At 52.7% G+C, this 57671-nt stretch carries 49 protein-coding genes and 1 tRNA gene (1 of these 50 running past the window's edge); 25 read left to right on the top strand and 25 right to left on the bottom strand.

The window, feature by feature from the left end:
• A protein-coding gene (ptsP, locus tag WCI03_07675) for a phosphoenolpyruvate--protein phosphotransferase (GenBank protein MEI8139730.1) crosses the window boundary here: on the top strand, nucleotides 1–1137 show its 3' portion. 1206 nt of this gene lie to the left of the window's left edge; the window shows 1137 of its 2343 coding nt (coding positions 1207–2343); its start codon lies off the left edge, out of view; its stop codon occupies nucleotides 1135–1137.
• A gap of 78 nt (nucleotides 1138–1215) precedes the next feature.
• Nucleotides 1216–2145 (top strand): CsgG/HfaB family protein, encoded by a 930-nt coding sequence (locus tag WCI03_07670; GenBank protein MEI8139729.1) that lies wholly within the window; start codon nucleotides 1216–1218, stop codon nucleotides 2143–2145.
• 94 nt (nucleotides 2146–2239) lie between these two features.
• Here WCI03_07670 and WCI03_07665 read toward each other — a convergent pair whose 3' ends face one another.
• From WCI03_07665 to WCI03_07630, 8 genes are all read right to left on the bottom strand, one after another.
• Entirely contained in the window at nucleotides 2240–2983 is a 744-nt protein-coding gene (locus tag WCI03_07665) for an ABC transporter ATP-binding protein (GenBank protein MEI8139728.1), read from the bottom strand.
• Nucleotides 2980–3786: a cobalt ECF transporter T component CbiQ gene (gene cbiQ / locus WCI03_07660; GenBank protein ID MEI8139727.1), complete on the bottom strand. Its 807-nt coding sequence runs from the start codon at nucleotides 3784–3786 to the stop codon at nucleotides 2980–2982. The genes WCI03_07665 and cbiQ overlap by 4 nt, the downstream gene beginning before the upstream one ends.
• Before the next feature lie 310 nt (nucleotides 3787–4096).
• A complete protein-coding gene (locus tag WCI03_07655) occupies nucleotides 4097–5365 on the bottom strand; it encodes an ATP-dependent 6-phosphofructokinase (GenBank protein MEI8139726.1) in 1269 nt (422 codons plus the stop codon).
• Nucleotides 5349–6428: an AI-2E family transporter gene (locus tag WCI03_07650; protein ID MEI8139725.1), complete on the bottom strand. Its 1080-nt coding sequence runs from the start codon at nucleotides 6426–6428 to the stop codon at nucleotides 5349–5351. Before WCI03_07650 ends, WCI03_07655 begins: the two co-directional genes overlap by 17 nt.
• 7 nt (nucleotides 6429–6435) lie before the next feature.
• Nucleotides 6436–9054, bottom strand: a complete 2619-nt coding sequence (locus WCI03_07645; protein ID MEI8139724.1) for a hypothetical protein — start codon at nucleotides 9052–9054, stop codon at nucleotides 6436–6438.
• On the bottom strand, nucleotides 9051–10589 hold the full coding sequence (locus WCI03_07640) for a flippase (protein MEI8139723.1): 1539 nt from the start codon (nucleotides 10587–10589) through the stop codon (nucleotides 9051–9053). Before WCI03_07640 ends, WCI03_07645 begins: the two co-directional genes overlap by 4 nt.
• Nucleotides 10582–11835, bottom strand: a complete 1254-nt coding sequence (locus WCI03_07635) for a glycosyltransferase family 4 protein (protein MEI8139722.1) — start codon at nucleotides 11833–11835, stop codon at nucleotides 10582–10584. The genes WCI03_07640 and WCI03_07635 overlap by 8 nt, the downstream gene beginning before the upstream one ends.
• Before the next feature lie 504 nt (nucleotides 11836–12339).
• Complete coding sequence (locus WCI03_07630; GenBank protein ID MEI8139721.1) at nucleotides 12340–13452, bottom strand: polysaccharide deacetylase family protein; 1113 nt, start codon at nucleotides 13450–13452, stop codon at nucleotides 12340–12342.
• Between the two features lie 110 nt (nucleotides 13453–13562).
• On the opposite strand from WCI03_07630, the gene WCI03_07625 reads away from it, so the two are divergent.
• A complete protein-coding gene (locus WCI03_07625) occupies nucleotides 13563–14342 on the top strand; it encodes an HAD-IIA family hydrolase (GenBank protein ID MEI8139720.1) in 780 nt (259 codons plus the stop codon).
• Here WCI03_07625 and pyrC read toward each other — a convergent pair.
• A complete protein-coding gene (pyrC, locus tag WCI03_07620; protein MEI8139719.1) occupies nucleotides 14337–16184 on the bottom strand; it encodes a dihydroorotase in 1848 nt (615 codons plus the stop codon). The genes WCI03_07625 and pyrC overlap by 6 nt on opposite strands.
• Before the next feature lie 82 nt (nucleotides 16185–16266).
• Between pyrC and rpmH the strand changes: the two genes are divergently transcribed.
• The 7 genes from rpmH to WCI03_07585 all read left to right on the top strand — a co-directional run bounded on the left by rpmH (nucleotide 16267) and on the right by WCI03_07585 (nucleotide 21684).
• Nucleotides 16267–16401 (top strand): 50S ribosomal protein L34, encoded by a 135-nt coding sequence (gene rpmH / locus WCI03_07615; GenBank protein ID MEI8139718.1) that lies wholly within the window; start codon nucleotides 16267–16269, stop codon nucleotides 16399–16401.
• Between the two features lie 172 nt (nucleotides 16402–16573).
• Nucleotides 16574–16969, top strand: a complete 396-nt coding sequence (gene rnpA / locus WCI03_07610) for a ribonuclease P protein component (GenBank protein MEI8139717.1) — start codon at nucleotides 16574–16576, stop codon at nucleotides 16967–16969.
• Nucleotides 16969–17205 carry a membrane protein insertion efficiency factor YidD gene (yidD, locus tag WCI03_07605; GenBank protein ID MEI8139716.1) on the top strand — a complete coding sequence of 79 codons (237 nt, stop codon included), beginning with the start codon at nucleotides 16969–16971 and terminating at the stop codon, nucleotides 17203–17205. The genes rnpA and yidD overlap by 1 nt, the downstream gene beginning before the upstream one ends.
• Entirely contained in the window at nucleotides 17202–19043 is a 1842-nt protein-coding gene (gene yidC / locus WCI03_07600) for a membrane protein insertase YidC (protein MEI8139715.1), read from the top strand. The genes yidD and yidC overlap by 4 nt, the downstream gene beginning before the upstream one ends.
• 45 nt (nucleotides 19044–19088) lie before the next feature.
• The gene (gene plsY / locus WCI03_07595; GenBank protein MEI8139714.1) at nucleotides 19089–19742 is read left to right on the top strand and encodes a glycerol-3-phosphate 1-O-acyltransferase PlsY; all 654 of its coding nucleotides are present in this window, start codon (nucleotides 19089–19091) and stop codon (nucleotides 19740–19742) included.
• Complete coding sequence (locus WCI03_07590; protein ID MEI8139713.1) at nucleotides 19739–20734, top strand: NAD(P)H-dependent glycerol-3-phosphate dehydrogenase; 996 nt, start codon at nucleotides 19739–19741, stop codon at nucleotides 20732–20734. The genes plsY and WCI03_07590 overlap by 4 nt, the downstream gene beginning before the upstream one ends.
• Nucleotides 20735–20796: 62 nt before the next feature.
• Complete coding sequence (locus WCI03_07585) at nucleotides 20797–21684, top strand: hypothetical protein (protein MEI8139712.1); 888 nt, start codon at nucleotides 20797–20799, stop codon at nucleotides 21682–21684.
• A gap of 88 nt (nucleotides 21685–21772) precedes the next feature.
• Here the strand turns inward: WCI03_07585 and ispH are convergent, their stop codons facing one another.
• Entirely contained in the window at nucleotides 21773–22732 is a 960-nt protein-coding gene (gene ispH / locus WCI03_07580; protein ID MEI8139711.1) for a 4-hydroxy-3-methylbut-2-enyl diphosphate reductase, read from the bottom strand.
• Between the two features lie 63 nt (nucleotides 22733–22795).
• On the opposite strand from ispH, the gene WCI03_07575 reads away from it, so the two are divergent.
• Nucleotides 22796–23257, top strand: a complete 462-nt coding sequence (locus WCI03_07575; protein MEI8139710.1) for a DUF116 domain-containing protein — start codon at nucleotides 22796–22798, stop codon at nucleotides 23255–23257.
• The gene (locus WCI03_07570) at nucleotides 23254–24180 is read left to right on the top strand and encodes a hypothetical protein (GenBank protein ID MEI8139709.1); all 927 of its coding nucleotides are present in this window, start codon (nucleotides 23254–23256) and stop codon (nucleotides 24178–24180) included. Before WCI03_07575 ends, WCI03_07570 begins: the two co-directional genes overlap by 4 nt.
• Nucleotides 24181–24235: 55 nt before the next feature.
• Here WCI03_07570 and WCI03_07565 read toward each other — a convergent pair whose 3' ends face one another.
• The 6 genes from WCI03_07565 to WCI03_07540 form a co-directional block, all read right to left on the bottom strand.
• Nucleotides 24236–24433 (bottom strand): DUF2892 domain-containing protein, encoded by a 198-nt coding sequence (locus WCI03_07565; protein MEI8139708.1) that lies wholly within the window; start codon nucleotides 24431–24433, stop codon nucleotides 24236–24238.
• Complete coding sequence (locus tag WCI03_07560) at nucleotides 24430–27705, bottom strand: efflux RND transporter permease subunit (protein ID MEI8139707.1); 3276 nt, start codon at nucleotides 27703–27705, stop codon at nucleotides 24430–24432. Before WCI03_07560 ends, WCI03_07565 begins: the two co-directional genes overlap by 4 nt.
• Nucleotides 27706–27708: 3 nt before the next feature.
• A complete protein-coding gene (locus tag WCI03_07555) occupies nucleotides 27709–28770 on the bottom strand; it encodes an efflux RND transporter periplasmic adaptor subunit (GenBank protein ID MEI8139706.1) in 1062 nt (353 codons plus the stop codon).
• A gap of 42 nt (nucleotides 28771–28812) precedes the next feature.
• Nucleotides 28813–30129, bottom strand: coding sequence for a TolC family protein (locus tag WCI03_07550; protein ID MEI8139705.1), 1317 nt, complete (start codon nucleotides 30127–30129; stop codon nucleotides 28813–28815).
• 216 nt (nucleotides 30130–30345) lie between these two features.
• Nucleotides 30346–31089, bottom strand: a complete 744-nt coding sequence (locus WCI03_07545; protein ID MEI8139704.1) for a YIP1 family protein — start codon at nucleotides 31087–31089, stop codon at nucleotides 30346–30348.
• 158 nt (nucleotides 31090–31247) lie between these two features.
• Entirely contained in the window at nucleotides 31248–31931 is a 684-nt protein-coding gene (locus WCI03_07540; GenBank protein ID MEI8139703.1) for a response regulator transcription factor, read from the bottom strand.
• 212 nt (nucleotides 31932–32143) lie between these two features.
• On the opposite strand from WCI03_07540, the gene WCI03_07535 reads away from it, so the two are divergent.
• Together WCI03_07535 and WCI03_07530 are read left to right on the top strand one after the other, a co-directional pair.
• Nucleotides 32144–32920 carry a sensor histidine kinase gene (locus WCI03_07535; GenBank protein ID MEI8139702.1) on the top strand — a complete coding sequence of 259 codons (777 nt, stop codon included), beginning with the start codon at nucleotides 32144–32146 and terminating at the stop codon, nucleotides 32918–32920.
• Between the two features lie 10 nt (nucleotides 32921–32930).
• Nucleotides 32931–33605, top strand: a complete 675-nt coding sequence (locus WCI03_07530) for a response regulator transcription factor (protein ID MEI8139701.1) — start codon at nucleotides 32931–32933, stop codon at nucleotides 33603–33605.
• Nucleotides 33606–33616: 11 nt separating this feature from the next.
• Here the strand turns inward: WCI03_07530 and WCI03_07525 are convergent, their stop codons facing one another.
• The 5 genes from WCI03_07525 to WCI03_07505 form a co-directional block, all read right to left on the bottom strand.
• Entirely contained in the window at nucleotides 33617–34282 is a 666-nt protein-coding gene (locus tag WCI03_07525) for a hypothetical protein (protein MEI8139700.1), read from the bottom strand.
• A gap of 76 nt (nucleotides 34283–34358) precedes the next feature.
• The gene (locus WCI03_07520) at nucleotides 34359–38591 is read right to left on the bottom strand and encodes a hypothetical protein (GenBank protein MEI8139699.1); all 4233 of its coding nucleotides are present in this window, start codon (nucleotides 38589–38591) and stop codon (nucleotides 34359–34361) included.
• 195 nt (nucleotides 38592–38786) lie between these two features.
• On the bottom strand, nucleotides 38787–40991 hold the full coding sequence (locus tag WCI03_07515; protein MEI8139698.1) for a C25 family cysteine peptidase: 2205 nt from the start codon (nucleotides 40989–40991) through the stop codon (nucleotides 38787–38789).
• A gap of 3 nt (nucleotides 40992–40994) precedes the next feature.
• The gene (locus tag WCI03_07510; GenBank protein MEI8139697.1) at nucleotides 40995–42080 is read right to left on the bottom strand and encodes a ParB/RepB/Spo0J family partition protein; all 1086 of its coding nucleotides are present in this window, start codon (nucleotides 42078–42080) and stop codon (nucleotides 40995–40997) included.
• The gene (locus WCI03_07505) at nucleotides 42067–43002 is read right to left on the bottom strand and encodes a ParA family protein (GenBank protein MEI8139696.1); all 936 of its coding nucleotides are present in this window, start codon (nucleotides 43000–43002) and stop codon (nucleotides 42067–42069) included. The genes WCI03_07510 and WCI03_07505 overlap by 14 nt, the downstream gene beginning before the upstream one ends.
• Before the next feature lie 174 nt (nucleotides 43003–43176).
• Between WCI03_07505 and WCI03_07500 the strand changes: the two genes are divergently transcribed.
• Nucleotides 43177–43314, top strand: a complete 138-nt coding sequence (locus WCI03_07500; GenBank protein ID MEI8139695.1) for a hypothetical protein — start codon at nucleotides 43177–43179, stop codon at nucleotides 43312–43314.
• Nucleotides 43315–43381: 67 nt separating this feature from the next.
• A tRNA-Cys gene (locus WCI03_07495) sits at nucleotides 43382–43455 on the top strand.
• A 73-nt stretch (nucleotides 43456–43528) separates the two neighbouring features.
• Here the strand turns inward: WCI03_07495 and WCI03_07490 are convergent.
• Nucleotides 43529–44128: a hypothetical protein gene (locus WCI03_07490; protein MEI8139694.1), complete on the bottom strand. Its 600-nt coding sequence runs from the start codon at nucleotides 44126–44128 to the stop codon at nucleotides 43529–43531.
• Nucleotides 44129–44377: 249 nt separating this feature from the next.
• On the opposite strand from WCI03_07490, the gene argJ reads away from it, so the two are divergent.
• The 6 genes from argJ (at nucleotide 44378) to WCI03_07460 (ending at nucleotide 51447) form a co-directional block, all read left to right on the top strand.
• Nucleotides 44378–45598: a bifunctional glutamate N-acetyltransferase/amino-acid acetyltransferase ArgJ gene (gene argJ, locus WCI03_07485; protein MEI8139693.1), complete on the top strand. Its 1221-nt coding sequence runs from the start codon at nucleotides 44378–44380 to the stop codon at nucleotides 45596–45598.
• Nucleotides 45598–46470 carry an acetylglutamate kinase gene (gene argB, locus WCI03_07480; GenBank protein ID MEI8139692.1) on the top strand — a complete coding sequence of 291 codons (873 nt, stop codon included), beginning with the start codon at nucleotides 45598–45600 and terminating at the stop codon, nucleotides 46468–46470. Before argJ ends, argB begins: the two co-directional genes overlap by 1 nt.
• Nucleotides 46467–47684, top strand: coding sequence for an aspartate aminotransferase family protein (locus tag WCI03_07475; protein MEI8139691.1), 1218 nt, complete (start codon nucleotides 46467–46469; stop codon nucleotides 47682–47684). The genes argB and WCI03_07475 overlap by 4 nt, the downstream gene beginning before the upstream one ends.
• Before the next feature lie 10 nt (nucleotides 47685–47694).
• A complete protein-coding gene (gene argG / locus WCI03_07470; protein ID MEI8139690.1) occupies nucleotides 47695–48927 on the top strand; it encodes an argininosuccinate synthase in 1233 nt (410 codons plus the stop codon).
• Nucleotides 48924–49721, top strand: coding sequence for a bifunctional hydroxymethylpyrimidine kinase/phosphomethylpyrimidine kinase (thiD, locus tag WCI03_07465; GenBank protein ID MEI8139689.1), 798 nt, complete (start codon nucleotides 48924–48926; stop codon nucleotides 49719–49721). Before argG ends, thiD begins: the two co-directional genes overlap by 4 nt.
• Nucleotides 49722–49788: 67 nt before the next feature.
• The gene (locus tag WCI03_07460) at nucleotides 49789–51447 is read left to right on the top strand and encodes a ComEC/Rec2 family competence protein (protein MEI8139688.1); all 1659 of its coding nucleotides are present in this window, start codon (nucleotides 49789–49791) and stop codon (nucleotides 51445–51447) included.
• A 606-nt stretch (nucleotides 51448–52053) separates the two neighbouring features.
• Here the strand turns inward: WCI03_07460 and WCI03_07455 are convergent.
• Nucleotides 52054–52701, bottom strand: a complete 648-nt coding sequence (locus WCI03_07455) for a PEP-CTERM sorting domain-containing protein (GenBank protein ID MEI8139687.1) — start codon at nucleotides 52699–52701, stop codon at nucleotides 52054–52056.
• Between the two features lie 3 nt (nucleotides 52702–52704).
• Nucleotides 52705–55077, bottom strand: a complete 2373-nt coding sequence (locus WCI03_07450) for a S8 family serine peptidase (GenBank protein MEI8139686.1) — start codon at nucleotides 55075–55077, stop codon at nucleotides 52705–52707.
• Between the two features lie 504 nt (nucleotides 55078–55581).
• Between WCI03_07450 and WCI03_07445 the strand changes: the two genes are divergently transcribed.
• The 3 genes from WCI03_07445 to WCI03_07435 all read left to right on the top strand — a co-directional run bounded on the left by WCI03_07445 (nucleotide 55582) and on the right by WCI03_07435 (nucleotide 57132).
• The gene (locus tag WCI03_07445) at nucleotides 55582–56376 is read left to right on the top strand and encodes a ComEC/Rec2 family competence protein (GenBank protein MEI8139685.1); all 795 of its coding nucleotides are present in this window, start codon (nucleotides 55582–55584) and stop codon (nucleotides 56374–56376) included.
• 151 nt (nucleotides 56377–56527) lie between these two features.
• The gene (locus tag WCI03_07440) at nucleotides 56528–56824 is read left to right on the top strand and encodes a type II toxin-antitoxin system RelE/ParE family toxin (protein ID MEI8139684.1); all 297 of its coding nucleotides are present in this window, start codon (nucleotides 56528–56530) and stop codon (nucleotides 56822–56824) included.
• A gap of 8 nt (nucleotides 56825–56832) precedes the next feature.
• The gene (locus WCI03_07435; protein MEI8139683.1) at nucleotides 56833–57132 is read left to right on the top strand and encodes an addiction module antidote protein; all 300 of its coding nucleotides are present in this window, start codon (nucleotides 56833–56835) and stop codon (nucleotides 57130–57132) included.
• 62 nt (nucleotides 57133–57194) lie between these two features.
• Here the strand turns inward: WCI03_07435 and WCI03_07430 are convergent, their stop codons facing one another.
• Nucleotides 57195–57581 carry a HEPN domain-containing protein gene (locus WCI03_07430; protein ID MEI8139682.1) on the bottom strand — a complete coding sequence of 129 codons (387 nt, stop codon included), beginning with the start codon at nucleotides 57579–57581 and terminating at the stop codon, nucleotides 57195–57197.
• Nucleotides 57582–57671 lie beyond the last annotated feature (90 nt).

Genomic DNA, 57671 nt, shown 5'->3' with positions numbered 1-57671 from the left:
CGCGGAGCCGACACCACGATTATCCTAGACGCGGATCAGGGTAATATCATGATCAACCCTTCGATGGATATCCTCGCCCATTATCATGCCTTATTGGAAAGCCGCAAGGATACCTCGCTGGAATTACCCACGCATGCCACAACTTCGACGAAAGACGGTCGCCGCATCCGCCTGATGGCCAACATCAATTTACTGAGTGAACTTCCCACAGCCCAGCGTATGAAGGCGGAAGGTATTGGCCTCTACCGGAGCGAATTCCCGTTTATTATCCGGAATGACGTTCCCACGGAAGAAGAACAATACAGGGTCTATCAGCGAATCATTGAATCCATGCCAGAGCAGGAGGTCATCCTCCGTACCCTCGATGTCGGGGGCGACAAATTACTGACCTACTATTCCGGAAACGTAGAAGCCAACCCGGCGCTGGGTCTGCGCGCCATCCGTTTTTCCCTAAGAAACAAGGACATGTTCATGCAACAGTTGCGCGCCATGCTTCACGCCGGCGCCGACCGGTCTTTAAATATCATGTTTCCGCTGATTGCCTCGCTTGACGATTTCCGGAATGCCCGCGACATTACGGAAGAATGTATGCAGCTTTTAAAAGCTGAACACATTCCCTGTAACGATAACCCGCGACTTGGGGTTATGATTGAACTCCCTGCGGCAGTTGAGCTTGCCAGCGATCTTGCCAGGGAAGCTGACTTCCTCTGCATTGGCAGCAATGATCTGATCCAATACACCCTCGCCGTGGATCGCACGAACGAGCGCATTGCGGATCTTTATGTCTCTCATCACCCTGCCGTGCTTCGATCCATCATGCGTGTCATCAATGGGGCCCTTGCCCACGGCAAACCGGTCTCACTATGCGGAGATATGGCTACTGATCAAAATGTCCTGCCCATCTTAATCGGGCTAGGTCTCAGAACCTTCAGCATGGATCCACGGCGGATTCCGAAAGTGCAAGCCTTCATCAACAACCTCTGCTTTACAGAAACTTGCCAACTGGCTGATGAAGTCATGGAAATGGGAAGTATCAAAGCCGTTACGGAACGGCTCGGTCTCAATAAAAACGTCTCCACTTCCCCGATAGTAGAAGATCTTCAGGTGGCCTTACATCCCAAGCCTATAGCCTCTTGACACAGCACATATTCCCCTATTATGTTTTACAAAGCTACATGACCTATCAATGTTCTATACAACCAAGGAGATAATATAATGAAGCGATCAATCTTTGCGTGGACATCCATTCTGGCCGTTGCAATATCAAGTTGCGCTTTCGCCGGCGATGACGCCAAGGGGGGCTTGCGTTACTCCATTACCGTGAGTAAATTTGACAATAAAGCAGGCTGGTCCGGCCAGTGGGATATCGGGGATGCCTGGGGTGCGGTCATGACGGATGCCCTTCAGGGTTCAGGCAGATTTATTGTGCTGGGCGAGAAGGATATGCGTGGCGAAGCCTTACAGGAACAGGATCTGGCGGCATCCGGGCGCATGGCTGGTGGGAAAAAAGCCCCGAAAACCGGCCAAATGACCCCGGCCCAATTACTTGTCAAAGGGGACATCACCCATGTCCAGAGCTCCACTTCCGGCGGGGACGGTGGTCTAAGTTTTAAAGGGATCCGGTTGGGTGGTTCCGCGGATACCGCTGAAATCAACGTCACAATTTACGTCGTGGATTCGCAGACTGGCCAAGTGAAAGCCTCTACCAAAGTGGTTGGTAAAGCGGGCCGCAAGGGACTGGGAATCGGGTATTCCGGATCTGCATTAGGCGGTTTAGGAGGGGGATTTGATGGCTTCAAAAAGGATAATGTAGGCAAAGCTTGCGAGGATGCCGTTGGCCAGGCTGTTACATTTCTTATTAAACAACTTGAAACAATCCCCTGGGAAGGCTCAGTGGTTTCTGCCAATAATGGTAAGATCATCATTAACCGTGGTTCCCGCGAGGGAGTATCGGCTGACCAAAAATTCATCGTTGGTAAACTTGAAGTAACCACCGATCCCGATAGCGGCGAAGTTCTGGACAGTTCCGTCACCAAAGTGGGCATGATCAAGGCTAAAACCGTAAAAGAAAAGATCTCGATCTGTGAAGCGACCGAAGGGGGCGACAAGATTGAGGCGAAAATGTCCGTACAGCCCGAGGAGTAAACCGGTTATCGGTTAGTCGTTATTGGTTATGGGTTGCAGGATCATTTATACCTTTACCCATAACCTTTAACTGATTAATAAATAACTTTTCTTCTCAATGCGGGTGACGATGCTTCAGGCTATGGGGCTTTTCAAGCCCATGCCTGAGCATCAGGGACTCATCCCCCAGGATTTCGATTGTAGGCCCCGCCACAACCACCTTGCCCTCACTCAGCACGATCACACGTGGACAAATCGCCACAACCATCTCCAAATCGTGGGTTGCAATCAGCCTTGTATGCTCAAAAGTGCTCAGTAATTCCATCAGGCGTCGCCTCCCTCGGGAGTCGAGATTCGAAGACGGCTCGTCCATAACCAACACATCTGGCAAACAGGCCAGCGCCGTGGCAATCGCCACGCCCCGCTTCTCACCCGCCGACAATTTGTAAGGGGGCCGTTCCCGCAGATGCCCCATCCCGACCCGCTCCAACGCATCCATGGCGCGATTTCCGGATTCCTCTGGAGATAGACCCATGTTGAGTGGGCCAAACGCAACATCCTCAAATACTGTCGGCATGAATAACTGATCATCGGGATCCTGAAATACCATTCCAACAGATCGACGAATGATCTTTGCCGTCTCCCGAGTCAGAGTCACATCGCCCACCCGAACCTCTCCGGATGTGGGTCTCAGATAGCCATTCAGATGCTGTAAAAGGGTGGATTTCCCCGCACCATTGCCCCCAATGACGGCCACACATTCGCCTTGTGCAATAGTGAAGGAAACCCCTTTGAGCGCCGCTGTTCCGTCGGGATAGGTGAACACCACATCCTTGATTTCCACCGAATTGCGACTCATCCTGCTCCTCCCGTGATCCAATATCCCAACAACACCGGTAAATTCCAGGCTCTTGCACTCAGAAAGAATGCCAGCCATCCCAGGACAAAACCCGTTTCCTGCCAACCCCATCGCGCCTGCTGCAAGACGCAAATTTCACCTTCAAAACCTCGGGCAGCCATGGCCCGATAGATCCGCTGGGCCCGATCCATTGCCCGTAATAATAGCTGCCCCACTAAAATCCCATACATCCTCAACCCCAGTGACCGTGAATCAGCAGAACGCATCTCCACGCCTCTCGCCATCCGACCTCCCTCATCACCAATAACAAAGAAATATCTATACAGGAACAATACTTGTACCCCAAACACCTGCGGCATCCCCATCCGCGCGCCCGCTGCACACAGGCGATGTACTCCGGTACACGCGAGCAAAATAATGGCGGCACTCACCGTCAGGGTAAACCGGAGCATTATGGAAGCAAAGGATAACCAGCCCCCCGTCAAAGGGTATGTGCCAACCATCCCTTCAATATGGTGATCCAGCCAGGGATTGAATATTCCCACAAACAGCGCAAACGGAGCGGCGACAGCCATCTTTCTGAGTATCGACTTGCCAGAAAGGTTACTCATCACCACCAGAATAACAGGATAGAGCAACAGCGGTATCAGGGCAGCAACCTCGTACCGGGAATAGGACATCACCACCAGAATAAACAGCAAGGTAGTTAAAAGCTGGGCGCGGGCATCAAGCCGATGTACAGGTGAATCCATTCGCCCTAATTCGTCCATCCGGGCGATTTCCGTATAACGCTTTAATTCCACTGGTAACTTCCTATGATGATGGATGACATAAAACACCAACTTTAGGCGGTTTGCCGATAGAAAGAAATCAGGGAATTAGAAGGAGTAGCCTGGATACAAAAAAAGTCAACGAGGAAGTGGCGGGATGCTCAGGCTATTGCTTGCGGAGGAACAGCTGCGAGACATCTGCCAGAGGGGGGTCCGGCATCATTGAAGATACTCACCACTTCTCCCGTTGACTGAGAAGATAGTTACATAACTTCAATATCCCCGCAATTGGCAAAACCCTGATTCGGCATCAGGGTTTTGCTGATACCCCCGAAACTCGATTTTATACAAAACGGGCGGGCTGCCCCGTGGCCGCAAGCACTGCATGCCACCACCCGCTAGCAGGATCCAAACATTTTTTCTCCGCAACACTCGCCTCAACCGGCACATGTATGAACGTATCATGCAGATAACCAATCACGAGGCCGGTCTTTCCGGACATCGCTGCATGAACCGCGTTACGCGCATAGAGATCACAAAGAATCGAATCCTCTGGATTCGCTGGCTGGCTCCGGATCACGTAGCTGGGATCGAAATACCGGAATACCAGTGGCACGCCTTCTTTTTTGAAATAGGTTTCAATCTGATCCTTGAGGAAGACTCCAATATCACCCAACTTCACATTACCGGAGGCATCTTTGCCGCTCCCATTTCGGGAGAGCAGATCCTGTCCAGCCCCTTCGGCTACCACAATCACCGCATGTGAACGCCTAAGAATACGCGTTTTAACCGCATCCAGAAATCCTCCCGGCCCCGCTAAGGCAAAGGGAACTTCCGGGATCAAAGTAAAATTCACATCCTGGCTGGCAATCGTAGCACCCGCAGCAATGAATCCGGCATTCCGCCCCATCACCTTGACCAGACTGATGCCATTAAACACACTGCGCGCCTCCTGATGAGCACAGTCAAGAATCTCGCGAACCTCCTCAACGGCCGTCAAATACCCGAAGGTCCGGGCCACATAGCCGACATCATTATCAATAGTCTTCGGAATACCCACCACCGCCAGTGGATAGCCGCGCCGCTCCGCCTCATGATGCAACGCGTTTGCCCCCCGTTGCGTGCCATCCCCACCGACACAAAACAACATATTGATTCCACGCTTCATCAGATTCTCAATGGCAATGGCAGGATCAACGGGTCCACGGGAAGTCCCCAGCACGGTACCACCCCGGCGATGAATCGGATCCACAAACTCCGCTGTCAGCCGCATCGGCTCGCCTCCGCGTACCGGATCCAATCCCTGATATCCATAGAGGAACCCGTAAATTTCCTGCACTCCATAGGCATGACTCAATTCGTAATATATAGAACGAATCACATTGTTGAGGCCGGGACATAATCCCCCGCAGGTGACAATACCGGCCTTGACCTCGCTTTTATGAAAAAACAGTCGCTCCCGGGGACCAGCTATTTCAAAGGTGATTTCCTCCGGTACAGGCGCCCCGGGCTGTTGCAAAATGCGATATGGAATCCGGATCTTCTCGTTTACCGTCCTCTGCAAAGGCGACGGAATTCGCGCCTCACCCAATGAATCAATTGTCATTTCCATCGATCAACTCCTCCTCACGTTCGGACTCACTGCCACGTTCCAATTTCAACATTCCCATCAAACTCACCGCCGCCGCCATAACGACCGGCCCCAAGATCAATCCAATAAATCCAAAGGCTACAATCCCGCCCAAAATACTCAAAAACAACAGCAGCCCATTCATGGCCACTTTCCCATGCAATAATATCGGCCTGAGAATATTATCCATCATTCCGATCACACCAATCCCGCAAACGAGAAGGATCACGCTCTGCACCCACTCCCCTTCAATCATAAGCAGGATCACCGCCGGCCCCCAAATCAGGGAGGTTCCAACCACAGGAATCATGGCGCAAAAGGCCATACACACTCCCCAAAATATCGCAGCTTTAAGCCCAAGGATCGCAAATATGAGCGCGCCCAAACAACCTTGCGCAAAGGCAATCAACAAAGTGGCCGTAAGCCCGGAATAGATCAAGTCCCGCGTCTGCTTTATCAAACGTGACTGTTGCTCAGTGCTGAAAGGGAGAAAGTTGCGAATAAAGGCTGAAGCCAGATCACCGTCCCGCAAAAAGAAAAATAGTGCCAAAAATGTGATGCCGGTCTTAAACAGCATCGTGGCCACATTCTGAACTATTCCAGCCGCCTGGCCCGCAAGCACAGACGTCAAGGCACCAGCCCCATCTGTAATTCGAGTCCGCAATTCCTCCATCGGAGGAAGGGGTGCCTGAGCACTCACCCGCGCCCAAAGCAACCTGATCTTTTCCACATTTTCCACCCGCATCAGGGCCGCATGCGTATCCATCACCACCTGCGAGGCCTGCGTGACAAGGGAATAGCCAAGCCACAATGCAGGCACCATAATCAGAATTATGGCCATCAGGGTTACGGCGAATGCAGCCCGATTTTTGCCCATACGCACCACGAACTTATTACGTAACGGCCACAAACAAAGAGCCAGTATGCCCGCCCATGCCAGGGGCGTCAGAAAGGGCCGCAAAATTTGAAATGCAAAGAATGCCAGCGCCAAAACATATGCATAAAACAGCAGTAAAGATAGCCGCTTAGCTTCCGTTGTGATCATATTTCACCTATTCCATTCTCGTTAACGTAATGGCCTGAATGCTCATTCCCGCTTTCCGATTGTAATCAAATTCAAAACGCAAGGGCCGCGGAACATCCAGGCAATAATCCAAGGTGACGGCGGTTCCCGCCGTCACCGAACTCGAAACCCGCCCCTGCCCATCTGATCTCATGACCGTCCATGTCCCCACCACCGTTCCTGCCTCGGCGGCAACCTCATACTCCAAAGATATGCTATAATGTCCCGGCAGAACAGGAACAATGGGCGCGTAAAAGGCAACCCCCGCCTGCACCCGCTCCTGATCAAGACAAACCCCCCCACCGCCAGGATCAGAATAGGCTAGATGGAAACAGGCCTGCGCGGGAATCGTCATGCTCTCTCCCGGTTTCAACCACTTCCATTCTCCCCCAACAAGCGTGATCATACTGACATCCAGACTCCCCGCCATATTTGTAAATGTCGGCGCCAGAAAGGTCTGTTGGCCGGGTGGCAGTACTGGCACGGGGATTTCTGCCCAGGTCCACTCACCCGTAGAGGTTACCGCCACGGAAAAGGCATCACCAGTCACCCCGCTTCCGTATGATCCGGCAAGGGTTCCATTCCCCCGGACTGAAACCACGTAGCGAAGTCCTGCCAACGAATACAGCGTACGCGGATCAAGTGTAATCCGCCCATCTGGAGCAGACAGTCTCATGAATATATTGGTTTCCTCATTCACGACTACAGCCGCCCCCCCCGCCACATCACAAGCATCCCATTGCCATCCACCCAGCAAAGGCACCTCAGCAGGCGACGCATGTCTGATGCCCGCCTCACCGTGGGCGAGAATTTTGAATGCCCATACGGCCTTGTCCTTTGCCAGAAACTGGAGACGAGGATGTCGTCGCAGTTCACGGAGCGTTTGCGAGACCGGGAAAGGACTGACTTTTTGCGGGAACGCATCTTCATGCAGAATCAAATAACCTACCTTCATGGCCAGAAGCCCATCCAGAATCTCATCATTGATCACACCCATGTTGATGGCTTCAAGCCTGAGAAATACATTGGTGAAATACTGACGTGACACAGAGGGCGAGTAACCGTTGAGCATCTTCGTACGGTACAGGGTGGCGTAATATTCAGTAATGGAGTTCCAGTGCGAATCCCCAGGCCAAAGCGGAATCGCCATGGCCCGATTCTCTCGACCACATTTCGCCGCATCCTCGGCCACCGCCCGGTAACCGCCCTGCTCATAATCGAGCAGACAGATGGAGGGATCCAACCGGCGTCCATAATCCATAAGCAAGCCAGTCACAATAACCGCCGCAAGGAAAAACCTCCAAGCCCGCTTCTGAACCACACCATTCAATCGATCGACAGACATCGCGAGCGCAATTCCCAGAAAGGGCGTGAGAATACAAAAAATCTTGGCTGGCTGCCGGATCATCTTGTAAGGCGGAATGAACGTGCGCAAGGCCTGCCACAAACGATGCTGTGGATCAAACGGAGTATTGGGGCCCAGCGCAAGTATGGCAATTCCGGTAACAGCCACTAGCACTAATGTCAGTAGCCAAAACCTGGATTTATCGCGGAACCCGGAACGCCAGAAATCAATCGCCAGCAACACCCAGCCCAACAACAGAATCGCACCGGCAAAAATGCCGATATAAATAATGTTGTCCCGATTATCCAGCGTCGTATTAAACCACCCATTTGCCTGCAGGGCATAGCCAAGCGATTCACTGATCGTACGCCCCTTGGATTGCAACGTATCATCCAGTGATGCCTTGATGATGCTGGTTTGCAGATACGCCCCAACCATGCCGATAAGAATCGGCAAGGCGGCCCAACCCAACGGCTTCAATGTGGGAGGCGCGCTCCGTCGCGGCGACTCTTCATCGCCTACCCCAGAGACTATCGCGGCGCGGAGCGCCCCTCCCACATTGGGGAGGACACCCGACCGACTAAACGCCAAACTCATCAGGCCCCAAACCGGTGTTGCCAGAAAGACAAAAAAGAAGACATGCAGATCTACCCAGGAACAGATAAACAGCAAAATCCCGGCCAGGACTCCACCCCATACTCTGCGGTTCCGAATGGCTACATCAACACCCAGGAAAATCAGAGGAACCCAAAGCATCCCCATCCCTGTAGGACTCCCCCCCAGTAACGAAACGTAAAAATAAGGCAGAAGAATGGACGGCAAGGCCGCCACAGCCGCCGTCAAAAGGGATCGGGTAAACCGCATCAACAAAAGCCACGTTGATAGATAGATGAGCCAGACGGTCACACAAAGCATGAAGTTCCACCCCACCACGCGCCCCCCCAGCGCATACCCAGCAGAATACAAAAGTCCGAACGGGAAATAATAACTACCCGGATTGTAAAGCGCCTGATCATTCCCCTGATTGAACTCATAAACGTGATAGAAAAGCGGAGTTCCGCCAGTAAAGGAATCTGCCAGCATCCAAAGCTGATAGAGGAACTGTAGATGATCGCCGGGGATCATGTAACGCGCACCGCCCATCTCAGGACGGTTGGAGGAGGGAATCCCTGCATGGAATTCCGCGCCCAGCGGCCAGGTCACAGCGAAATACACCGCCATGGAGACCAGCATCGAAATCAGTATAAATCGGTGTGGCTTCATTCTGCCTTCTGACTTCTGAATCCTGAATCCTTCACTTTCCTCGCCATGGCCGCCATGGCCAATCGCTCCTCAGCCGTGAGAAGCCAATGCCAGCTTAATAACAGAAACACCCCGATTTCAGCCGGGTAAATGGCCAGCCGGACCCAAATCGACGGAGTCATAGCCATCACCACCATGCACAGCAGAGCCACGCCCGTAACGCTGGCGGCGCGACGGATGGCGCGCCCCGAGCCAGGCGCATACCTGTTTGCGAGAAGCGCCATGGCACCGGTTTCGAATACGCAGCGAATGAACCACGCCACTCCCGCGCCCTGCATTCCGAAATGCTTCATCAGAACCCACGCCAACCCAATCGTGAGCGGGATTTCAACAAGATGCAACTTGGCGCTGACATCTGGTCTCCCCACTCCCTGAAGCAGGGAAAACGGCACAAACGAAAGGCTGTAGACAAAGATTCCAGCCGTCAGCCAGCGCATGACCCCGGCACTCTCAGCGGAAAAAGCCGCATCCTGCCACAAGGTCAAGGCCTCTCCAGCAAAGGCAAACAGCACCAGAATTACAGGGAACGAAAAGATCAGCAAACTCTTTACCCCCTTGGCATAAAGGCTGGCAACGGCACCAGTCTCAAGCGCATGCTGGGCGGAGAAGGATGGGAATAACACCGAAACCCAGGCGCGCGGGAAAATCAATAACCGGATCACCATTTCGGCAATCGTGGCATAGAACCCGACCATGGCTACCGGTAGCAGAGCAAACATCAGCGCGCTGTTGATCTGATTCAACACCAGCATCGCAATGCTGGATACCGACATCCAGCCCCCGAGCACAAAGAGTTGCCGCACGAGCCGCCGTTGGAAGCAAACGCCGCGCCGCAAAACAGGCACATCCCACAAGCAGGCCGCAAAATAAATGGCGCATTCCACCGCTTTGCCCGCCAGCAATGCCACCACCGGCGCCAGCAAACTGTGCGACACCAGCGCGACAGCCAGGGGCCCCAGAAACGTGTAGGTCTGCATCGGCAGTCGTATGATATTAATCAGCTTGAACTTCTGATGCGCCTCAAGCACTCCCACCAGACAGGCCGCCAGCACCAGAAACGGCGTACCCAGCCCGGCCGCAAAAAGCGTATAGGCCGCATCCGTTTGTAACCCCGGGGGAATACGACTCCACTTACACACAATGGAAGGGATCAACGGAAAGAAGATCGCCATGCCAACCAGCGCAAACGCCAGCATCATGCCCATGGCCGTCCAGAAGATCGCCGGGAGCTCCTCAATTTTCCGGCTCGCAATTCGGGCAGACATCGATTGGGTCACTGCACGTCCCAGTCCCAGATCAAGTATAGACAGGTAATTGATAACCGTCAGAAGAAACATGAACGCGCCGTAGATATCCTCACCCATCCGGCCACGCAATGGCGGCAAGGCGAAGAAAGCGACGGCCATGGGCGCACAGAGGCCAAAAAGATTCCAGCCAGTGAACTTGAGCAACCGCCCCGTGGAGGGCGGGTTATGAAGTTCTTCCGCCTCACTCACCCGCGGCCGCCTTCCCGCAAATGGCACGAAACAACTTCACGTGTTCCTCGGCTATATGGGCGATGCTGAAGGTCTTCACCACTGTCTCGCGCCCCGCCCGGCCCCATTCGGCAGCCAAAGCAGGCTCATTAACCAACGCCTGCAAACCGGCTACCCAGGCGGCTTCGTTATTCGGGGGGGCCAACCGTCCATTGCGGCCATCCGTGATGATATCGCGGCATCCGCCAATATCAGAGGCCACCGTGGGAAGCCCGGTCGCCAGGGCCTCGAGCAAGGCCAGTGGCAGGGCTTCGCTCTCAGACGGAAAAACAAAGAAATCGGAGACCTGGAGATACTCCTGAACGTTACTCACACTCCCGGCAAATATCACAGCAGACTCCATTGCATGCTTCGCCACAAAGTGGCGTAACTCTTCTTCACAGGACAGAAACTGCATGGCGCCGGATCCGATCAACAGGAGCTTACAATCCGGGTGCTGCGGCGCCCAATCCTTCCAGACCCGCGTCAGAAACTCCAACCCCTTGCCTCGATTCAACTTGCCGGTGTAGGCAAACAGTCGCCCGTCCGGCAAACCCAGATTCCGCCGGAGCACACTCCTGGCCTCGGGTGACACCGGGCTGAACCGCACAACATCAATCCCATTGGGAATTGAAACAATTTTATGGGCAGATACACGACAGGACTCATACTCCTCACGGATCACACCGGCGATACTCAGAAAGGCGTCGGCTTTTTTGAGGGCCATATTCCGAAGTATGACAGGACCAATAAACATAAGCTTTAGCAAGTGATTCACCCTGCCGTCGGTCTTTTCCCAGATGAACCCGCCCGACACTTCGCCGCGGGATTCCGCTCTCAGTATGCACCCTTTACCCAGCAAGCGCGCCGCCAGCACAGCAATCAGCCCCAAGGTTCTGATGCCGCACACATAAATCACATCATACTCCCGCCGCATCCGGATCAGGCGCCAGAAACTCGACCACAACATGAGATATTTCCCCATCCGCGGATAACCGGCAGGGGGAGCCCGATGAACCGCAACGCCATCCACCGTTTCAAAGGCAGGGGAGGAGGCCACTTTATGGCCAGTCAGAACAAACACCGGAACCCCGAGCAGCTGGAATTCACCACACAACAACCGGGCGTGCGCTTCCCCCCCGCCCACTACCGGGAAATAGGAATCGGTAAACAGACAAACCCTAGGCTGAAAGGCTTCCGAAATAGATATTCTGCAGTCAGTACTCAAAATAGGCATATCCCTGAAATTCAGTGTTAATAATGGGGCTGATAGTATGACCCTAGATTGCAGGGAGCAATAGAAAATAGCGGCGGTTTTGCCCTACCTGGAAATCTATATAGATCCTCGATGTCTCCGGGTAGGGCGAGGCGTCCCTGCCGAGCCGTCGTGACAAAGGGATCCCAAGTTCGACTGGGGGTATTCAGAATCCGGTATTAACAGAGTGACAGGCTAACTGACTGCAAGGCATGATTTTTCCTTCTCTCTTTCATCATGTGATTCAATCAGGACACCTTCTTGAGCGCTCGCCAAACAAACAGGCCCACTGCAGCCTCCGTCTCTCGCTCAAAACCTCAATGGATTACACCAAACAGCAGAATGTGCCAGTGGTTGCTGAGCACCGTAAAGGCCAGGACTTGCACCCCGGAGAACCCTTCCACCTGCCTCATGCCGGTCACCCTATTCCGATTCCCATTCCCACTTTCAGAGCCGGGACGGCTCTGCATAATGGGATTATTTCGTGAAGATGGTTCGTCGCCCGCGCCCGGGCAGACAGTAGATGTGCTGGTGTTTTAACCGCATTAAGCGGTAGGGCGGATCGCCGGGACGGACTGAGCGTCTCCCGAACAGCCGATCACCGAAGGCGGTTACATAGCCGGCCTTTTCGGCGGCAATTTCCCCGGGCTTACTCGCAATGGCCCAGGGGAAACACATATGACGGACGCTATCGGTCTTCAATTGGGTGTTCAGTTGCTGGCGGGCCATCGACAGATCATCGAAAATAGCGGCATCGCGCTGCGCCACGGTTTCCTGTCGCCCCGGGAACGATTCCGCCAATTTCCGCAAACAATTCTCCCAGTCAGGCCGCGTAAAGAAGTCCGCTCCACCGTTCTCACGAACCCTTTGCACACAAGCCGCAAAGGCCGCGGGGTTATCGTAGCGGAACGCATCTGAATAGCGTGAACGCTGGGTGTAGAGCGGAGCCCCCAGATCGGCAGGAGTAAGGTATCGCTCTCCGTCGCCCGTATCGGCCAGCGGATAGAGATGGGGATGCCGCAAGAAACCGGGCGTAACAAACCCTCCAATAACGGAGTCAGAGAAGATCATGGTATGGCCCAGAGTATGGGCTTGAATATCCACAACGCCCGATCCCTGCAAAACGCGAAGCTCATTCCAGGAGGTGAAGGGCGTTACAGAGGATTCAATATCAGCCTGAGCCCCTTCCGGGCTTTCTATGGTGGGCCGCAGGGAAGCCAGCTCCGGCATGCGCGCAGGACTGACATACGTAATGGCCTGAAGTCCATGCTTCCGCAAAAGCGGAACGGCCACTGTCCAGAAACTTGCCCATGCATCGTCGAAGCAAAGTGCCACGGATTTAGGCCCTGGATGAATCCCTTTACGGACATAGGCCGCAATCGCCTCCGAGGTCACCGTACGATACCCATTGTCGACCAGGTACACTAAATAAGGCTCCAGTCCGGCAACAGTCGCTTCATGGAAATGAAAGACCGGAAGCCACCGTCCGACCGATCCGCCAAACAGAAAAGGAGGGTAACACCCCGTAACGAGGTCTAAGCCCCCGCGCCACGGTGTGTTTCTTTCACTAAATGGAATATGTCCGGTCATAACATCAATTCATCCCAGTTCCTGAAAATAGCACCCCTCGTTGACACCATCAAGCCAACGATTTAGGGCAGTGATTGCCAGGCAGATGCCTTTACTGCTAAAGTGACTTCATGAAATCGCTTGAACACATTCACACGAAAACAGGGTTTATTTGCGACATGGATGGCGTGATCTATCATGGGAACCAACTTTTACCCGGAGTCACTGAATTTGTGAACTGGCTCCAATCTGAGCAAAAAAAGTTCCTGTTTCTCACCAATAGCAGCGAGCGCTCCCCTCGCGAGCTTTGTCATAAATTGAAACGGCTCGGACTATCCGTGGGCGAAGAGCATTTCTATACCAGCGCTCTCGCCACCGCCGCCTTTCTTGCCAGCCAACATCCCAACGGCAGCGTCTATGTCATCGGCGAAAGCGGATTAACCAACGCCTTGTATGACGCAGGCTTGACCAATAATGACATCAACCCGGACTATGTAGTCGTTGGGGAATCCCATGACTATACCTACGAACGTATTTGCCGGGCCGTCAAATTGGTGCTCAAGGGCGCCAAGCTCATCGGCACCAACCCGGACCTGACGGGCCCCGTTGAAGGAGGACTGGTTCCGGCCACTGGCGCCTTGATGGCGCCCATTGAACTCGCTACCGGAAGCAAGGCTTACTATGTGGGTAAGCCTAATCCGCTAATCATGCGTAACGCTCTCAAAAAGCTCGGATGCCGCCGGGAAGAATCGGTGATCATCGGAGATCGAATGGACACCGACATCATAGCCGGCGTCGAATCGGAAATTGAGACCATTCTGGTTTTGACGGGAGTGAGTACAGAGGCAGACTTGAAGCATTTCGCCTACCGCCCGACCCATGTGCTGAAAGACCTGCAGACACTATTATAAGCCTCCTGAATATTTCTCCATAATGGCTCCGGCAACCTGTTCTCCTGTCAGAATCGTCGTGTCTACTTGACAGGGGATGGATGCATACATTTTCTTGCGCTTCTCTAAAAGTTCCAAAATGCGCTTCATCCTGTCCTTCTCCTCCAATAAGGGCCGGTTGCGATCTTTCGCGGTACGCTTGAAAATGACCTCGGGTGTGGCGGTGAGGCATACCACCAGGCCCGACCGGCCATAATCCCGAATATTGTCAGGATTAAGCACCACGCCCCCACCACAGGCAATCACCAGACCACTCCGCTGCGAGAGTTCCTGCGACAAAGTTCGCTCCATCGAACGGAAATGCGGCTCCCCGTCCTCTGCGAAAATGCGCGCGATGGGTTTCCCTGCCCGCTCTTCGAGAAGCGTGTCCATGTCCAGAAACTGCAGCCCAAGCCGCCGGGCCAGGGCTCGCCCCACAGTACTCTTGCCTGTCCCCATGAAACCCATGAGAACAATGTTTGTTTTAGGGTTATTGGTTGTTGGTTGTTGGTTATCAGAGAGCAAGACAGAGGGACTGGCGACTGGGGCGGACCAGATCAGCCGGCCATCACAGAATGTTTTGATGGCGCGGCCGATCAGCGGCCATCCGTCAAATGGGGTATTGCGCGATTTGGAAGCAAAGTCTTGAGTATTAACCACCCATTCGTTTTCAAGATCTAAAAGCACCAAATCCGCAGGTTCGCCATGAGCTAAGGACGGAATACGCCGCCCGATAATACGCGCAGGCTCTGTTGTCCAGCGGGCCACCCAATCAAGCTCGGTCATCAACCCTTTCTTTACCAACAGTGTATAGGTAACGCCCACCGCAGTTTCGAGGCCGACCACCCCAAATGGTGCCGTCCGAAATCCTTTTGCCTTGGTTTCAACGGTATGAGGCGCGTGATCGGTGGCAAAGCACGAGAGAGTGCTATCGAGCAAACCTTCAATTAATGCAGCGCGATCGGCCTCACTGCGCACGGGAGGGTTCATTTTATAGCACTCCGGCTTCGCCGCCTCCACAGAGGCATCGGTCAGCGCCAGATGGTGAGGGGTCAGCTCACCGGATACCGGAAGTCCGTCCTTCCGGGCAGCCCGGATAAGGTCCACCGACCCCGCTGCGGAGACATGCTGAATATGCATAGCACATCCAGTCGTACGGGAAAGCCGGATGTCACGCTCGACGATCACGGTTTCGGCCTCGGAAGGAATTCCCTCCAACCCGAGGGCCCGAGAGTGGATCCCCTCGTGCATCACGCCCCGTCCGGCCAATTTCGGATCCAGTGCATGATCCATAACAGGGATTTTCAGCCTGGTAGCTTCCCGCATGGCCAACTCCATCACGTCATTATTTGATACGGTACAGCCATCATCGGTAAAAGCCACCGCCCCGGCTTTTCCCAAAGCCGCAAGATCGGCCACTTCATCACCAGCCCGCCGGAGAGTAATGCAGGGAGCAGGTAACACATGGATGAGATTCGCGGCAGCCGCCCGCTTTACCAGCGCCGCCACCTGTTCAGGTGTATCAAGCGCCGGATTGGTATTGGGCATCACGACGATGGCGGTGAAACCTCCCCGGGCCGCAGCCTGGCAGCCGGTGGCCACCGTTTCCGCAGCCTCGTGTCCGGGCTCACGCAGATGCACATGAAGATCGATGAAACCGGGCACCGCCACAAGCCCTTTTGCCTCAACCATTATCGTATCTGGAGGCAGGCTGGCGGGGACTGGAGCCATGACACCATTCCGGATAAACAGGTCGCGAACCTCCTCGGTTCGGGTCGCCGGATCGAGGATCCGGGCCCCCTTAATAAAGAAAAATGTACTCATAACTTCACGTATACAATACCTCTGGCTTGACAGAAAAGGTATAAATGGTACTTTGTGCGCCTTTTGCAGAGAGGGACAACAGATGAAGATGACATATCATCCATCCAAAAAGAAACGTATACGTAAATGCGGATTCCGGAAACGGATGAAAACGGCGGATGGCCGTAAAGTTTTGGCGCGCCGCCGCCAAAAGGGCCGCGTCAAGCTTTCCGTGTAAGCTTTTCGCTTAAAAGCAGCAATGAAGATGAACGCCGTCGTCCGTTGACGAAAAGGATTTTTCCTTTTTGTTTGGCGGGCGGCGCTTTGCCTGAGTGGGCAGAGCCGGCGTTCATTTCTTCTTTGCTGTTTGTGCGCATGAGCGCATGTCGCTTGGAAATGGCTGGTTATTTATGGTGCTACCAGCAGATATAGCTCAAGGCCCGGTTCCGCAGGAACCGGATCGGCGCTTGAGGCGGCATCAACGCTTGAGATCCAACGCGGATTTTCAGGAGACTTACGCTCAAGGGAAATCCTGGGCGGCACGCACCATGGTGTTATGGCTCCACAAAGCGCCCGATGCTTCGTTGCGTCTGGGCGTGGTCTCCAGCAGCCGCGCCGTTGGAAAAGCCGTGCAGCGCAACCGCGCACGCCGTCGATTACGCGAAGCCTGGCGCCTCAACCGGCATCGCTTCCATGGCAATGTGGATGTGGTGCTGGTGGCACGCCGGAATATCCTCACCGCGAAATGGGAAGACATTAACATCGACTTGATGTGGCTGGCAAAACGGGCGGGAATATTGACATGATCGGGAAGCTGTTTATTATCCTGATCCGCGTCTATCAGCATACGCTGGCTGCGGTGCTGGGGGGACAGTGCCGATTCCATCCTTCCTGCTCGGAATACGGAATCGAAGCAATCCGGACACATGGCGCGTGGCGCGGGTTTGGATTGGGACTTAAACGGGTATTAAAATGTCATCCATGGCATCCGGGCGGCTTAGATCCGGTACCAGGCTCTGACACTAGAGGTAAATCGATATGAAAAAGTTTTTAACTAAAGATACATTGATTTTGGTGGGGCTCTTTATATTGATGCTGGCTTGGGGGCCGGTTTATCAAAAGCTATTCCCCGCCCCGCCCACAAAATTAATCACTGCCCCTGTTTCAGGATCCACGCAGTCAGTTAATGGCGTGTCCACCCCTATAGCCGCCCCAGCCATAACTGGCAACGCTACCGAAGTCACGCCTTCAACCCCCCCCGCACTCGTCGAAGCGGAGATTCGACAGGGGATATCCACACCCCGCGAACCCGAAACGTTTGTTGAGCTGACAAACGGGTTGATCCGGATGACCCTCTCTTCCTACGGAGCTTGTGTCAAAAACGTCGAATTACCGGCCTTTGCGATCAGCAAAGACAACAAATCGCCAGTTATCCTGGATTTCGAAAAGACACCCGCCCTGACCTACCACGGGCTTACTGGTCTGGACGAAACCTGTGACTTTACAGTCACCGTGCTTTCCAATGGCTCAGCCGCACGCCTGGAGGCCACCACGCCCGCCGGAATGCGACTGACTCGATTCATCCAACTCGGGGCCCGTTATGAGGTCAAGGTGACGGATGAGTTTGCAAACGCCAGTCGCGAAGCGCTCAGCCTTCCCGCGCACAGCCTGTCCATGGGCGGTATGGGCATGTTACCCGGCGAAACCAAAATGACAGGTATGAATTTCCTGGGAATTGACACCCTTTACTCCACCCCGGGGGACAACGTTCGCCATTGGTCTAGCAAGGCCTGGTTTTCCGATGAGCTGACGCTGGTGGACTACTTTGAGGAAGCTCCACGTCGGGGCAAGGGTTGCGTGGGTCGTCCTGCCATGTCCAAAATGCTACCCCTCTCCATTCGTGAGCACATCACCAGCGATATGACCTGGGTGGCGGTGAAAAATAAATTCTTTGTTCAAATCCTCCACCCCAAAGAGGGCTCTATTGGCTGTGATCTGATTGTGGAACGTGAGAAAGGAAAATTTGAGACTCCCGACAATCCGAGCACTTGGGAAGGCGCGGCCATACCATGCCAGGTTTCATCCGCCGTGCATTTTGCGGGGAGGCCTCTCGCCGGCGGCGAAAGTTTTAACCGGGGATACAGTTATTATGTCGGACCCAAAGAGATCTCCTCGATTTCTCCTATGGGCCTGCACAAGAAGAATGTCATGGAGTTCGGCATGTTCCGCTGGTTCTGCGAAGTCCTGCTCTGGAGTCTGAATAAACTCTACTGGCTTATCCCGAACTATGGCGTGGCCATCATTCTCCTCACCCTGATTGTGCGAATTATCTTCTGGCCGCTTACTCACAAGGGAACAGAAAGCATGAAGCGGCTTCAGGAGCTCCAGCCGCAAATCAAGGAGTTGCAGGTAAAATATAAGGATAAGCCCCAAACGCTCCATGCTGAGACCATGGCCTTATACAAGACACACAAGGTCAACCCTCTGGGCGGCTGCCTGCCGATGCTGGTTCAAATCCCGGTATTTTTCGCATTGTTCAGCGTTCTCCGCAGTGCCGTCGAATTACGCTTTGCACATTTCCTTTGGGTTCAGGATCTCAGTACGGCAGAAAACCTGATGATCAGCGGGATTCCCTTCGCGATCAACCTACTGCCCTTACTGATGACGGTGACACAAATCTGGCAACAAAAATTGACCCCTGCCGCCGGCGACCCGATGCAGCAGAAAATGATGATGTGGATGATGCCCATCATGATGTTGATGTTCCTCTACTCCATGCCTTCGGGATTGGTTCTTTATTGGACCGCCAATCAGGTGATGATGATTATCCAGTTGATGTGGCAGCATCGGGCAAAAAAGACAGTAGGCAGTAAACAGTAGACAGCTGGCAGCGGGCAGTTGGAAATTCAGGAGAGTTCAATCACGATGAATGATGCATGTAACTGCAATGTTGCGATCGTTATAGCGGCGTTCGGGGTGCTGGCCTATCTGCTAGGGGCGATTCCGAATGGGTTCCTGATCGCAAAGGCCAGGGGAATTGATATTCGCAAGGTCGGAAGCGGAAACATTGGGGCCACCAATGTTTACCGGTCAGTAAGCAAATCCCTCGGAATCCTGACATTTGTTTTGGATGCCCTAAAGGGAGCTATCCCCGCCTTATGGTTTCCCTGGCAAGCTGCTCATTGCGCGCAGTCGCCGCTTCCTTCCTGGCTTCCGCTCCTGTTTGGCGGAATGGCGATCGCGGGTCACACTTGGCCGGTTTATCTTAAATTTAAAGGCGGCAAAGGGGTCGCCACCAGCGCGGGGGCACTGATCGGCATTGCCCCTGCCGCCACAGGAATCGGCGTCCTTTGCTGGCTCATCACGCTCGTAGCCTTCCGTTATATGTCATTGGCCTCCATTGTCGCCGCCTTGGCGGTGCCAGCGGCCGGTTGGGGGCTTTACCGGACGGAAGGGGTGGCACTCCCGTGCGCCTTAACCGCTCTTGGCGCATTGATTATCTGGCGACATAAGGGCAATATCCAGAGACTACTGAACGGAACTGAGAACCGTTTTGAGTTTAAGAAAAAGAAATCATGAGCAAAGAACAGATTGCCATTATCGGAGACGGGGGGTGGGGAACCGCTTTAGGTCTTTCGTTATTGCGAAGCGGCCATTCGGTTTGCATCTGGGGCCCATTCCCGGAATACATCGACCGCGTACGCACCAGCGGCGAGAATAAGGATTACCTGCCAGGCGTCCGTCTACCTGCGGATCTGAAATTGACCGCAGACCGCTCTCAAGCGGTTGACGGAGCTTCCGTGGTGGTGCTGGCCATGCCCACAAAATATTTCCGTACCGTGCTAACATCATTCACCGGACTCATCCCTTCCACCGCCCGTGTAATCAGCGTTGCCAAAGGCCTTGATGGGAAGGATAACCGAAGAATGACCGAAGTGGCCGAAGGCATTCTTCAGGCCGGCCCGGTAGCCGCATTGTCAGGCCCCAGCTTTGCCTCCGAAGTGGCCGCTGGCTCACCAACCGCCGTTGTCATTGCCAGTCGCGAACCGGCCTTGTCGGAATCCCTCCAGACTGTTTTCAATAGCCAGAAATTCAGGGTTTATACCTCTTCTGATGTCATCGGCGTGGAATTAGGTGGGACGCTGAAAAACGTCATTGCCGTCGGCGTCGGAGTTTGTGATGGGCTGGGGCTTGGTCATAACGCCCGCGCGGCACTTGTCACCCGCGGTCTGGCCGAAATCACCCGTATTGGCGTCGCCCTAGGAGCTCAGGCAAATACGTTTGCCGGACTCAGCGGAATGGGCGATCTGGTGCTAACCTGTACCAGCCGCCTGAGCCGTAATTACTCGGTCGGAGAGCGGATGGGCCGAGGCGAGAAGATTACCGATATTCTGTCTGGCATGAAACAAGTTGCCGAAGGCGTGGAAAACTCGTCCTCCGCCTGCTCGCTCGCTCAACGCCTTTCTGTCCCGGCCCCCATTGCCCGGGAAGTGCACGCCATGGTTCATGAAGGAAAAACCCCACAGGCGGCGGTCGAATCCCTGTTGGGCCGCGATCCAAAACCGGAGTGAGGATGAGGGAAGAGAGCGACTCTCTTCTTGCTTCCCCGCGTTTCTGGAGGATAATAGAGGCCATGACAAGCGGTTATACAGTTCGGCATCGCTGCCTATGGATCTGGGCGGCATCTTGCCTCTGTGCCGGGGCCGAGCCAACCTCTTCTCCAGTACCCCAGCCAAGCTTTGACCCCTATGTCGTCATTTTGGAGCGCAAGCCCTTTGGTACTGAATCCCTGCCACCCCCGGTTGATATTCTCAAGCTCTCCCCTGATAAATCCTTTACAGCGAAATACCGGATGGCCGCCGTAACCCGGGATTATAACGGGGTGCTCCGCGTTGGCCTGGTGGATTTAAAAACAAAACAGAGCATCATGCTGGGGGTGGGTGACAGCGTTGAGGGCGTCGAAGTTGTTGAAGCCGACTATGTCAAAGAACGGGCCCGGTTGCGGCGGGATCCCGAGGATTACTGGGTCTCCATGTCTGGCGGATCAAATTCCTTCGAAGTCGTAGGGACTGATCAACCGCCTCAATCCCCACAAGTCGTCCCCCCTTCCGCAACACCCCGGACAGTAGCGACTCGCGCCAAAGCAGGACGCTCATCTTATGCCGCCCGCCGTGAAGCCCGACTGCGCAAGGAATTGCAGCAGATCCAGGCGATTGAGGCTCTGCATGCCAAGGAATCCAAAACCGCTGATGCCACGTCCGTTGCTTCGGTGCGGGCTGGTCGCCAAAAAACTGACGCAACCGGTAAAGCAGCCCCCATTAGCGATACCGCCCAAGCGCTACTTCGCTTACTCAATAATGCAGATAATTCAGAATTGTCACCCGACGAAGTCAATTCGCTCCTCCAGGAATATCAGAAAGAATTGATTCGCTCGGGACAAACCCCACTCCCCATTCCGCTCACCCCCGAAACGGATGAGGAACTCGTCAATGAGGGCGTTCTCCCCGCAATGGAGCAATGAAATTTCAGCGGTATCCGTTATTGGTGAATGGTTATTGGGTTTCCGAATAACAAATAACCCATAACTTTCCTCCATCGATCTTGAGAGCTCACGATTTCCTAAATTCCTTCGGCACGGGAAAGTGAATATTCTCTTCGATGAGAACCTGCTCCCCAACGGTATTGAACCCCTTCTCTTTCATGTGCGAAATAACCTGCTGCACAAAATAGTCAGGCGTGGAGGCACCCGCCGTAATACCTAATTTGCTGACTTTCTCGAGAGGAATATCGTCCAACATTTTGATTGAACTTACCAGCGCGGCATAACACCCCTCCGCGCGAGAAACTTCAACCAACCGGTTCGAATTGGAGCTGTTCTCTGCACCCAGCACAATGATGGCATCAGCCTGCTTGGCAAAAAGCCGGACCGCCTGCTGCCTATTCCTAGTAGCGTAGCAAATATCGCTTTCCGGCGGCGTTTTCAACGCAGGGAATCGGTCACGCAAAATCGTCATGACCTGCGCCACTTCATCCAGACTCAAGGTAGTTTGAGTGAGCACCGCCACCTTTTCAGAATTGGGAACGGTTACGACCCTGGCTTCGTCTTCTGAGGCGATCACGACAACATGATCGGGAGCCTCTCCGGCGACCCCAATAATTTCATCATGACGATGATGACCAATCAGCAGGACGGTATATCCCTTGGCGGCATATTGCTTTACCTCATGGTGAACCTTGGACACAAAGGGACAGGTGGCATCCACCACGCGTAGATTCATAGCTTTAGCCACTACCCGTGTTTCGGGCGGAACCCCATGGGCGCTGAACAGAATCGTCGCCCCCTGAGGGACATCATGTATCTCCTGAACAAAAACCATACCCTTGGCGGTAAGGTCATCAATGATCTGGCGATTGTGAACAATCTGTTTCAAACAGTAGATTGGAGAGGGATACGTTCGCAGCATTCCCTCTGCCAGTTCAACGGCACGCTCCACCCCGGCACAAAACCCATGAGGAGTAATGAGAACAAGAACCTTTTCACCCGTTTTACCCCTTACACAATCTGTCATTAAGTTGCTCTCCCCTTGCCGATAGTCATTCAAAACAAATTAGTATACTATTCCCGATCAGAAATGAAGCTGGAAGCCATTGTGAATAAATTGATAATCAAGGGGAACAACCGACTGGTGCGCTGGCGCCGGATTAAGGTGTCACCTGAAGAAATCCTGCTGCTCTTGCCGCACTGTCTCCACAGACAATCATGTCCCCAAAATGTTGTTAACAGTCTTGATGAATGCAAGCGCTGCGGGGGCTGCAGTGTGGGCGCACTGACCGGCATCCGTGATGATTTCGGGGTGGTAGCCTGCCTGGTGGGCGGGGGCCGTCAGGCATTGGCGCATACCCGGCAACCGGGAATCAAGGCCGTGGTCGCGGTGGCCTGTGAGAAAGAACTGGTGCAGGGCATCTTTGCCGCCTTCCCCAAACCCGTGTTAGGGGTAGTGAATGTGACACCCGAAGGCCCCTGCAAAAACACTCTTGCTGATCCTAATGAAGTAATAAAGGCCATAGAAAGTCTGACAAGGACACGAACATGACATACAAAACATCTTATTTGAAGCGGCTCGCCACAGTGCTCCTCTTATCCTGTCCGGGAATGCTCTACGCCGCCCCCATTTCCAAATCTCAGGTTCCTGCCGACTCCAAATGGGTGATGCATCTGGACATGAACCAGTTTGCCTCATCGCAAACCTGCCGCATCCTTTCCGCTGGAAAAGGAGACTCACAGCGATTCAAAAACATGCTCAATCACTACCAAAATCTTTTGGGCGTTGACCCCTTAAAAGACATCGCCTCCCTGACACTTTTCGGAAATGAGGTCACAGGAAACCGGGGCGTCGCCTTGATCAGCGGTTCTCTCAATTCAAAACAAATTACCCAACAGTTCAGCACTTACCCGAAATACAGCACCAAAAAGAATGGGCGCCTAACGGTTCAAACCTGGGCGGACAAGACAAGTGGCAAGCCTCTCTGGGCCAGCTTTTATAATTCACGTCAACTGATCCTGGCTTCCGATGAATTCTCCCTGTTGAATTCCGCTTGGGTTCTGGATGGCGAAAAGCCGAATCTAGCCGCCAGCAAAACGACTTCCCTGCCTTTTCCTGCCGTTCAACCGGGAAGTTTCTTCACGGCTGTTACCAAAGGTTACTCGGGCACCACCCCAACCCAGGCCATGATCTTGCGAAATACGGAAAGTGCCAACATGCAGCTTTCCGAGAATTCCGGAATTGTGGACGGGGCCATCCTCCTGAATGCCGACTCACCTGAAACCGCCATCCAGATTCAACAGATCCTGAACGGACTGATGGTCTCCGCAGGCTTCGCTGACACCGATAGCCCCCTGGCAAAACTGGCAGAGCTCAGCAATATCACACGTAACGGCAATACGATGAGCCTCAAAATCCATTGTCCAGCGAGCGAAGCCGCCGGCCTTGTCTCCTCTTCTATGCTGTCAAAATGACAATAGAAGTAAGTTGTATTTCGAACTGACTCTCTACCAATTATTACTGCCAAATTTACTTGGCCGCCGAGGGCACTCCGCACTTCTTGAGTATCAGTTCCAGGGGGCAAAACCCCGTGAAAGAGGACTGGAACAGATTAAAGCCCACAAAGGCCGTGAAGCAGTACCAGCCGGGATGTACCCAGTATCCCAGCGCCAGGCTCCCCATCACAAATAAGCCAGCTACCATTCTCACAATTCGTTCTGTTGTCATGTTAATTCTCCTCCTGCCTTTTTCTCTCCCACCAGCCAGAAATAGACCAGTGGAATCACAATCAGCGTAAATACCGTTGACACAAATAATCCGAATATCAACGACCAGGCCAAGCCGCTGAAAATCGGATCTAATGTAATCGGCCAGGCACCCAGCAACGCCGCGGCAGCCGTCAGGGCTATGGGCCGGAATCGCACCGCGCCGGACTCCAGAATGGCATCCTTGACTGGGTCACCCCGTTCCACCGCCGTCTTGATAAAGTCCACCAGGATAATCCCATTACGCACCACAATACCCGCCAACGCAATCATCCCGATCATGGCTGTGGCAGTAAAGAACACCGGGTTATCAAAACCTCCCACCGGCTTATTTCCCAATGCATTCAACAGCCAGAAACCGGGCATGATCCCAATCATCGTTAAAGGAATGGATAGCATGATAATGCCCGGCAACACATAAGAGCCCGTCTGATAGGCCAGCAACACATAAATCCCGATCAGCGCCGCGGCAAAGGCAAGGCCGAGATCTCGGAACACATCCACCGTGATCTTCCATTCGCCTTCCCCAGCCCAATCGACCCTGATGCCCGCGGGCAGCGGATTCTTTTTAAACCATGACTCCAAAGCGAGCACCGCGTAAGCGGGACCCCGCCCGGCCATTTCTCCGGTTACAAACACTACCCGCTCCTGATTTTTGTGAAAAATGGTTTTGTCAGCTGTGCGCGTTTCAAAGGCTCCGAGTTCGCCCAATTGTACTCCTATTCCCCCGCGCCCCTTGATGGTCAGGGCCGCCAACCGCGATAGATCCGAACGTTTTTCACGCGGCAGTTTCAATACAATTGACAATTCATTCTGCTCGCTTGGCACATGCAGCATACCCACCGGCATTCCACTCAGAGCCATCTGTAAACTTTGCACAATATCCTCCGTGGCGATCCCATTCCGAGCCGCCTTGTCGCGGTCCACCCGGAAGAAGAATTTATCCTGGGTCGCCTCAACGGAATCATCCACATCCACAACACCGGGTTCTTTTCGCATCTGAACTCCCACCAGTTTGCCCGCCGCAATCAACTCATCATACGTCTGATTCGGTCGCCCATACACCTCGGCCACCAAGGTGGACAACACCGGCGGACCGGGCGGAAGTTCCACCAGCTTGAGATTAGCCCCCGTCCGGGTGGACAATGCCGCGATATCATTCCGGAGTCGCAATACCAGCGCATGACTATCCATCTCCCGCTTCTTGCGGGGAAGCAAACTGACGCGAATATCCGCCACATTGGCCCCCTGCCGCAGATAGTAGTGCCGTACCAACCCATTAAAATCCATGGGTGACGCCGCTCCGACGGTCGAGGTGAAATCCGTAACCTCAGTGACCGTACGAAGCAGATCCTCAACCTCCCTCACCACCGCATCGGTTCGCTCCAAGGTGGCCGACTCAGGCATATCCACCATGATCTGAAATTCATTCTTATTATCGAATGGCAGCATCTTCAGGGGCACCAGCCCCGTCAGCGCCAGTACGAGTGAGCCAGCAAATAGAAAAGCCGTGATTCCCACCAGCACCCACGTCTTCGAGCGGGACTGAACCAACGGCAGCATCACCTTCGAGTACAACCTGTAGGTCAGGGTCGCGCGCACATCCCCAGTGTCGTGCTCATGCCCTTCCACTTTCAGAATCTTGTTCGAAAGCCAGGGCGTAATGGCGACCGCCACAATCAGTGAGCTCAGCATGGCAAGTGGCACATTCAGAGCCATCGGCCGCATATAAGGCCCCATCATGCCGGTTATAAAAAACATCGGCAGAAACGCCACGATCACAGCCAGGGTTGCCAACACCACCGGCGGCATCACTTCATTCATGGCCATCGAGATGGCCTGAAGCCGTGGAAGTTTGCGCATAGCCAGATGCCGGTAAATATTCTCCACGCCAACAATCGGATCATCCACCAATAGCCCCAAGGCCAGGATCAGCGCAAACAGCGTCACGCGATTGATCGTATAACCGGCCATATAGTTAACCACCAGGGTCAGCGCATAGGTGATCGGCACAGCAATCACCACAATTAGCCCCACCCGCCAGTTCATCACCAACGTAATCAGCCCGATCACGGTGATGACAGCGATGACCAGGCTTTCAAGAAGATTGCTCACCTTCTCATTCGCCGTCTCCCCCGTATTTCGGGTTATGCGGAAATTGACTTCATCCGGAATAATTTCTCCCCGCATGGCTTCGAGCAGCTTCTCAACATCTGCCGCCACCCAAACCGCATTGCTCCCTTTTTTCTTGGCCACCGCAATCGTCACCGCCGGGTAACTTGAGAGCAGGTTGTTGGTTATTAGTTGTTGGTTGTTGAATGAGGAGGCCCCGGATTCCAAGGTTTGTGATCTGTGGTCTGCAGTCTGCGGTCTCTTTGCACCTGCGCCAAAGCCAATACGAGAGTAAGTTACTGCCTCTTCCGGGCCATCGGTAACCTGAGCCACATCACGCAGATAAACAGGGCGATCGGCATGCATTCCCACCATCAGGTTACGCACCTCGGCCGCACTGCTTAAAAAAGGCCCTGTCTCGACCAGCACTTCACGGTCAGCCTTCTGAAACGCGCCAGTCCCTGTCTGAACATTGGCCACTTTCAAGGCCCCGGCAATCTCCATAAGCGAGAGATGATAGGCGGCTAACCGCTCAGGATCCAAACTTACCTGAATTTGGCGTTTCTGTCCGCCATGGATCGTCACTCGCGCGCTATTTTCAATATGCTGCAAGCGACTGGCCGCTTCCTCAGCCACCCGATACAGTTCATGCTCATCGTAGCGCGCACTATACAGTGCCACATTGACAATCGGCACATCATCAATCTCCACCGGCTTGACAACCCAACCTGCAATTCCCGGTGTCGTCTTATCGATGTTCTGGAAGATTTTGTTATACAGCTTGATCAGGCTGGCCTCCCGATCCTGACCTACAAAAAACCGGACGGTAACAACCGCCATCCCTGGCCGCGACATGGAGTACACATATTCCACGCCATCAATCTGATAGAGCATTCTCTCCAGACGTGATGACACCAGACGCTCCACCTCTTCAGCGGTTCCCCCTGGATAGGAAACCATGACATCTGCCAGCGGTACGACAATCTGGGGATCTTCCTCACGAGGCGTAACGATCAGCGCTACCGCCCCGGCCACCAGACTGATAATCATGAGCAATACGGCAAGGTTACCCCTCAGGAAGTTGTCCACCACCCGACCCATAAATGAAAGTTTCTCGTCCATGGTTTAGCCCTCCTTAACCGGCTCAAGCAAAATGACCTCTCCATCAGCCAAGCCGGACAAAATCTCGACCTGCGCACCCTGCGTTCCACCGGACCGCACCACACGACGAATCGCCCGGCCCTCTATCACTACCTGGACGAGTTCCTGCTGTCCGACACGATACATCGCGGCAGACGGTATCCATACCGAATCATGTAACTCGTCCGCCACCTGAATCCGACCATAACTCCCCGGCAATATGGTTATCCCTTTTTGAGCCAAACGAACTTTCGCCATTTGGGTACGACTCTGGGGATCGACCTCACTCACAATGGCCTTCACGATCCCTTGAACAATAGGCTCCACTCCATCTAACCGCACGTCGACCACTTGATTAAGGGGGAATTTCTTCAATAATCGCCCGGGCACCGCCACATTGAGCTGCATTTGAAGGGGATTATATACCGTCAATAACACCTGCCCCGGCGCAACAAGATCCCCGGGCTCCATCCGGCGATCCGTCACCACTCCGTCAATGGGCGAAACAATAACGGTATAGCTGAGCATGACGCGAATCTGCTGAAGACGGGCTTGGGCGGTTTCGAAAGCAGACAATGCGGCAACGCGGGCTTGATCCGTTGTAGCACCCTTTTCAAACAATTTGTTAGCCCGGTTATATTCCGATTCCGCCTGCTTGAACTGCGCCTCCACCGCACCCATCTGCTCCCGGATATCACGGTCATCAAGGGTGGCCAAAATCTGGCCATTCGTCACTGCAGACCCCGCTGAAACCCGCATCGTCTCAATCGGTGCCGGAATCCGGGCACTCAAGCTGATCATCTGCTCCGAAACTGCTGTTCCAATCACCTCGACCAAGGAAGGACTCTTCACGTTTTTGACCGGCATAGTCTTTACGCCCGCCGGCACAGCTATTCCAGGCTGATATTCTTCCTTGCCTGGGCCAACTTTAGATTCCAATAAGCCGCCCGACCACACTACCAGCGCCACTAATCCAAGCAAACCCGCCACCGGTCGCCATGCCACCTTGATCACTTGAATGACTCGTTCGTTTGTCAGTTTGTTCATTTTTCGCCTCTCCCAATAACTTATAACTATTAACAAAGAACCTTATTTCCGCCCCATTGCCCGCTCAACATTCGCCCTGGCTATCAGACAGTCATATTGCGCCGCCACTTGTCGGGTCCGGGTGGATGTTAAACCGATCTGGGCGGTCAGCAGTTCGGTGATGACAGACCCTCCCTGCTGGTACCGCTCCTGTGTAATTCGCAACGCCTCCTCGGCACTGGTCAGACTTGTAGCGGCAACGTCAAGCCGCTCATGGGCTTCCTGTTCATTCAGTCGTGCCTGCGTCAGGTCCAGATCCAATGCCTGACGCAACTTTTCAGCTTCGGCCCGGACTTCTGCTGCTGCAGCCTTCGCACGCGCCACTCCCGCGCGATTCCGCTGCCCATCAAAAATGTTAAGTTCGACTGCCGCCCCTACGAGGTAGCTTTGCTCAAATCCACTCAGGGTCTCGCTGTCCCAGTCTACAGATCCAAACCCATTTACCACGGGCAGATATTCACGTTGGGCACGGGCAACCATCGCCTCCACCGCCCGGATCCTGGACTCCATGGCCCGCAATTCAGGCCTTGCTTCAACCCCACCACTCGAGTCATTGGTCGATGCAACGGGGACTTCGCGCCCTTTCAAACCTGCCACATCAGCTGGACCAACCAGAGTCTGTCCGATCGCGTTGTTTAATGCCGCCAAACCAAGTTTTAAGCCATTTTTCGCCCGGATCAACTCTTCACGCGCCTGCGATAGTTGTACCTGCAAATTCAGCACATCTGTCTTCATGGCACTACCAGCGTTATTTCTTGCCGTCGCTACCCGGAGATTTTCATTCAAAGTTTTTACGGCCTCCTCCTGTACATCAACAAAGGAGCGTATCTGCAAAACCCCGTAATATGCCCGGGTAATCTGATACACGAGGTTATTCTGGACCGACTCCAGCATATATTCCGAGGCCCTGGATCCCTGTTTGGCAGCCCGCCGATCCGCCTCACGGCGTCCGCTATCAAAAAGACGCCACTGTGCGACCACGCTCCCGCGGACATTTTCAGTGTCCTCAGGGTTGTTAAAATCTTTCTGGAGTGAAGCACGGCGCTGATTTAATGACATGAAGAATGCCTGCGGAGGATTATCGGTTCTTGTCCAATTACCTGATAATCCCACTTGCGGAAAATACGCCGAAGAAGCCTCATTGACAGCAGCCATAGCAGCCGAGACTCGGGCATTCGCCGACTGGACATCCGGACTGGCCGCTAACGCTGTTTGGATGCAACGCTCCAGCGTGATCTCGGGCACAAGTTCCGCGGCATTCTGCTTTGCAGCCGCACACACCAGTATACCGATCAACACAATTATTCGCTTCGCCTTCATCTCGGACGCCCTCCTCTGTTAAAATATAAATCAATATATGCTAATATCACGATAAGTCAATGCGTTGTTTTGATTTTATTTCTCCTGATTAACTTTGCATGAAAAACTCCTTCCTTCTCCCTTGAAGGGATGAGGGAAGGAGACATATCGTATTCCCTTTCACCTTGTGGGAAAGGATGCAGGGGAGGGGTATTAGCTTGCGTAAATGAGAAGCAATTACTCCTCTTTAGCCTTCTGCTCTTGAGCGGCCTGCTTTGCGGCTTGCTCCTGCATTGCTTTCATAAATGCGGCGGCAGCATTACCAGCCGCTTTACCGGCCTGCTCAGGGGTCATATCCTTGTCAGTTGATACACCCATTTCCTTCTGAAAATCAGCCATACTACGCTGAGCCTTACGCGCACCCGCCTGGGCACCAAGTGTCATCAACGCAAACACGGCCGCAATGATCCCGAACACCAGCCAAGCTTTCTTAGCCGGGATCTTATGAACTTCCACGCTGGCCATCACCAGCAGGTAAGTCATCCAGCCTAAGCCAACAAGACTTCCCACAACAGGAATCAGACTTGCCACCGCCGTAATCGGAGAGATTGCCGAGGCGTAAGCTCCACACCGATAAGCGGTTTCATAGGATTCATTGGATCCCATTAATTTCCAGATCACCCAGACAATGGCTGCGCCGACAAAACCAAAGATTGCCACCATAATGGGGACGATAATAATGGCGCCCAGTGCCATGAAGCCTGCCGCACCAGTGCCAAAATGCAACATACCCAATACCGCCTGGACAAGCCCCGTCACCACCCCTATAACAACCGCAAAAATCAAGGGATCCCCAAATCCACCCACTTTGGACATACCGCGATAAAACTCAGCAGGATTCATTATGACCTGCTTGGCTGTATCAATAATCCCCTGCATTGGTGATTTCTTCTGAGCGTCCATCCCTGTAACATTATCCATGTTTATCTCCTGTTTTGTTAAGATCATCTAAATGAATCGTAATGGTGCCATCTCTGGCGTAGTAGGGCAATAGGAAAGAGAGAGCGGACAGTAGGCAGTAGGCAGGAGGCAGTAGGCAGCGGGCAGTGAAGATTCTCTTTCTGTTCACTGTCAACTGCTCACTGCTCACTGACCTTCGGCTCCCCCACTCCGTTCAAAATGCCATAGCGGATGATTTCGGCAGTGTTACGGAGACCGGTTTTTTCCAGAATATGGCGACGATGGGTTGTGACGGTCTGATGGCTGACCTCAAGGGTTTCGGCTATTTCTGATAGTTTCAAACCCTTGACCAACCATTGCATGACCTCAAATTCACGGGGCGAAAGTCTCTCATCCAATGGCTCACACTCATTTCGCTGAAAATGTACCACCAATTGCTCAGCGAACGGCTCAGGCATATAGGGCTGCCCGGCATATACACGCCTGATCGCCAATTCGAACTCTTTTAATGAAGCCGTCCGCGCTACCACTCCCGAGGCCCCCGCCTGAATGCCCTTTAATAACCATCTAATTTCCTGAGACGACGCCATTAGCAAAACAGAAAGATCCGGGCAGGTCTCCTTTAGTCGCTTAAGCAACATAAACCCTGCCAATCCTGACAAGCCCGCATCCAGACACAGAACATTCGCCTGGCTCAATGCAATTTCCGCCATCATCTCTTCCCCTGTGCCAGACTGCCCTACTGCCACCAGGTCTGGCGTAATTGCAAAATGAGACGCCAAGCCTTGCCGAAACACTGGATAGCTGTCGGCAATGAACACCTTGATTTTACCGTTCCCTGAATTATCTTCCTTTTTTCTCATTATACCTCCTGCGCCGGCACAACGGCCGTACCTCCATTAGTCTTTCAAAAGGCTCTTTTGTATCCTAATTATGAACATTTAAGCAGGGGCATAAATACTTTTATTTTAGGGACATATGTCCCTGTTCGATTTCGAGAATTCATGATAATTAAATATTCACGGCGCACCTAATAACTGAACCTGGGGCCGCAAATTTTACAGGGAAAGTTATTATGATGACCCGCACTGCGGAGCATGTTAATACTGCGTTGCATGTTGGCTTGAGCCTTCTGCTTACAGGTGCCTTAGGTGTTCTCGTCCAGAAACGCCGTAACAGAGAACGAGCTTCCCTTGAAGATTCAAGGGCTCACGAGTTACAGTTGCGCCAAAAAGATCTTCTTATTCGCGAAGTTCATCATCGCGTGGCCAACCAAATGGGCCTCACGGCAGCATTGCTCCATTTGCAAGCCGCTCGCAGCATGCATCCTGATACTAAAGCTCATTTATTCGACAGCGAAAATCGAATACGGACGCTTTCAAAACTTCATGCACGCCTCCATCTGGCAGAACCCCACAACCGCACCCTGCTCTATCCGTTTCTTTCCGAACTGGCCAGCGACTTGATTTCCACCCTTCGCCCGGATCTCGTGTATTTTACGGAAATCTCCAACGATAGCCCCGTCACAAAATCATGTACGGCCATCACGTACGGATTGTTAGTACATGAACTCGTCACCAACTGCATCAAACATGCCTTCCCCAAAAATCGCCAGGGTACGATCCGCTTGTCACTCCATCGTCCCCACCCAGATCGCCTCCGAATCAGCATCCTTGATGATGGCGCCGGGCTCCCTGCCGGATTCACACTTCACGATCCCCCAACGACCGGTATGGCCATTATTTTCGCGCTGACAAAAGAACTCGCCGGAACCTTCTCGGCCATTCAACACCTCTCAGGCACTGAATTTATTGCAGAATTTCCCCTTTTAGAAATCAGCACTTCCCCATAAACGAGCCCCTATGACCAAAAAACACACCTCCCCGATTCGAGTAGCCCTTGTTGACGACCATACCCTGCTCAGGGAAACCCTGGCCCACATCTTAAATGCTGAATCCGACATTCATGTTGTCGGCGATGCTGCAGGTCGCGAAGAAAGTCTGGCCATGATTGAGAAGGAGAAACCCACCATTGTGCTCCTGGATATTTGTCTCGAGCATGATAATGGACTGGATATGCTGCGGCACCTCAAGGCCACCGCACCCCATATCAAGTGCCTTGTTCTGACGGGTTATACAGAGGATGATTTTATTCTGGAAGCGATTCAAGGGCAGGCGCATGGATATCTCATGAAATCCTGCACCATCCCCACTTTACTCAACGCCATTCGCCAAGTGGCTAACGGCCACAAAACCTGGGATGAATCCATTCTCAAGCGTTTAACGGCCATCCATTCAAAGCAAAATCTCAAGGTGAATGAACCTGAGATGGACTATCTCTCACCAGGTGAAAAGGAGATTTCCCGACTGGTGGCAGAGGGTCTGACCAACGGCGAAATAGGACGCAAAATTCATTTGGCCGAGAAAACCATCCGGAACCGGGTCAGTTCGATCATGGGAAAATTATACGTCTCGCGCCGCTCCAAACTTGCCGCCTTATACACGGAAAGTCTGACCCGGAAGAAAAAATTAATGTAACGGGTTCACGCTTATTGAACCACACCTTTGGGTGACGGACCGACAAGCTCATAGAGTCGCATGGTCGCGTTTTCATACCAGTAATTCCGATCACGGGACATGGAGAATTTCTCCTTCATCACATTCTCAACACGCTCAGAAGCAACCTCTTTTTCACGAGCCAGTCGTGCCAGCACCATCAGATCCTCCCCGGTGATTTGTTTGGCGGCTGCCAGGGAAGCGAATTTTCGAGATTCCGACTCTGACACCAACTGCTTAATCAACGTCGGTTCAGAAACCGTGCCGGTGGCGTTAGTGACCATACCTGCCTTTCTGGTTTCCTCATAAATCGTCATGGCTTTGGCATCATAGCGGTAGTTACGGTCTCTCCTGATCCCGAATGTTTTCGTCAATTCTGCATCCAGATTTTCAAGATCTTCCTGTTTTTCATCAATTAAGAGCATCAGCACCTTCCGCTCCTGAAACACAATCCGTTTCGCGGCAGTCAACTGGAGTAATTCTTTCTCTGCGGCCTTATCCGCAAGCGTGAGATGGAGCCGTTTGACTGTATTGGTGGATACCGCTTCAGGAGTTTCGATGCCGTCTTTCTTCCCCAGCCACCCGAATAGACCTGCCCGGAGGGACAGGGGTACAAGACAAACCATCACAACCAGACTGATTAACGTTCGCTTCATCATATACACACGTCCTAATTGAAAGGGGATCCACAGTAAGATGGATCCCCTTATTTATCTTTCAATCTCGCTCACACCCTCACGGAACCAGCGTGTACGGATCGGCGTCGACGTTCCCGGAATAGTCCGGCGAACTGCCGCCCCAATAGTTATTCTCGGCTTTGAGTGTGCCAGCCCCGCTTCTCTCCAGGTCATAGTCGCCGCTGCCAGCCATGGTGTTATTGCCTGTGCTGCCCAACACGCCACCACCGAAATCATACTTTCGATTACTCGCCCCGCTAGCTGCGCTGGTTTTCACATCTATCCCATCATCTCCATTATCCATTGCCACGTTCCATTCACCGAACAATTTCAATTGCTGGCTGGCAGCCGCATTGATATGCAACCCGTCAGCCTCATTTCCAGTCGTTTCATTTTCCGTGAACTCGGAATCAATATTCCCGCTATTACTTGTGGCCTCAAGCCGGATCCCGTTCTCTCCATTAATGTTCGCCGTATTCTTCTTGAAGGTGGCGTCCACCTTACCACCCGAAGTCAGGATTGCGTTGATACCATTGTTATGATTATCAGACGCCTCCAGCCGATTCACTTTCAGGTTAACATTATAGCCGACCCCACTGCTTGCCGCCTCAACGCGCAACCCATTGCTGTTGCGGTTAGCGGTAATCTGGGCAAACTTGGCATCTACATCGTGTCCGGCATTCAATTCCGCCAAAACGCCATGCCCCTCGTTACCGGAGGCGGTGACATCTTTTACGTTCACATGCACATCATCGGAACTGCTAGCGCTGATGTATATCCCGTTTTCGCCATTATCGCTGGCATCAATACCGCCAGCCGGTAGCAGAGAAATTATATCCAAGCCGAGTAAATCCCACCCGCCACCATCGTCGCTCATATCCTTAACCGCTGTTTCCGAAATCCAGACATGGCTACTTCCATTAAAACTGTCGGCTTCCACTGCGATGCCATTGGCCCCATTTCCATTCGCATGAATATCTGTCAGGGCAGCCATCGTGACGCCTTCGCCAGTCACATGGGCATCAATACCAGACCCGAACATATTTTGGCTGGCCTGAACTCCCGCCAGAACCAAGTAGGAGGAGTCTGGGGCCTGGCTATGCACATTAAGATCCAAACCATTATAACCGTTGTCATTGGCTATAATGTTTATGCCGCCCAGCATGGCTTCACCGCCGATGGAATTAGCCGTCACACTGGCACGAATACCGGTTCCCGCATTGTCTGAAGCATTGATCCAAGCCAACCCGGCCATGGCATCCCCACCGTCCGATGATGAGACGGCATTGATGTAAACTCCATCCCCACTAATGAATTTATCGGCCCGGAACCCATTACGCAAAGCCTCCACACCAAGGATACCCACGATGGCATCGCCAAATTCGCTGTGTGCGTTAACATCGACACCATTGAATGCGTTATCGTTGGCTTGCAAGGGGCCAAGTGTCTTGACCTTTGATAGATCTATCGGAATGTCTTCCGACTCAAGTACGGATCCCACCAGGGCCATAAGCGCCTCGGTGGATCCAACCACTCCGATTGCCGGACCGTTTTCACTGGATACATCGAGCTGAATCCCCGCGCCCATCCTTGACGTCTTGAACAGGTCATAATATCCGTTACCGTTGGCCTGCGCATCCAACACCACTCCAAATGCCCCATCATGCCCACTGGCATCTACCCAAATTCCATCGCCACCATTTCGGTTCGCCTGCACCTGCCCATAAGCCGGCATGAAGCTCATATCCATGGGGCTTACCAAGCCGGAGAGTAACGTGTTGGCGGAAATCGTTTCAACGAGGCTTATCAGAGGGTCCGTGGCAAGAACCACTGTACCCGCCCAACCGTCCTCACTATAGACGCGCGAGCTGATGCCATAATAACTGTTGTCATTGGCGGTCACATCCATGAAGACATTCAACGCCAGACTATCAGCTGCAGAACTAATCATCATACCCGCACCCTGATTGTCATTAGCCTGACAACGAATCAGGGCCGCAATCGAGAGGTCCGCATTGTCCAGATCGCCCGATTGGTAAACATCAATACCGCTCCCGCCGACATCTTTCACATCCCGGGTACCATTGCCATCAGCCTGCACGCCTATAAGCGCCGCCAGATTGACACCTGAAGATTGCTGCCCCACACTAATCCCGCTAGCGCCATTACCATTGGCCTGCATCGAACCGCTGTTGCGATAGAGAGATTTCACACCCAGTAAATCGCCCACACTCAACCCGCCCAGCATGTCGCCCAAGCCCCCAAGCTCCAACCCACCCGCAACCGTTTGCACAAGTTGGTCAATCCGATCCAAGTCAGTGTGGGAGGCAAACAGCGCAGCAGACATATTATTATCGTAGAGCCCGACATCAATGCCGTATCCCCTGTTATTGTTTGCAGCCGTATCCACAAACATCGCCACCGCCGCATCAAAATCACTCGCCATCAATCGTATCCCGCTGGCCCCATTCCCTGAATAGTCGCCGGAGATACGGGAGATGAATACCCCGCCATCATCGCCAGTCGCATAAATTTCAACACCATTGCCGTCACACCGCGTGACATGGTTATTGGCAAGAGTCAGTTCCACATCGGGAATACTATTCAGACTGATATTTATCCCGCCGCCGACATATGCTCCCTTACGGTCGGGGGAGGAGATATCTTCAATCCGGTTATCCGAGATCGTGGCTGAGAAGGAAGGCAAGGAATACGCATTGATCTGAATGCCACCCTCAGCTCCATGAATGTAGTTCTGCAGAATGTGGACATCGGTCACATTTTCGCCGTAGATGCCAGCCATACCCGCATACGGATTTTTGAACTGGGGAGGATAGGGGGGAATCTGCTGGGTGATCTCAAAGCCAGCGACTGTTACCCCATTGGCCAGCGTGATCGCCGGCCCCCGGCCCAGACCGTTCACTACCGGATAGATTCCACCCATGAACCGGTTTCCCTGCCCGTAGATCGGGGCGCCACTGCCCCACAACGTTAGGCCGTCCCGCAGCACCACATTCTCATAGTACTGCTGGGCTGCATCCCGCACATAAACCATCGTGCCAATGGCACTTTGAACACCCGTATTGATTTGACGATAGGGATTTTCCCACGAGCCGTTTTCCACGCCACTTCGGTTATCGTCGTCCACAAACGTCACACCGGAAGCCAAAACCAGATTATAGTCCTTACGACTGGTACCCGTGAGTTTCTTTTCCAGAACCCTGCGATCCGACACCACTTCCTCAGGCTCGGACATATCTGTGCGAACATGAAGATCGCGTACCACCATTTCCGTCATGCGGGAAGCAAAGTCTGGTTTTCCGGAGCCGGGTTTGAACCCGTCCATCGCGCCGGCAAACGGATTCTTGCCGCGGCTCAGGTTGGCCAAGTCGAACGGAACCGAGACACGGGCGCCTACGGAATACCTGGATCCAAGTAATGCCTTATCCTCAAACCAGGCGGCATCCAGATAGAGTGAGGGGAGTGGCTTGATCTCGATACGCCCCTTGACTCCGGAAATATCGTCACCGTAGTGCGCATTGTAATCATAATATCCACCAAAAACTTTGATGTCCGCATAGTTCCTGACGACCGGGATCGGCAACAAGGCGCCCAGTTCAAAGTCATAGCCCTCCATCGCCTGTTCAACGATCTGGTAGTGCTGCATCGTCTTTACATCGTACGTAGTGGTGACGTCGTAGCCGTACTGCGTGATCAAATGTTCCTGTCCAGTTGGCGCATACCAGTAACTTCCCTGCTCCTGCGTTGTCCCTGCGGCAACCGTGTATTTATTCGCCGTCTTCTTTCCATTCTCCGGCAAGTAGGCATTGACGCGAGCATCAAACCAGGTGCTCAGGAATTCCAACCCGCCACCAAACTGATTAAAGGTGTTATCCAGGGAGGTGTTCCGAAGGTCATAAAACAGGTTTGCACCCGCAATCATGTCCTGCGCCGGGAATAGATGACGGTATCCTAACCCCAAATTAAACTCCTGACCGTCACTATCGTTCCAACTGCCGCGCGGATTAACAAACAGGAGCCCTGACTTGAACTGGATAACCGGGACCAAGATGTCACCAAAACTTTCGGCCTGCTGGTCGCCGAAGTGTAGCCCCATGCTGAGCCGTCCGGGAGGTAGCGGATTGCTCCATTCGGCCTCCATGGGGGCCACCTTTTCAACGGCAGGCTTGGCAGCTACGGGTTGAGCCTGCTGTGCCAGACCATCGCCGGCCAAACCTAACACCAACAACATCACCATCCAACACCCGATTCCGATTCGCTCTGCATTCATGGTTCGGCCTCCTGCTTGCTTGTTGACAACTACTCCCGAAACTAGACTTTATTAGTTCACTAATCTCGCCAATAATATACTTAGGACAGATGTTGTTTATATCGGACAAAATTGCAAGCAGGTCAAGCTCAATACGCAAATTATCTTTATTTTTAGGAATAGATCACCCATTTGAAAGCAAACTGAGAGCAAGAATCAGTTTGATATCGAAATGCGATAGAAAAGCTGCGGAGTGTTTGGAGGGATGGCAAGCTGGACTTCGTTGGTAGGCGGGGTCCGGAGGTAAAGGTTTGTCCGGGGCATCCATGTTCCCACGGATAGGTTGGTTCTCCACAAGATCTGATAAGACGGCATGGGATTGAAAAGAGATTGGTCGCTCAGCCATCGAAGTCCAATTTTGCCACTCGCGACTTCTCCGGCGACCAAGCGTAGTGACGAATTCGAATCCCCGGGATTGGTACCCGCAAGATATTCCTGCAGAGCCGTCATCCCATCACCATCCCGATCCTCTTGAAGCTCCAGGGCGTAGTTGGCATTGTTAATTCCCTGTGAGGTAAACCACGCCACCGGAATGCCATTGGTGAGTACGGGGAGCCCCACCATTTCCAAGGCAGGATCCCCCAGGAGATTATACTGTTCAAAGTAGCGCCGCGTGGTTGTGGTAGAAGATCCATACACGCCCAGAAAGAGTTGCCTGGCTCGCCAGACCGCAATGCCCAGCAACGGTTGATTCTCATCAAACAGGGCTTCGATCATGCTTTTCTCAAGAATATCATCCTCATTCCAATAGCTGGTTACACTGGATGATAGTATGGCCACAGCGCCTTTTGCGGGTGCTCGCAGCCAAGTTTCCGCAAAGCATTCATCGATACTGAACTGTCCCGTGAGGCAGGCAAAACTACAAACGATAGGGAAATATGGAGCATTGGTTAGGCGATTGATATCACTCTGATAAAAGCGAGGCCCATCCGCCCAGTAGGTGGTATCCCCATGCCCGGAATAAATACCCAATACACAACCTTTGTTGAACGCCTTCCGAACCTGTGCCGGCGTGGCATTAGAGGTGTAACAATACAATTTTTCACAGGCATACCCTAAACGGGTCAATGGAGCGGCGATAACCTCGTTATGGGTTCCCTCAGAAACAATGTAATTGTCCTCACTGGCCATGAAAGAGACACGCTTGATCCAGGGCTCGAGCCGCGACTGTTCATGGGCAATCGATTTTGCAAGAACCGCATCGAGCTGGTTGGTTGCAGATACACTGAACCGTCCTACCGGAAATTCCGGCTGCCAGTCGCTAACGCCATCCATACACCCGTAATAGAGGTCCGTATCCGGCGTATCAATAGTCTTACCTGCAAAACAGGGAATCTGTGCAACATCTCCCACAAGGAGAAGAGCATCGGGACGGGTGACAGAATTGGTGTAGCGGTTTTTAATAAAAGCCTGGATCTTGGCGCTGGTGGCTCCGGTACTGTTCGTGGCGAAACAATCTACCAGCCACCCCCGACTGGTCTTGTGGGATATAAAGGGATTAAGACCATTTGTAAAATTATTGGGCGCAATTATAAGGAGTCGTTTCTGGGTGGCAGTAATGGTTTCGCTTGGTGGCGGAGGATTCAGAACGGTTTCTACCAAAAGTCCCCGCTCTCTGACAGTCAGGACTTTGACAGTATTCTGGGCTTGGGTAGTGCCGAACGTGATGGCAACAACAAGGTTTGTGTAAATGGAAATATCTCCTGTTGAGGGCGTTACAGATAAAGGACATACCTCAAGGGTAAACAGCCGGTATCCGAAAAGGATGCCAGCTTCAGTTACGGCTACTGGCGAAGCAGGATAGGCCTCAAGGGAAGTGTAAATGGCGGCATCTTGCACAAAACCCGCAGTTTCAACAGCACCCGGAATTTTCGGAATAGGCGGCTGGAGAGGCATGACCAGCAGTGGCATGCCGAGAGCCGAGAGGGATTGTCTCACCGGGGTGCCCGTAAAGGTACAGGATATCTGACTGTTCTCAGGTACCATGATTAAACGGCGGATGACAGGCAGAGCAGGCTTCCCGATATCCTGGAGCACACCGCTGCCAGGAAGGTGCAGTGTAGTGAAACGTCCGTTGGCGTCTTCATGAGTACCCGCACTGAATCCCGGGATCGTAACAAGCAAGGACAGACCTGCATCGTTCCCATCAATAACTTGAACTTTCGCCATAACAGGAACCGAGGATCCCAAGGCAGCCCAAAGAGGGGTAACCGGGGCAGCGGCAAAGGAAGCGCGCATTCCGAAAAGAGCCAAGCACACTACACACAAAGCCAGGCTTTTTATGATTCCCTGACGGAAAAACGCAGGCGCAAGTCCCGCCTTTTGCCCCCACTTTTCAGTGCTGAATCCTAACTTCTGCATTCTTTATTGATGTATGCTGACCTGCAATGTGACCGTACGATTCTTGCGCCGGGAATCAGCGTCATCCCCCGGAAACGGAGGATTGTCTTCTCCGGCAGTGACGGCATGTAGCATCGCGGCAGGAACATGAGCCTCACGAATCAGATAGCGCACCACTTCTGTCGCTCTGGCCAGTCCCAGTTCCTGGTTATCCCTGTAAAGTCCACTCCCACGCAACGGTATGGCATCTGTGTGACCCGTCACCACCACAACCCATTCTGCGCCCCGATTTATGAAAATGGCACCCAGTTTTTTCAACAATGCACCTCCCGCATCCGCCAGTGCAGCACGGGAACTAAAGAGCGGCACGTCAAAGGTAACTTGCGCCATACCATTGCTTTCCATAACTAACGATACCCCCTCACTTTCCAGCGCCTTGAATTCAGAGACATCCAGCTCAGGAGGCTTTGGCACTGCCAGTGGTTCTTCAGTCACAGCGACTGAAGTATCAATGGGCTCTGACACAAGGGAGGCCGCGGCGCGGGGATTATCGACTGAGAGTTCGGCGCTCGCGCTCCGTCCGATCCCAAGCCCCATACCCGCACCCAGCATCAATAACAGGATCCCCACCACGCCAAACATGACAACTCGCATCGGATCCCAGTTTCGCTGCTCCTCAACAACCTCCATCGGTACAACGGGCTCCACCACCGGAAGCACCTGTCTCACATTTTCACGGCAGGAGTTTTCAACCTTTGAAAGCTCCTGCGCCTCCTCGACGGTCACCTGAACAATCACGGCAGGAAGTTCCTTCAGGCCTGCCAATCGGGCCGCCACCAAGCGGCGTGCCCCGACCACAACTTCATATCCCTGAATACACCGACGGACCAGAATCGGCTGTAGTATCCCATGCGTCCGGATCGACTCCACCAACTCAGCCGAAACTTCCTGGGCCTGCGCTTCACGTTCAGGAGGAAGCCCGATCAGATCCGGTGAAAGCCGGACAAAGCCAGTACTGGAAATCGTAGCCGCTGAGGCAATGGTCGCAGGAATCCCGCCAATTAGTTCACCCAGTCCACGCCCTAATGATCCACTTTTAGAGGGAGGCATAACTCGTCTCCTCTGCCATCATGGCCGTTGCTTCTGGAGCTGGCGGCACCACACTGACGAAAGCAGGCGCCTCTATCTGGAGCGGTTTGTCGAAGGGGGACTTCAACTTGAAGCCAACCCCACCATCCGCCTCATCCTCGGCAGCCCCATCTTTGCGCCGGGCGAGAAATTCACGCGCCAATTGACGATAAGCTACGGCACCTGTGCAAAGGGGATTGTAGGTAATGATCGGCTTGCCAAAACTCGGGGCTTCGCTCAGGCGCACATTGCGAGGAATGAGCGTCTCATACACTTTATCACCAAAATGTCGTACCACTTCCTGCACCACCTGCTGGGATAAATTTGTCCGGCCATCATACATGGTCATGACAATCCCCTCCAATTGGAGCCCGGGATTCACGGCATTGTCATTCAACTGCTGAATCAGACGCGTCATAACGCTCAACCCTTCGAGGGCATAATACTCGGCTTGAAGCGGAATGATTACGGAGTGAGCAGCGGCCAGCACATTCATGGTCAAAATACCCAGTGACGGAGAACAATCCAGGATGATGAAGTCAAAGCGCCCGGAAGCGATCACACCCGCAAGGACATCCCTCAAACGATGGAGATAGTGATCACCGCGGGCAATTTCCACCTCTGCCCCGGCCAGATCAATTTCGGAAGGGATCACACTGAGATGATTGACACAGGTCGGCTGAATCAGATCCATAGCCTGAACCGAACCAACCAGGGCGCCATAGAGACTTGCACCAGGCTCCTTGGGTAAACCCAACCCGCTTGTGGCATTGGCCTGGGGATCCAAGTCCACCAACAGGACCTCCTTGCGTTTTTCCGCAAGACAGGCGGCTAGATTGACGGCTGTAGTCGTCTTACCCACCCCACCTTTTTGATTGGCTATCGCTATCACAGTTGTCTGCATTCGTCTCTATGTCTCCAAGTAAACGGGTGGCAATGTACTTATTCCCCTCCCCCTCTGTCGAGCTTTGAAGGGTTATCGGTTAATCGTTATTTGTTCTTAGGAATTTCTCCCTTACTAACTGATAACTGACAACCAATAACACTTTTTCATCAATCATTCATTGACAGGAGGGCCATGGGTTTGATATTCAGCCCACCCATTATGGGACAACAACTTAGAGCAAGAGCAAAACGTAAACGTCGTATTCGTCAAATTCGCAATAAAGAGGACGCTGTTAAAGCAGCGGCCCCTAAAGCCAAAGCGAAGAAATAAGACGAATGTGATTCTTTGTGCCGCCGCATGAAATTTGCGGCGGCACAAAATTTTCCTCCCTTTATAGGGCGCGGTAGCCAAGTGGCCAGGCAGGGGTCTGCAAAACCTCTCACATCGGTTCGAATCCGATCCGCGCCTCCATTTCTCCAATTTAGTAGTCAGTATTCTGAATTCAGAATACTGCAGGAATACCCTTTCTTTATTCTCCTCCTTTTTATTTCCCGGGTTCACATGCTGAATCCTGAATCGCACCTAAATCCTGTCTTTCCCTTCCCGGAAACAGATGCGTGTGGAAGGTGATGAAGAAGAGGCCGGTTTGAACAAGGGTCTTCAGTCCAAGCGCTTCCGCCTCACTAAGCCCGATATTCAAGCGGGTCAGCTGGCCGGATTCCTTATCCTTGCGCGATAACCCAAAGGAATAGCCGCCCTTTTCTGGAATTTTACTGAAGGTGATGATTGTATTCGCCTTATCACTATCATGGTAGATGCCGTTTTTCTGCCCGCCCGCCCGCTCCTGCCGTCCCTCCAGAACCATCAACATCTCACAGATATCGGCAAAATCCAGCTTCACCGTTAATTTATTGGCCCAATCAAAGGTGGGCATCACTCGCTTGTCTCCATCACGTTCAGAAATCGTTTTCTGAGCTGCCATCTCAAAGAAAAAACAGTTATACCGATCCGATTCCCTCCGATTCACCCGCGGCTCGAGTTGCAGGGCCACCCCATTCCCTGCCGCATTAGGGTGATAAAATGCAAGTTTCTGTTCCCGTGCCTTCGTTGCTCCATTCCCCCGGTTCGCTGTGTCTGTGCTCATTTGTTTTTTCTCCAGTTAGATAAGAATGCCCCCGAAACGCAACCTCTGCTCCCGGTTTAAAATGCACCCTCTTAAATCGTATAACGGATAACTCCATGATTTATTATATTATTTTATATTAATATTTTATTAACTAATACCCTGTAACGACTAACCCCTAACCTCTCCCGCACACCCCCTCTTCTTTTCTATTCGACTTTCATCGCCAGATTTCCGATAGTGACCCGCTTTTTTGGCGGAGTAACACGAATGAAAACAGACCAGAGATTTATCGAGGGTGGCGTAACCACACCGTTGGGATTTAAGGCGGCAACCATCCGGGCAGGCATCAAGGAAAGCCGGAAGCGGGATGATTTATCCCTGCTTGTATCCGATGTATCGGCCACCGTGGCAGGCACATTCACCAGCAATCGCGTCAAGGCTCCCCCGGTAAAGCTCTGTGAACGCAATCTCATCTGGGGCCAGGCTCAAGCGATTATCATCAATGCCGGATGCGCCAATGCCTGCACCGGCGAACAAGGCTTTCAGGATGCCGAACGTATGGCCGAGTTGACCGCCGCCACCCTTAATATTGGCAAAAACCTGGTCTTTGTATGCTCCACCGGCACCATCGGCATCCCGTTGCCCATGAATAAGATAGAAAGCGCCCTACCCGCTTTGGCCAAAGCGCTTTCCCCCACCGGCGGCGCCGCCGTGGCGGAAGCCATTCTCACCACCGACCTGGTGAAGAAAGAAGTGGCTGTCACACTGACCATTGGCGGAAAACCCGTTACTATCGCCGGCATTACAAAGGGCTCGGGCATGATCGCCCCGAACATGGCCACCATGCTCGCGTTCATCACTACGGATGCCGCTGTCGATCAGCGTGCCCTGCAGGACTGTTTGCGACATGCCGTGGATCTCAGCTTTAACCGCATTATCGTTGATGGGGACGAAAGCACCAATGACACCGTTCTGATGCTGGCAAATGGCGTTGCAGGCACAGAGTTACTCCAGAAGAAGCATGCTGACTGGAAAAAATTCTGCCACGCCGTCGAGACTGTCTGCCACGAATTGGCCATCAAGATCGTGAAAGATGGTGAAGGCGCAACTAAGTTTGTCACCGTCACCGTCACGGGTGCCGCCACCCGACATGACGCCCTTGTCGCCGCCCGGGCCATTGCCAAATCCGCTCTCGTGAAAACTGCCTGGAATGGGGGCGATCCCAATTGGGGCCGGCTGATGTGCGCCATCGGCTATTCCGGCGCCCGTATCGAGGAAGGCCGCGTCAACATCACCTTTGACGACGTCTGCGCTGTTCAAGGTGGAAAAGCCGCCGACGGGGCATCACTCAAGGATCTTGAACAGGTCTATGCAAAAAAGGAATTCACGGTAACGGTTGATCTGCAGTCCGGGAAGGCCAGCCATACGGTTTACACCTGCGACCTCAGCAAGGATTACGTCGCCATCAACGCGGAGTATATGACCTGATGCAACGAGCGATCGCCAAAGCTGATGTGCTGATAGAAGCCCTCCCGTATATCCAGGACTTCCGGAATGCGATCATTGTCGTCAAATTCGGCGGCAGTGCCATGGAAGAACGTCGAAATGTGGAGAATATCCTTGCTGACGTCACCTTCATGGAATGCGTCGGCATGAAGCCCGTTCTGGTGCACGGCGGAGGGAAAGCCATCTCCAAGGCGATGACCGATGCGGGGCTTCAGCCTCAGTTTGTCCGTGGTCTACGAGTTACAGATGAAGCCACCATCAAAGTTGTCGAGACCACCATTCGGGATAAGGTCAACGCTTCATTGCTAGAGATCCTTAACGCCAAAGGCGCCAAGGCCAAGCGCATTGACGGCAATACTATTTTCGAGGTTGAAAAGCGAACGGTCACCGACCCGACCACCGGGGAAGTTCTGGACTGGGGCTATGTGGGGGAAATCAAGCACGTGCATGCGGCCCCCATTCTGGAATGCCTGCGTAACGAGATTATCCCGGTCATCACCCCACTCGGCAACGGGCCTGATGGTAAACTTTACAATTTAAATGCAGACGATGCGGCCGCAGCGGTTGCCAGAGAACTGCGAGCACGGAAACTGGCCTTCCTTTCGGATGTGCCGGGTCTGCTGAAAGATCGTACGGATGACTCCACATTGCTTTCAACCCTTCACATTAAGGAAGTGGAAGAGTTGATCGCCAGCAAGGTGATTGATGGCGGCATGCTGCCAAAAATCAAAAGTTGCATGGAGGCGTTGGCGGCGGGAGTGAGGAAGATTCATATTATTGACGGCCGGCTGCCGCATTCGCTGCTGCTGGAGATTTTTACGGAACAAGGAGTAGGAACGGAGATCATAGAATGACAACAAGCACAGACATCATAACCAAATACCAGAAATACGTAATACCCACCTATACCACCCCCAGTCTCGTACTCGTCAAGGGCAAGGGCTCCCGCGTGTGGGACAATGACGGCAAAGTATACATGGATTTTGTTGGCGGCATCGCCTGCCAGAATGTCGGCCATTGCCACCCCAAGGTCGTGCAAGCCATTCAGAATCAGGCCGCCAAGCTGATCCATGTCTCAAATTTGTATAATAACGAGTTTCATGGCACGTTGGCCGAAAAGCTCGTATCCGTATCCGGGCTCGACGGCAAGTGCTTCTTCTGCAACTCGGGTGCCGAGGCCAATGAGGCCCTCATTAAACTCGCCCGCCTGTGGGGCAGCGATGAAGGCAAGTACGAGATCATCTCCATGAATAATTCGTTCCATGGCCGCACACTGGCCACCCTGGCCGCTACCGGTCAAACCAAGTATCAGGATGGATTTGAACCCATTCCCGATGGCTTCCTCTATGCTGAATTGAACAATCTCGACTCCGTCAAAAAGGTCATCAGCGGCCGCACAGCAGCCATTCTCGTCGAAGCCGTCCAGGGCGAAGGCGGCGTGGTGGGTGCCACACATGAGTTCCTCAAGGAACTTCGCACCCTGTGCGACGAGAAGCAAATTCTGTTGTTCTTTGACGAAGTTCAATGCGGACTCGGGCGTACCGGAAACTGGTTCGCTTTCCAAGCCTCCGGTGTGTTGCCGGACGCCTTCTCCCTGGCGAAATCACTGGGCAGCGGTTATCCAGTTGGCGGTATTGTTACGAATGCCAAGTTGGCGGATGTCTTCCAGCCCGGCAAACATGCGAGCACCTTCGGGGGTTCGCCCCTGGCCTGCACCGCCGCCCTCGCCACCTTGGGCGTGATCGAAGAGGAAAAACTTGTCAAACATGCCGCCGAAATGGGCAAGCTCTTCGCTGATGGCCTGCAGGAATTTGTCACGGCCTACGAACACGTCACGGAAGTTCGCAGTTTCGGACTGATGGTTGGTCTGGTTCTGGATCAACCGGCCAAGGCACTCTGCCAATCCCTGCGCGAGATGGGCTTGCTGGCCATCCCTACACATGAAACGGTGGTTCGCTTCCTTCCCCCGCTGAACATTAAGAGCAGCGACATTGAAGAGGCATTGGATATCATTGATGACGCCCTTGCAGATATGCACGGCGTGGAGCGGGCCTCAGACGACGAATAAGGAGCGGATCATGGTCATCACTGCGCTTAAAGGTAAAAAAGTTGGCGTCTGTGTATCCGGGGGCTTGGATAGCCGTACGATCACCAAGAAAATGGTGGAGATGGGCGTCAATGTCACCTGTTTCACTGCAGATCTAGGCCAGCCTGATGAGGTTGATATCACCGATATCCGCAAGAAGATGGATCCTTGCGGAGCCCAAACCTTCATTGTCGACTTGAAAAAGGAGATGGCGGAGGCCTGTTTCGATGTGATCAAAGCTCAAGCCATGTACGATGGCGGCTACTGGAACTCGACCGGCATCGCCCGCGCCGTCACTGTGCGCGGGTTGATCCCCGCCATGAAACAACATGGCTGCACGGTTCTGACCCATGGCGCCACTGGCCGCGGCAATGATCAGATGCGCTTTGAGCGTTATACGAACGTGTTGGCCCCTGACATGAAGGTCTATGCCCCTTGGCGCGATCCTGCCCTCCTGAAAGAGTTCGCAGGTCGTACCCAGATGGCCGACTACCTTGCCAAGTTCGGGATTGAAGCCACTATGGGGGGAAAGAAACGCTACTCCACGGATGCTAATCTTGCCGGTCTCTCCCATGAAGCCGAAGATCTGGAAAGCATTGAAACGCCCTGCACCATTGTTGAAACCACCATGGGGGTTTGGCCCCAAAAGGCGCCCGATGCTGTCGAAGATGTCACCATGACCTTCGAATGTGGCCGCTGCGTCGCTATTAACGGACGCAAGGTATCCCCGCTCGAAGCCATGGTTGAAGCCAACCGCATTGGTGGCCGCAATGGTATCGGTATGAAAAATGCCCTCGAGAACCGTATCATCGGCACCAAGAGCCGTGGTGTCTACGAGGCTCCAGGCATGGAACTTCTCGGTACCGCCGTCCGCCAGCTTTATCAGGCGGTCATGGATCGTCGTTCCACCTTGCTATTCCAGCAGCTTTCAAAACTGGTGGCAGATCAGATTTACGACGGTCGGTATTTCGACCCTGTCACCCGTGCCGCCATGGCCGCCATCGAGGTGATGACCGCCCCGGCAACAGGTAATGTCACGCTCGGACTTTACAAGGGCAATCTGTTCTTCATGAGCATGACTGGCTGTGCTGGTTCGCTTTACAACGAGGCAGATTCCTCCATGGAAGCCAGCGCCGGCCTGAATCCGGTCAGCTCTCAGGGGTTTGCAGAAATCCAGAGCGTTGAAGCTCTTTCGCTGGCCAAGGCAGGGCAGATCAAAGCGTGAACACCCGCATCCCTGTCACTCTCACCATCGCCGGCTCTGACAGCGGCGGTGGGGCGGGTATTCAGGCAGATCTTAAGACATTTTGCGCCCTGGGCGTTTTCGGCACCTCTGCCATCACCTGCATTACCGCCCAGAATCCTGATGCGGTAACAGGCATCGAGGCCGTGTCGTCAAAACTCATTACAGCCCAGATCAAGGCTGTCACCAGTGGATTTCCGGTGGCCGCCACTAAAACGGGAATGTTGTTCTCAGCAGATGTTATTCATGCTGTTGCGAAAACTCTAAAAAGGGTGAACTGCGGCCCGCTTGTTGTGGATCCCGTAATGGTCTCCACGTCAGGGACGCGCCTCCTTAAACTGGATGCCATGGAGGCACTGTTCCGAGAAATTTTACCGCTCGCCACAGTCATCACACCCAATTTAAATGAGGCTGAAATTTTAGCCAGCTGCAAGATCACCTCCCTTAAAGCCCTCCAGAAGGCCGCCCTCATCATCTCCAAGCGTTTCGGCACGGCTTGTCTGGCCAAAGGCGGACATCTTGCCAGCGGTAAAGTTGTGGATGTGCTCTGCGTGGAAAATGAACTGACCCTCTTCACGGCCCCCCGTGTTCGACTGCGCGGGACGACTCACGGGACTGGATGCACTTTCTCCGCCGCCCTGACAGCCTCCCTGGCAAAAGGTGAAGATCTCCATGAGGCGGTAGCCATCGCCAAAAGTTTTGTTACCGAAGCGCTCAAGCATGCCCGCCCCACCGGCAAGCATTACCCGCTTAATTTCATGCTAAACGAAATCTAATTTAGCATTGATTTACCTGACGGATCGTTTCACACTTCTCCCGTTTTGAATTTTTCATTACAGGAGAATGCTTATTATTCCTCTTCCGCCCAGGCCCTTAACTGGCATCGCCATTTTCTTTATTATCGGAACAGGGCTCGGACTGGCTTTCCCCATCTCCCAGGGCATACTCTTGTCGATCGCCACCACCGGCCTGATTCTGGCGTTGCTTCCAAAACTTCCCGCCACACCACTCACTCTGGCAACAGTGCTTTGTCTCGGCTGGGCGAATGCTTCGGCCAACATAACTGGATCCTCCCCCAACATCCCCGCCGTCATACAACTACCGGCAGGAGGAAGCTTGACTGGTATTGTTGCCGATGAGCCCGTTTGCACAACCACTAAAAATGGAAAGTTATCATGGAAATTCCCCATAACTGCCGAAAGGGTACGAACCGGCCGGACCAATGACTGGCTGGATGTCACGGGGAAAGTTCGTGTTCGCCTTTCCGCGGAATCCGGGGAGCGCATTCCCGCCTATGGCGAGCGCTGGACCTTTTCGGGATATCTGAATCAGGCTGTTTTCAAACAGGGTCTATTTACAGGCAAACCCGGCGGTCTGTTTTTCTCAGGGTCAGCCCAAAAGGCAAAACTGCTTGGACACGAGCAAGGAAACCCCCTGATCAAGAAATGCCTTCAAGGCCGGGTGTGGGCAGGCAAACTTCTGGCCCAAGGCATTACCAACCGCCCCGAGCAAGTATGTATTCTGAACTCCATCTTGCTAGGTTATTATAGCCAAATCCCGCGCGATCTTTATCAAGCCTTCGCGAACACAGGTACTCTTCATGTGTTCGCAATCAGTGGCTCTCATGTTGTGATCCTGGGCGGAGCCATTATTTTCATGCTGGCCGCCTGTGGACTGCCAAGGACCCGCTGGGTGCTTTTTCTAGGGCCGCTCCTGATCCTCTACACAGCCATGACCGGACTTCAACCCAGCGCCATACGCGCCTGCATCATGGGGATTATCTTCTGGATGGCGCCGTTACTCGGTCGAAAGCCGGACATCTTCACCACGCTCGCCGCATCCGCCATCATCATTTTAGCCATTTCCCCTGACGACCTGATCAATATCGGATTCATCCTTTCCTACATTGCTGTGCTTGGGCTGGTTCTGTTTTGTCCGGTATTTTCAGGCTTACTCAAAAATGTTTTTGCTCCAGATCCGCTAAAACTTGAACCCCACACGGTCGAGAGGCGATCCGCAAGCGGACGCCCTTCTACTGTAGGGCCGCCGCTTGTCGGCGAGCCGCATCCCAAATGGGAGATGTTCCTTCGATCATTATCGCGCGGCTTCAGCGAGTTATTTTCCGTCTCCCTGGCAGCCTGGCTGGTGACCATGCCACTCACCCTCCTTTTCTTCGGCAACTTCTCCCCCATCGGCCTCCCCGCCAACCTGCTCGTCGTCCCACTCTCATCACTGGTCATCATTACAGGCGTGCTATCGCTCACGCTGGGATCCTGTGCCTTGTTCTTTGCCGATCTTTTCAATCACGCTAATCTGGCCTTGATTGTCCTGATGACCGAATCGGCCAGGTGGTTTGCCGCCATTCCGCATGGATACATGAAGGCCCCACCTGTCCCGCTTTGGGCGGCACTGGTATTTTACGGATTTTTGATTATTACCCGCTTCGCGATCTGGGTTTATGCCAAGGAGAAACCCATACCGTTTTCTGACGGGGAGGAATGATCTGTCTCGAAATTTTTGGCGCCGACAGAGCGGCGCCCTCCATTCTTTTGATGAAGGGGTTTGTTCCATCAAAACCTTTTCAGTGTATAGGCAGAAAACAAAGGGTTTCACCCGTTACCCGGAACCTGTAAGAGACAATATGTGTAGACCAAACCAGCTGCTATGACATAGTCAAATACCTGCGCACTCCCTAGGAAATGGCCGCCTACCTTGAAGCCAGCCTGAAAAAACCAATGGGGATGCCGCCTTTATCGCGTAAGCACTTAGTGATATTGCCTGTGAAAAAGGCATGCCCTATGTGGCGAGAGATACCGGCCTGACGCGAGTGCCTGTATAAGTCATTGGGGCAAAATCCAAACTCAGTTTGCAAATGACCGTATAGTCATCACGCATTCATTGTATCCGAGGACTGGTGCTTCTTCGTGAACGATCACAGAAAAGTTCGGGTTGGCGCTGTGTAATGGGTGAAGGCGGAGCTGGGAAATTGAGAACGTATGTGGGTGCGGTCATCTCTAGCCCCCCCATAATTCACCCCGTGCCTCGCTGTAAAACTCACGCCCAAGTATCATTTACCCAGTACCACTGAAATGCTTCCAGTACCTGTTGTCAGGAATCACGGCGTGCCAATATCATGCGTCGCCAAACGGAAATAATAACGGACAACCCTCCAATTATGAATAATGAAATCGTGGAGGGCTCTGGAACTACACCCGCCGCAATACCAACACCCGGCTGACTCTCATAAGCCCAGCTATTAATATGAGCACCCATTGTGTTATAAGAAGATACTTGCACCCAACCATAATGAATACCGTCAGCCGCAGTAAAACTCACACCCATATAGCCATTTGAGACAAACGCCCAACTACCTGCACCCATCAATCCCACACCAGGAATAGACTCCCAATCCACAAGAGGATAAGCGCCTGATCCCCATGTGCTACCTGATGCGATTATCGAGCCAGCATCAACAGGAGCGGCATCTAATATTGAATACGGGGGCTGGGGTATGACTGCAACAGCACTTCCACTCTGAGACTGAACCGTGAAATCCATCACGTAATCAAAGCGGAGATCCATGCTGCCGTCACCATTCATATCCAGAAGTAACCACGCTAATGACGGCAACCAATCAGGAGTAGCACCTGGCCCCATTTTTATATCCTGTTGCCCCGACCAGACAATGGCCGAGTCGGCCATGATTCGTCCGGTCGAAACCAGGAATAAAAAAACTATTATTACAAAAATTTTCACGGATTATTTTAATCGTTTGGCTCTGTAGAAGCGCACAACATCAAGTGATGCGTTCGTATCCGTGTACTGCATCGATTCAAGATTGGCACTGACAATGCTATCATGATTTGTCCAACTCCCGCTTTCCATCAGATTTGTGCAGGACTCCATCTGGTACAACGCACCAACAACACCAGGCCATGACAACTGAATCCAGCCATTCGTTTCTGAAAGATTCTCACTATCACCAAGCGCCCCCATGGTTGTAATAGCAAAATCTGGTGCATTCGTCGGCGTATTTCCCGTGACAATAATCGAGACATCTTGCACGCCATTGCTCAAACTACCTTTGTGCATCACTGTGACAGTATAACATCCATTGGTCGGCTCGTTAATTAAAACCTGCTCAACATTATCCCGGAAATTATCACCATTCGTCGCGATTAAACTGGGTTGAAGCGGGTCAAGTAACCATGGGAAATTAGTAATTGTCCCATCAGGAGAAATCACCCGCAAATCCAAATCGTTAACAAGAGTCAGGTTTGTTGGATCTAGCGCCCATGGTTGTTCAGGCCCCGCTGGATCAGTCCAACAAATAGTCACTACGAGTGGGGTGCCCGTCTGAGCTAATGTTCCAAACTGAATCATGGAGCCATCAACCAAACTCACTTCCTTGATGTGCGGCATTGAATCCCATGTGGCATTATTCGTAATGACCCAAGCCGCCCGCTCGGTGTTCATTAGCCCCCACCCATTATGGTAATCAGGCCCTACATTCCCGGCATCATCCGCAGTGTGCAATGCCAGACCCTTTAATGTCGAGGCCAGCATAGGAGCGTTTGTTCCGTAAAAACGCTCATGCAATTCCTGTAGAAGCGCTAACGAACCTGCCACTGATGGAGATGAAAAACTCGTACCGCTTGGATCGGCGTAGCTATCATTAGTCACCGCCGAGGTTGTGTGCAATGCTTGACCGTTAGCCACCAAATCCGGCTTAATACGTCCGTCATCTGTCGGTCCTATACCGCTGTACCAATCAAGACTAACTTGGCTTGAATTCGTCTCACCTCCAGGAATGTCCACAACCGCGCCAACCGTTATAATATTCTTAGGAACACCTCTGGAAGTGAGGCAATCATATCCATTAGTTCCACCATCTGGCGGACGCTCCGTACTAGAATTATGCCAGTACCCATTCGAATAATCACAAACACCATGCGTCGGATACAGCATTCCCAATAAACCACCTTGATGAACTTCTGCCCTGTCATTTCCGGCAGCAAAAACCGGTAGATGATAAGGGGCTGTATAGCAGAAATCATCCATCTGTTTGGAATCTGCATTATACCAACCAAAGTGATTGTCTTCTTCCTCACTCAACCGGGAGTCTCCCCACCACCGAGGAACATAATAGAACCAATTCGCATTGTCCCACCCAGCCACAAAACCATAAGAATGATTGGAAATTTGAACATTGGGATTACTTACGACCAATCCGCTCATTTCTGGAATAATGAAATTCCAGTCAAATGAATAAACCTTGGCGGAATAAGCCATTCCCTGAGCGTTGGTGTCGACTCCCTTTGCCGACATAGTTCCTGCAACCATTGTCGAATGGTCAATAATAATGCCATTATCCATATCGGCAACTCTGGCGGAGTCGAACTCTTGATGCGTTGTCAATACCAATCCACCATCCCACATTGCAACAATTACATTGGTGCCGGTCAGTTCAAAAGGGCTACTTCCACCCGGACGTGCCTTATCTGTGGCGATAGTTTGCGCTGATATCCTATTGAACGTAATGTTATATAAAGGCATATCATGATCATAGCGGTGTAATTCATATACTCGGCCGTCTTTTGATTTTCCGCGAATTTCCAACCCCTCTTTTGTGGCACGGGCAACCGCTTCGTCATGATCCTTTTTACATTCTATAGTAGATCGCTTATTTAGACGGATTAATCCCACTTTCTCATGCGATCGACGGATAAAGTAGGTCAGACGTTTCTTACGATCCGGTTGATAAACTTTTGCCAAATCTTGAAACGCTTTAGTTTCATCGGCCGTCATTTCAGGAATCTGGCCTTTAAAAAGAAGGTACGCTAATTCCTGAGCTGTGATGACTTTCTGATCACAAAGCTTCGTCAGCGACGACTGGTTTTCTTTTGGTATAGGAGAATTTTGAACCGTGCTACCACCAGGCAAGCGACCAGTCGTTAGCGCCGATTGAAGTTCCACATCGTTAATCATGCCCGCATCGTGCATCTTGATCCAAAGTGTATTTACCGGATCAGTATAGCTCGCGGGGGTTACGGTCTCCGCATAAAGAAAACTTGAGTTGAAGGCCACGAATATCAAACTAACCCACTTCCAAATTCTGTTACTACTTTTCATATTAGCCTATCTCTTGTGGTTGACTCGACAAAAGCGTTTCAAGATACAGCTATAATTCTGGCTTGGAAATCAGCTAAAACCTGATTTCTCAATCAGGGAATCCCTGATACTCATTTTTGCAGAATTAATTATTGATACCCATCGTCCCATAGTTGATGAAGAACCATATCCATTTCCTTGTAATTGAGAGTTGACGCTTCGTGCTTTTGGATTGTCTTATCATTCATCTCCCATATTCACTGATGCCTGCCGGAGCTTAAACCGCAGTTTGAATCCAACCGGAGAAACAACCCCTCCTTAAATTTACCCCTATCTCATCCACGCCCCATAATCCAAACTGAGTTTGCATTTAGCCATTACCCAAACTTTTGCCACTCTCATAAATGACCGCGCAGTCATCTTTATTCATTCCCACCCCAACCTATCCCCACCTTCATTGCACCCAATGTTTATAATACCGCTATTCACATTCCATGTGTTATAGAGCTTATAATAAGCATCCACGTGGTCATCATTTTAGGCACTTTGGTCTTCATCCTCTCCGCCTGTGGTCTGCCTCGGACCCGCTGGGTGCTCTTTCTGGGGCCTCTCCTGATCCTCTATACCGCCATGACCGGAATGCAGCCCAGTGCCGTCAGGGCCTGCATCATGGGGATTATCTTCTGGATGGGCCCTTTGCTTGGACGCAAGCCTGACATTTTCACTACCCTGGCGGCCTCTGCCATTGTGATTCTGGCCATCTCACCCGGTGACCTGATCAACATTGGCTTCATGCTCTCTTACATCGCCGTTCTAGGGTTGGTGTTATTCTGCCCGGTTTTCTCAGGACTGCTTCGCAGCTGTTTTGCTCATGATCCCCTAAAACTCGAACCCGATCCCAGATGGCAGGAATGGCTCCGCTCCTTGTGGCACGGCTTCAGCGAGTTACTGTCCGTCTCACTCGCCGCCTGGCTGGTGACCATGCCGCTCACCATCCTCTTCTTTGGCAACTTCTCCCCCATCGGCCTCCCCGCCAACCTGCTTGTTGTTCCACTCTCTTCGCTCAGTCATCATCACCGGCGTACTGTCGCTCACGCTAGGATCCTGTACGCTGTTCTTTGCCGACCTATTCAATCATGCCAATCTGGCCTTGATCGTCCTGATGACCGAATCCGCCAGATGGTTTGCCGCCATCCCGCATGGATTCATGAAAGCCCCGCCCGTGCCTCTTTGGGCCGCTCTGGTGTTTTACGGAGTTTTAATCATCACCCGCTTCGCCATCTGGGTTTATACCAAGGAAAAACCAATCCAACTTACTGAAGGAGAGGAATGATCCGCTTCGCGACCTGTGGCGCCGACAGAGCGGCGCCTTCCATTTTTTCAATGGAGGGTTTTGCTCTGTCAAAACCTCTTTTGGTTATGTGCAGTTGAAATACCAGAGTTGACGAAGTGTATCCCCAAGGCTACTATTATGAACAGAGTCGAAATACGGAAAACAGAAGTCTTCACCCGTTGGCTGGACGACCTGCGCGACATTCGAGGTAGAGCTCGCGTTCAGATAAGAATCGAGTGGCTTGCTACTGGAAACGCTGGTGATGTCAAACCAGTTGGCGAAGGAGTTTCAGAATTACGGGTCCATTACGCCCCAGGGTATAGAGTGTACTTTATTCGACAGGGCCAGAATTTGTTTATTCTTCTGGCCGGTGGTGACAAACGAACTCAAACCTCTGTTATTAAGACCGCACTACATCTCGCACGGAACCTGTAGGAGAGAATATGAGTAAAACAAAAACCAGCCGCTATGACGTGGCCGAACACCTCCGGACTCCCGAAGAAATGGCCGCTTATCTTGAAGCCAGCCTGGAAGAGGCCAATGGCGATGCGGCATTTATTGCCAAAGCACTCGGCGACATTGCGCGTGCCAAGGGTATGACACAGGTGGCCCGGGATACCGGCCTTTCACGCGAAAGCTTGTATAAAGCATTATCTGGTGACCGTAGCCCCGGCTTCGATACGATTCTCAAAGTGATGGGTGCCCTAGGGTTGGAATTGCACGCTGGCGCAGCACACGCATGACGGTCTCCTGCCCGGCAGATAGACCAGCATTGAGCTTCAAAGGGAGAGGATTGAGGTGACCATCAGTCCAAACCTAAAACGCCCCGCATTTCAGCCCGAAAGGATTTCATTGCGGATACAGCTTTTATTGCATCATCCCGTTCCGCAGATTCGCCAGGATAGCGGAACAGAACAGCATATTGCGAGAGCATCTCAAATTGATCACGCCACCCTTCCAAAAGCGGGGAGTGTGCCACACATGCATCTAGCAGGATGCCCAAATCGTGCGTCTTTGCGAATGGAACCTGACGTTTTTGAAGAAGGGCCTTCAGATATTTCTCAACACATTGCTGGGCATGAAAACAGGCGGCATCGTAGTTAGGGGCTTTACGTGCCCTATTTTCCCGCAGGGCTGTGGTGAAATCGCCTTCCGCCTTAGCGACCCACTCTGAAATGTCGGGCTTTGTCATATAATACCTTACCATCTTCCAAAATGGTCGTAATAAAGGAATCCTTCATCTTCAATCTCTGGCGGGTTTCAACGGGGGTTTTGACGATTA

Source organism: bacterium (assembly GCA_037143175.1).
Taxonomy (GTDB): Bacteria; Verrucomicrobiota; Kiritimatiellia; order CAIKKV01; family CAITUY01; genus JAABPW01.
The sequence above is the reverse complement of the archived record's forward strand: the minus strand, read 5'-3'. Positions and strand labels throughout refer to the sequence as shown.

Excerpts from the sequence above, each read along its gene's own strand:
- WCI03_07670 (MEI8139729.1), top strand. The coding sequence starts at position 1,216 with ATGAAGCGATCAATCTTTGCGTGGACATCCATTCTGGCCGTTGCAATA.
- WCI03_07665 (MEI8139728.1), bottom strand. The coding sequence starts at position 2,983 with ATGAGTCGCAATTCGGTGGAAATCAAGGATGTGGTGTTCACCTATCCC.
- WCI03_07655 (MEI8139726.1), bottom strand. The coding sequence starts at position 5,365 with ATGGAAATGACAATTGATTCATTGGGTGAGGCGCGAATTCCGTCGCCT.
- WCI03_07650 (MEI8139725.1), bottom strand. The coding sequence starts at position 6,428 with ATGATCACAACGGAAGCTAAGCGGCTATCTTTACTGCTGTTTTATGCA.
- WCI03_07645 (MEI8139724.1), bottom strand. The coding sequence starts at position 9,054 with ATGAAGCCACACCGATTTATACTGATTTCGATGCTGGTCTCCATGGCG.
- WCI03_07630 (MEI8139721.1), bottom strand. The coding sequence starts at position 13,452 with ATGACCGGACATATTCCATTTAGTGAAAGAAACACACCGTGGCGCGGG.
- WCI03_07625 (MEI8139720.1), top strand. The coding sequence starts at position 13,563 with ATGAAATCGCTTGAACACATTCACACGAAAACAGGGTTTATTTGCGAC.
- pyrC (MEI8139719.1), bottom strand. The coding sequence starts at position 16,184 with ATGAGTACATTTTTCTTTATTAAGGGGGCCCGGATCCTCGATCCGGCG.
- rpmH (MEI8139718.1), top strand. The coding sequence starts at position 16,267 with ATGAAGATGACATATCATCCATCCAAAAAGAAACGTATACGTAAATGC.
- rnpA (MEI8139717.1), top strand. The coding sequence starts at position 16,574 with ATGGTGCTACCAGCAGATATAGCTCAAGGCCCGGTTCCGCAGGAACCG.
- yidC (MEI8139715.1), top strand. The coding sequence starts at position 17,202 with ATGAAAAAGTTTTTAACTAAAGATACATTGATTTTGGTGGGGCTCTTT.
- plsY (MEI8139714.1), top strand. The coding sequence starts at position 19,089 with ATGAATGATGCATGTAACTGCAATGTTGCGATCGTTATAGCGGCGTTC.
- WCI03_07590 (MEI8139713.1), top strand. The coding sequence starts at position 19,739 with ATGAGCAAAGAACAGATTGCCATTATCGGAGACGGGGGGTGGGGAACC.
- WCI03_07585 (MEI8139712.1), top strand. The coding sequence starts at position 20,797 with ATGACAAGCGGTTATACAGTTCGGCATCGCTGCCTATGGATCTGGGCG.
- ispH (MEI8139711.1), bottom strand. The coding sequence starts at position 22,732 with ATGACAGATTGTGTAAGGGGTAAAACGGGTGAAAAGGTTCTTGTTCTC.
- WCI03_07575 (MEI8139710.1), top strand. The coding sequence starts at position 22,796 with ATGAAGCTGGAAGCCATTGTGAATAAATTGATAATCAAGGGGAACAAC.
- WCI03_07570 (MEI8139709.1), top strand. The coding sequence starts at position 23,254 with ATGACATACAAAACATCTTATTTGAAGCGGCTCGCCACAGTGCTCCTC.
- WCI03_07565 (MEI8139708.1), bottom strand. The coding sequence starts at position 24,433 with ATGACAACAGAACGAATTGTGAGAATGGTAGCTGGCTTATTTGTGATG.
- WCI03_07560 (MEI8139707.1), bottom strand. The coding sequence starts at position 27,705 with ATGGACGAGAAACTTTCATTTATGGGTCGGGTGGTGGACAACTTCCTG.
- WCI03_07555 (MEI8139706.1), bottom strand. The coding sequence starts at position 28,770 with ATGAACAAACTGACAAACGAACGAGTCATTCAAGTGATCAAGGTGGCA.
- WCI03_07550 (MEI8139705.1), bottom strand. The coding sequence starts at position 30,129 with ATGAAGGCGAAGCGAATAATTGTGTTGATCGGTATACTGGTGTGTGCG.
- WCI03_07545 (MEI8139704.1), bottom strand. The coding sequence starts at position 31,089 with ATGGATAATGTTACAGGGATGGACGCTCAGAAGAAATCACCAATGCAG.
- WCI03_07540 (MEI8139703.1), bottom strand. The coding sequence starts at position 31,931 with ATGAGAAAAAAGGAAGATAATTCAGGGAACGGTAAAATCAAGGTGTTC.
- WCI03_07535 (MEI8139702.1), top strand. The coding sequence starts at position 32,144 with ATGATGACCCGCACTGCGGAGCATGTTAATACTGCGTTGCATGTTGGC.
- WCI03_07530 (MEI8139701.1), top strand. The coding sequence starts at position 32,931 with ATGACCAAAAAACACACCTCCCCGATTCGAGTAGCCCTTGTTGACGAC.
- WCI03_07525 (MEI8139700.1), bottom strand. The coding sequence starts at position 34,282 with ATGATGAAGCGAACGTTAATCAGTCTGGTTGTGATGGTTTGTCTTGTA.
- WCI03_07520 (MEI8139699.1), bottom strand. The coding sequence starts at position 38,591 with ATGAATGCAGAGCGAATCGGAATCGGGTGTTGGATGGTGATGTTGTTG.
- WCI03_07515 (MEI8139698.1), bottom strand. The coding sequence starts at position 40,991 with ATGCAGAAGTTAGGATTCAGCACTGAAAAGTGGGGGCAAAAGGCGGGA.
- WCI03_07510 (MEI8139697.1), bottom strand. The coding sequence starts at position 42,080 with ATGCCTCCCTCTAAAAGTGGATCATTAGGGCGTGGACTGGGTGAACTA.
- WCI03_07505 (MEI8139696.1), bottom strand. The coding sequence starts at position 43,002 with ATGCAGACAACTGTGATAGCGATAGCCAATCAAAAAGGTGGGGTGGGT.
- WCI03_07500 (MEI8139695.1), top strand. The coding sequence starts at position 43,177 with ATGGGTTTGATATTCAGCCCACCCATTATGGGACAACAACTTAGAGCA.
- WCI03_07490 (MEI8139694.1), bottom strand. The coding sequence starts at position 44,128 with ATGAGCACAGACACAGCGAACCGGGGGAATGGAGCAACGAAGGCACGG.
- argJ (MEI8139693.1), top strand. The coding sequence starts at position 44,378 with ATGAAAACAGACCAGAGATTTATCGAGGGTGGCGTAACCACACCGTTG.
- argB (MEI8139692.1), top strand. The coding sequence starts at position 45,598 with ATGCAACGAGCGATCGCCAAAGCTGATGTGCTGATAGAAGCCCTCCCG.
- WCI03_07475 (MEI8139691.1), top strand. The coding sequence starts at position 46,467 with ATGACAACAAGCACAGACATCATAACCAAATACCAGAAATACGTAATA.
- argG (MEI8139690.1), top strand. The coding sequence starts at position 47,695 with ATGGTCATCACTGCGCTTAAAGGTAAAAAAGTTGGCGTCTGTGTATCC.
- WCI03_07460 (MEI8139688.1), top strand. The coding sequence starts at position 49,789 with ATGCTTATTATTCCTCTTCCGCCCAGGCCCTTAACTGGCATCGCCATT.
- WCI03_07450 (MEI8139686.1), bottom strand. The coding sequence starts at position 55,077 with ATGAAAAGTAGTAACAGAATTTGGAAGTGGGTTAGTTTGATATTCGTG.
- WCI03_07440 (MEI8139684.1), top strand. The coding sequence starts at position 56,528 with ATGAACAGAGTCGAAATACGGAAAACAGAAGTCTTCACCCGTTGGCTG.
- WCI03_07435 (MEI8139683.1), top strand. The coding sequence starts at position 56,833 with ATGAGTAAAACAAAAACCAGCCGCTATGACGTGGCCGAACACCTCCGG.
- WCI03_07430 (MEI8139682.1), bottom strand. The coding sequence starts at position 57,581 with ATGACAAAGCCCGACATTTCAGAGTGGGTCGCTAAGGCGGAAGGCGAT.